Genomic DNA, 56,483 nt, shown 5'->3' with positions numbered 1-56,483 from the left:
CAAGAAGGTCGCTCCGCAGGCGGACCTGGTGATCGTGGTCGGCTCGGCCAACTCGTCGAACAGCGTCCGCCTGGTCGAGGTCGCACTCGAGCACGGCGCCCGTGCGGCGCACCGCGTCGACTACGCCGAGGAGATCCAGCAGGGCTGGCTCGACGGGGTCGGCACGGTCGGGGTCACCAGTGGCGCCTCCGTGCCCGAGGAACTCGTCCACGAGGTGCTCGAGCAGCTCGCCGACGCCGGCTACGGCACGGTCGAGGAAGTGGTGACGGCGCACGAGGACCTGATGTTCTCACTGCCCAAGGAACTCCGGACCGACGCTGACGGCAACCCGACGCGGGCGCTCGGCGGGCGTCGGGCATGAGCGACGACGACTGGTCGGCCGTCCCGTTGCGTGACGCGGGCGTGGTTCCGCACGACGCCACCGCCCAGGAGGCCCGGCACAGCTCCGTCCCGTCGGCATCGGCTCCGGCAGCGGGTCCGGTCCAGGGCCGTCCCGCACCGCAGTACGGCGAGTACGCCCCGGCGGGCTGGGTGAACCCCGTGCTCGCCGAGCAGGAGCGCTCGGATCGCGCCGCAGCGACCGCAGGCCAGGGTAGCCCCGCCGCGTCGACCACGCGCTCCGCGTCGGGCCCCCGCCCCGCTCCGGCCGCCGCCAAGCGCCTGGGTGCATCACCCGGCGACCTGTTCCTGACGCTGATGCTGCTGGGCCTCGGGCTGTGGACGGTCGTCCGGTACTTCCGCACCGGCCTCGTGGCCACCGACGTCCGACGTGCGATCGAGCAGCAGTCCACGACCCTGTCCGACCCGTCGGCGCTGACGACCGCGGCGAACGTCAACCTGGTCGGTGCCCTGGCGATCCTGGTGCTGACCGTCGCGTGGAGCGTCGGTCGACTGCGAGCCGGCAAGCGGTCGGCCTGGGTCCCGGTGCTCGGCGGTGTCCTGGCCACGGTCTTCAGCACGGTCGTGTTCATGATCGTCCTGTCGCACGACCCGGCCTTCGCGGCCTGGTGGGCGCAGCGCACCGGCTGACGGTCTCCGGCGCCGTCGACCGACCGTTCGCGGTCAGCTGCCGAGCACGGCCCGCATCCGTTCGGCCGAGCGATCCAGGTGGACGCCGAAGGGCGCGTCCGTCTCGTCGGCCGACCAGGCCGTCAGTGCGGTCTGGAAGAGCTCGACGGTCATGCCGGCCAGTACCTCGGCGGTGAGCGGTTCCTCGCCCCGCCCGAGGAACCCGTCGCGGACGGCCACGCGCAGGTCGGCCTGTTTCCGCAGGTCGCGCTCGAGCAGCGCCGGTTCGCCGTCGATGATGCGCCGTGCCGCCCGGATCTCGGTGCGTCGCGGCTCGAAGCGGTGCTCGGCCAGGTCGTGCAGTCCGCGCAGCACGACCGTGAACGGCTCGAGGTCCCGCGGCGCCGCGGCCAGCATCCGGGTCGCGATCGCCGGGATCTCGTCGTCACCGAAGAAGACCTCGCGCTTGTCGCTGAAGTGCCGGAAGAACGTGCGGCGGGTCAACCCGGCGCGGTCGACGATGTCCGGCACGGTGGTCGCGGCGAAGCCCCGTTCGGCGAAGAGCTCCATCGCCGCCGCTCGCAGTCGTTCACGGGAGTCCGGTGCCCATCGCGCCATGGCTCCAGCATAGGGGTGATGGCACTCCGTGTCATCACCGACTACAGTGACGACACCACGTGTCATCACCCGGAGAGGTCCACCATGCCCGAGAACACCGCCGCCGTGCTCCGTGCACCGCGGACCCCGCTCGTCGTCGAGTCCGCCCCGATGCCCGAGCCCCGCGCCGACGAGGTCGTCGTGCGCGTCCGAGCGGTCGCGGTCAACCCGGTCGACTGGATCATCCAGGGGACCGGATCCGTCACCTACCGGTGGTTGCCGACCCCGGCGGTCCTCGGCTCGGACGTCGCGGGCGAGGTCGTCGCGGTCGGCTCCGGCGTCACGCGGTTCGCCGTCGGTGACCGCGTGTTCGGGCTGGCGACGGGCACGGACCGGGGACGGGACCCGCGACACGAGGGGGCCTTCCAGCAGTACACCGCGCTCCTCGAACGGCTGACGGCGCCGACTCCCGAGGGGATGTCCCACGAACAGGCGGCCGTCGTGCCGCTCGCCGCCTCGACCGCGGCGTGCGCGCTCTTCCAGCCGGGGCACCTCGGCCTGCCGATGCCGGGCCGGACATCGCAGGTGGACGGAGCGGATGACCGGGGCGTGGTCGTGGTGTGGGGCGGCTCGACGAGTGTCGGGATGAACGCGGTCCAGCTGGCGCGCGCTGCCGGGTACGACGTCGTCAGCACCGCGTCACCGCGGAACGCCGCCACGGTCCGCGCACTCGGCGCCGACGTGGTCGTCGACCACCACGATCCGGACGCCGTCGCGCAGCTCGTCCAGGGCATCGCCGGACGCCGCGTCCGGGGAGCAGTGGCGATCGGCACCGGGTCCGCCGATGCCTGCCTGCGGGTGCTCCGTCGGACCGGGGGTGACGTGCTGGCGATGGCGAGCACGCCGGTGTCGCTCGACGGGCTCGCCGGACGTCGTCGGCTGTTCCCGGCGATGGTCCCCGTGTTCACCCGTATCGGTCTCACCATGGCAGGCTTCACGGTCCGTGCCCGTCGTGCCGGCGTGCGCACCGGGTTCATCTGGGGGAGCAGCCTGCGCGACGACGAGGTCGGACACCGGCTGTGGGCCGAGACGCTTCCGCAGGGCCTGGCCGACGGCACCCTGCTGCCGGTCCCCGCGCCCGTCGTCGCCGGCACCGGGCTCGACGCCGTGCAGGGCGCGCTCGACCGCCAGCGCGCGGGGGTGTCGGCGCAGAAGGTCGTCGTGACGCTCTGACGGGCAGCCCGCTCAGCCCGCTCGGCCCGCTCAGTCCGCCAGGAAGGCCGCGACCGCGCCGTGCAGCGCGGCCAGGTCCTCGACGTGCACGAGTTCGCGGACCGAGTGCATCGACAGCAGCCCCACGCCGATGTCGAGGGTCGGGATGCCGAGTCGGGTCGCCGCGATCGGGCCGATGGTCGAGCCGCCCGCGATCGTGTTCACGTTGACGAACGGCTGGTACGACACGCCGGCCGCGGCGCAGGCGGCAGCGAAGACCGCCTCGCCCTTGGCCTCGGTCATGTAGCGCTGGTTCGCGCTGATCTTCAGCAGCGGACCGCCGCCCGGGCGGGGCCGGTTGGTCGGGTCGTGCTTGTCCGAGTAGTTCGGGTGCACCAGGTGCCCGGCGTCGCTCGACAGCAACCACGAGGCGCGGAACGCCCGCGCGGCCTCGGAGCGGGTGGCGCCGAGGCCCTCCTGCACGCGGCCGAGGACGTCCGGCAGGAACGGGCCACCCGCGCCCGACGGCGTCGCGGAGCCCACCTCTTCGTGGTCGAACGCCGCGAACACCGGGATGTGGTCGCCGTCGGCGGGTGCCTCGACGATGCCGCGGAGCCCCGCGTGCACGCTCGTCAGGTTGTCCATCCGGCCGGACGCCAGGAACGAGCCGTCGATGCCGACCCGGGCGGGTGCCTGGGTGTCGGCGAGGAACAGGTCCCACGACACCGCCGTCTCCCCGACCCGGGCGCGCAGCCAGGCCAGCGCGTCGACGCCGCTGGCCTCGGAGCCGTCCGTGCCGACCACGGGGAGCGTGTGGCGCTGGCGGTCGATCTCGTTGCCGGTGTTGACGCCGCGGTCCAGGTGGATCGCCAGGTTGGGGATGCGCGCCACGGCATCGGTGTCGAGCAGGGTGACCGTGCCGTCGCCGTGCACGACCCGTCCGGCGATGCGCAGGTCGCGGTCGAACCACGTCGACAGGATCGGTCCGCCGTAGACCTCGACGTTGAGCTGCTCCCATCCGCCGACCCGGACGACCGGGTTCGGCTTCAGGCGGAACCCGGGGGAGTCGGTGTGCGCGCCGAGGATCCGGAACGGCGTGGTCGCGGTCGCTCCGGCGGGCAGCCGCCACGCGATGACCGCACCGTCGCGGACCACCACGTAGGCGCCGGGCTCGGTCGGCCAGGCGTCCTGTTCGTCGAGCTCGGCAAAGCCGGCCGCGACGAGTCGGTCGCGGGCTACGGCCGCGGCGTGGAACGCCGTCGGCGACTCGGTGACGAAGTGGGCGAACTCGGAGGCGATGGCGTCGGCGGTCACCCGACCATCGTGGCACGGGCCCGGGGTGACCAGACGCAGAACGGGGCGCGTCCGTCGGACGCGCCCCGTGCCTCCTGTCCGATCTGGACGTGACTGGGCTAGCTCTTGCTGTTGCCGGCCGAGCCGAGGACCGTCGCGGCCTGTCCCACGCGGGCGGCCATCGCCGTCTCGGCGACCTTGCCCCAGGCGCGCGGGTCGTACTGCTTCTTGTTGCCGACCTCGCCGTCGAGCTTCAGGACGCCCTCGTAGTTGCTGAACATCGACCCGGCGATCGAGCGCGTGAACGCGTACTGCGTGTCCGTGTCGATGTTCATCTTGATGACGCCGTTGCGGACCGCCTGGTGGATCTCGTCGTCGGTCGAGCCGGAGCCGCCGTGGAAGACCAGGTCGAGCGGGTTCTCGCCGGTGCCGTGCTTGGCGGCGACCGCTGCCTGGATCTCACCGAGCAGTTCCGGTCGCAGCTTGACGTTGCCGGGCTTGTAGACGCCGTGCACGTTGCCGAAGGTCAGCGCGGCGATCCAGCGGCCCTTGTCACCCAGACCGAGTGCGTCGACGACCCGCTCGACGTCGTTCGGGGTCGTGTACAGGGCGTCGTTCGTGCCCTCGTGCTCGACACCGTCCTCTTCGCCGCCGACGACGCCGATCTCGACCTCGAGGATGGCGTTGATGTTGCGGGTCTTCTCGATCATGGTGCGGGCGATCTCGATGTTCTCGTCGAGCGGCACGGCCGAGCCGTCCCACATGTGCGACTGGAAGATCGGGTTGCGGCCGTGGCGGACCTCTTCTTCGCTGGCCGCGATGAGCGGGAGCACGAAGCCGTCCAGGGCGTCCTTGGGGCAGTGGTCGGTGTGCAGGGCCACCGTGATCGGGTAGTTCTTCGCGACCTCGTGGGCGAAGGCCGCCATCGCGAGCGCACCGGCAGCGCGGTTCTTCACGGTCTGGCCGGCGAAGTAGTCGGCGCCACCCGTGGTGACCTGGATGATGCCGTCCGAGCCGGCCTCGGTCAGGCCCTGCAGGACGGCGTTGATGGTCTGTGACGAGGACACGTTGACCGCGGGGTAGGCGAACTTGCCGGCCTTCGCGCGGTCGATCATCTCGGCGTACTGTTCCGGCGTTGCGATGGGCACGTGGATCTCCTTCGACTCGGTGGCGTCCGCTCCGATCGTAGTCAGACCCACTGGAGGAGCGGTGCGGGGCCCCGGCTCGGCTCACGTCGGGCGCGTGGTCGCCTCGAGCGCCCGTGCACATCCGTGCGCGGAGGCCGGCCGGCAGGCCGTGGCTGAGTAGGCTGGCAGGCGTGACTCCCACGACTGAAACCGGCTCCCTGTTCCTCCAGCCCGACCGCAACCTGGCACTCGAACTCGTGCGTGCGACCGAGGCGGCGGCGATCCGGGCGCAGCCGTGGGTGGGTCGTGGCGAGAAGAACCTGGCCGACGGTGCCGCGGTCGACGCGATGCGCAAGTTCCTCGGCACGGTGAACTTCGACGGCGTCGTCGTGATCGGTGAGGGCGAGAAGGACAACGCCCCGATGCTGTACAACGGCGAGCACGTCGGCAACGGTCACGGCCCCGCGTGCGACATCGCGGTCGACCCGATCGACGGCACCTCGCTCACCGCCGCCGGCCGCCAGAACGCCATCTCCGTGATGGCCGTGTCGGACCGCGGCTCGATGTACGACCCGAGCGCCGTGTTCTACATGGACAAGATCGCCGCCGGACCCGAGGGGCGCGGGGTGCTCGACCTCGAGAAGCCCATCGGTGACAACATCCGCGCACTCGCTGCGGCGAAGGGCAAGGACCTCGAGGACATGGTCGTCGCCGTGCTCGACCGCCCCCGTCACGACGAACTCATCCGCGCCATCCGCGCCACGGGTGCCGGCACGCGGCTGCTGCTCGACGGCGACGTCGCCGGTGGCATCGCCGCCGCGTTGCCCGGGTCGAACATCGACATGTGCGTCGGTGTCGGTGGCACCCCCGAGGGCATCATCACCGCGTGCGCGATCAAGGCGCTCGGTGGCGTGCTGCTCGGCAAGCTCCAGCCGAAGGACGACGAGGAGCGCGAGAAGGCCGTCGCCGCGGGACACGACCTGGACAAGGTCCTCGACCAGGACGACCTGGTGACGGGCGACAACACGTTCTTCGTCGCGACCGGTGTCACCGACGGCGTGCTCGTCGACGGCGTCCGTCGCTCGCGCGGCGTGATCCACACCGACTCGCTGGTGCTGCGGTCGCGCTCGAACACCATCCGCCGCATCCAGGCGGACCACCGCGCCGAGAAGTGGTTCTGATCCACCGCGTGTGATCCGAGTCGCACCCCCGCACGACCATCGCGCCCCGTTCCCACGGGGCGCGATGTCCGTCCGGGGGCGTGATGCGCTGATGGCGGTCACCGGGGCCGCCGGGGCCATCGCTCAGTCGTCGTCGAGCGCCCCGACGAGCTCGGGCGACGTCAGCAGCCGTGGCTCGTCCTCGATCGAGGTCGGCTCCGCGATCACCTTGGACTCGTCGAGCAGCGAGAGACGCCGGGCACTCGGCAGCACCTGCCGCTCGAGCGACCCCACGAACCGGTTGTAGTCGACGACACTGCCCCGGATCGAGCGTCCGAGCTTGTCGACGTGCCCGGCCATCGTCGACAGCCGCCCGTACAGCTCGCGCGACACCCGGAACAGCTCACGCGCCTCGGCGGTGACGACGTCCTGCTGCCACGAGAACGCCACCGTCTTGAGCACCGACCACAGCGTGACCGGCGACGCGAGTGCGACCCGCTTGCGGAACGCGTGGTCGAGCAGCCCGGGGTCGGCGGCCAGGGCGCTGGCGATCAGGGACTCGGACGGGATGAACGCGATCGTCAGTTCGGGGGAGGCGTCGTACCCGGACCAGTACTCGCGCGCTGCCAGGGCATCGACGTGCGATCGGAGCGCCTTGACGTGTTGCGCGATCAGGGCGTCACGACGTGCTCCCTCGGCGCCGGTGGCCGTCGCGGGGATCTCGGCGGCCTGCAGGTAGGCACTGAAGGGCACCTTGGCGTCGACCGCGATGCTCTTGCCGCCGGGCAGGTGCACGATCATGTCCGGTCGCGCGGCACCCGCCGAGGTGGTGGTGGAGGACTGCACGTCGAAGTCGACCCGTTCCAGCAGGCCGGCGGCTTCCACCACGTTGCGCAGCTGGGTCTCGCCCCACACCCCGCGGGTGTTGTTCGACGACAGGGCACTCGCCAGGGTCTCCGCGGTGGCACGCAGGCGTTCCTCGGACTCGGCGGCCGAGCGCAGCTGGGTGGAGATCGCCCCGTACTGCTCGCTGCGGGCGCGTTCGAGCTCGGCGATCTTCGCGCGCATGACGTCGAGCGTGTCGGCGACCGGGCTGAGCGCGGTGAGCACCTTCGACTCGTCCTGGGCCCGGGCGGACTCGGCACCGTGCATGCGCTGCACCAGGTGCTCGAGCTCGGCGGCCCGGCGTTCGAGTGAGTCCACCTGACGCCGGTACTGGGTGTCCTGCGCGTCGAGGCGGTCCTCGGCGTCGTGGCGGACCTCGTCCAGGCGCACCCGCAGGGCATCGGCGGTCGCGGTGGCCGAGGCAGCACCGGCACCGGCGCGGGCGCGTGCGACCGCGGCGCCCGCCAGGGCGCCCACGAGCAGACCGAGCAGCAGGCCGATGAGCAGGGCGGTGAAGTCCATGCCCAGACCTTCCCAGGTCCCACCGACAGCGGCGTGGCGGAGCCGGGCGAGCCTCCAGACCGGCCCGTGCCAGCCATGTAATGACATTAGGCCAAGTGCGGTGTACAGTCGTGACCGTCCGCCGATGAAGCCGCACGGAAGGTCCCCTCGCGTCGCATGACGAACGACACCCCCCACGCCTACGACGTGATCACCATGGGACGCGTGAGCGTCGATGTCTACCCGCAGCAGACGGGCCCGCTCGAGGACGTCGAGACGTTCTCGAAGTCCGTGGGCGGCAGCGCCACCAACGTCGCCATCGCCGCCGCGCGGCACGGAGCCGACGCCGCGGTCATCACCCGCACGGGCAACGACCCGTTCGGCCGGTACATCGCCCGCACCCTGCCGGAGTTCGGCGTCGCGAACACGTTCATCGAGACCGTCGACGGACTGAACACGCCCGTGGCGTTCTGTGAGATCTTCCCGCCGGACGACTTCCCGCTGTACTTCTACCGGGCGCCCAAGGCCCCGGACCTGATGATCACGACGAAGTCCCTGCCGCTGCACGAGATCGAGCGCGCGCGGGTGTTCTGGACCACGGTGACCGGGCTGAGCGAGGAGCCGAGCCGCAGCGCGCACCACGCCGCATTGCGGGCGCGGAGCGAAGCGACGCTTGCCCGAGGGATGTACACGGTGCTCGACCTGGACTACCGACCGATGTTCTGGTCGACGCCCGAGGCCGCGACGCGCGAGGTCGCCGTCGCCCTCGAGCACGCCACCGTCGCCGTCGGCAACCGCGAGGAGTGCGAGGTCGCGGTGGGCGAGACGGAACCCGTCCGCGCGGCCGACGCACTGCTCGAGCGTGGCGTCGAGATCGCGATCGTGAAGCAGGGCCCCAAGGGCGTGCTCGCGAAGACCCGCGACGAGTTCGTCGAGCTCCGCCCCCACCACATCGACGTCGTCAACGGGCTGGGGTCCGGTGACGGCTTCGGCGGTGCGCTGGTGCACGGGCTGCTGCAGGGCTGGGGCCTCGAGCGCACCCTGGCCTTCGCGAACGCCGCCGGCGCCATCGTGGCGACGCGCTTCGAGTGCTCCACGGCCATGCCGACGAGCGACGAGATCGAGCGGTTCCTGCAGGAGAACCCGACGGAGGAGGCCATCCGTGCCTGAGATCAGCCCTGCCGACTTCGCCCGGCTGCGCGACGTCCGCGCCGGTTCGCCGGAACGCGTCGCCCAGACCCTCGCCGCCCGCACCCGCCGGCCGCTGCTCGGCGACGACGGCAAGCTCTTCATCGTCGCTGCCGACCACCCTGCACGCGGTGCGCTCGCCGTCCGTGACGACGCCTCGGCGATGGCGGACCGCTACGACCTGCTCGAACGGCTCGTCGTCGCCGTCAGCCGCCCCGGGGTCGACGGGGTGCTCGGCACGCCCGACGTCCTGGAGGACCTGGCGTTGCTCGGCGCGCTCGACGGCAAGGTCGTCGTCGGCTCGATGAACCGCGGCGGGCTGCGGGGCGCGACGTTCGAGATGGACGACCGCTACACCGCCTACTCCGCCGCCGCGATCAAGCAGGCGGGCCTCGACTTCGCCAAGCTGCTGGTGCGCGTGAACCTGTCGGACGCGGGCACGGCCCCGACGCTCGAGGCCACGGCCCGTGCGGTCTCCGAGGCCGCAGCCCACCAGCTGCCGATCATGCTCGAGCCGTTCATGTCGGACTGGCGTGACGGCAAGGTGGTCAACGACCTGACCGCGGACGCCGTGATCACCTCGATGGCGATCGCCGCGGGCCTCGGCGAGACCAGCGCCTACAGCTGGCTCAAGATCCCCGTGGTCGACGACATGGAGCGGGTGATGGCGGCGACGACGCTGCCGACACTGCTGCTCGGTGGCGACCCGTCGTCCCGCCCGCTCGAGACGTACGCCCGGTGGGCGGACGCACTCGCCCTGCCGGGCGTGCGCGGTCTCGTGGTCGGACGGACCCTGCTCTACCCGCCGGACGGCGACGTGGCTGCTGCCGTCGACGTGGCCGCCGGGCTCGTCCACAGCGGTTCTGCCGACAGCGGTTCCGCCCACAGCCTGGAGGCCCGGGTCGGGTCGTCCACAGGAGCGCACGACCCAGCCGCGCGGCTCGCCGGCACCAGCACCATGGACTCGTCCATCCCGGAAGGAACCACCGCATGACGATCACCGACCAGGCCACCACCACCATCGGGCACTGGATCGACGGCGCGAACGTCGCGTCGACCTCCGGCTCGACCGCCCCCGTCTACGACCCGGCGCTCGGCGTCGCGACCAAGCAGGTCGCCCTGGCGAACCAGGACGAGATCCAGGCGGCGATCGCCAGCGCCAAGGCCGCGTTCCCGGCGTGGAGCGAACGCTCGCTCGCCAAGCGTCAGCAGATCCTCTTCGCCTTCCGCGAGATCCTGAACCGCGACAAGGCCGAGCTCGCCGAGATCATCACGAGCGAGCACGGCAAGGTGATCGACGACGCACTGGGTGAGATCGCCCGCGGGCAAGAGGTCGTCGAGCTCGCGACGAGCATCCCGCAGCTGCTCAAGGGCGAGTTCAGCGACCAGGTGTCCACCGGCATCGACGTCTACTCGATCCGCCAGCCGCTCGGTGTCGTGGGCATCATCAGCCCGTTCAACTTCCCGGCCATGGTGCCGCTGTGGTTCCTGCCGATCGCCATCGCCGCGGGCAACACCGTCGTGCTGAAGCCGAGCGAGAAGGACCCGAGCGCCGCGCTCTGGCTGGCGGCCAAGTTCAGCGAGGCCGGGCTGCCCGACGGGGTCTTCAACGTGCTGAACGGCGACAAGGCCGCGGTCGACGGGCTGCTGACCAGCCCGGACGTCGAGTCCATCTCGTTCGTCGGCTCGACCCCGATCGCGCAGTACGTCTACGAGACCGGCACCAAGCACGGCAAGCGCGTGCAGGCCCTGGGCGGGGCGAAGAACCACATGCTGGTGCTGCCCGACGCCGACCTGGACCTGGTGGCGGACAACGCCGTCAACGCGGGCTTCGGCTCAGCGGGCGAGCGCTGCATGGCGATCTCGGTCGTCGTCGCGGTCGAACCCGTCGCCGACGAGCTCATCCAGAAGATCGCCGAGCGTGCGGCCACGCTGCGCATCGGCGACGGACGCCGCGGCTGTGACATGGGCCCGCTCGTCACGAAGCAGCACCGCGACAAGGTCGCCTCGTACATCGAGGTCGCCGAGCAGGACGGTGCGGTCGTTGTCGTCGACGGTCGGACCGTGCAGCCCGACGGCGACACGAACGGCTTCTGGCTCGGCCCGACGCTGATCGACCGGGTCCCGACGACCAGCCGCGTCTACACCGAGGAGATCTTCGGGCCGGTGCTGTCCGTCGTCCGCGTCGCCACCTACGAAGAAGGCCTCGAGCTCATCAACTCGGGCGCGTTCGGCAACGGCACCGCCATCTTCACCAACGACGGTGGCGCTGCCCGCCGGTTCCAGCGCGACGTGCAGGTCGGCATGATCGGCATCAACGTCCCGATCCCGGTGCCGGTCGCGTACTACTCGTTCGGCGGCTGGAAGAACTCGCTGTTCGGCGACCACAAGGCCTACGGCGCCGACGGCGTGAGCTTCTTCACGCGGCAGAAGGCGATCACCTCGCGGTGGCTCGACCCGTCGCACGGTGGCATCAACCTCGGCTTCCCGTCGAACGGCTGATCAGGGCATGGAGAACACCTGGTTCATCCCACGGGGCAGCCGGCCGGACGACGACTGGACCGACGTGGTCGACGGCCGCATCGACGGCTGGGCGCACACCGGTCTGCGCACCGGCACACTGACCGACGGCGGCGAGCTCCGCCTGCAGTCCGCGGCCGTCGAGCGCATCGTCGTGCCCCTGGCCGGCAGCTTCGACGTCGCCTTCGCCGGTGCTGCCGGCACCGGGTCGCAGGCGCTCGAGGGGCGTGCGAGCGTCTTCGACGGTCCGACCGACGTGCTCTACCTGGGCTCCGGCTCGTCGGCGACGATCACCGGCTCCGGTCGGGTCGCCGTCGCCGAGGTCCCCACCGACCAGGTGCATCCGAGCACGTACATCGCGCGCCAGGACGTGCCGGTCGAGCTCCGCGGCGCCGGGCAGTCCAGCCGGCAGGTGCACAACTTCGGCACCCCGGCCGCGCTCGACGCCGCCAAGGCCATCGTGTGCGAGGTGATCACGCCCGCGGGCAACTGGTCGTCGTACCCGCCGCACAAGCACGACACCCACCGCGACGGCGCCGAGTCGAACCTCGAGGAGATCTACTACTACGAGTCCGCCGTGGCCCGTGGCGTGGACGCCCCCGACACAGCCGAGCCGTTCGCGCTGCACCGCACGTACGCCTCGGACGACCGCCCCATCGACGAGTTCCGTCAGGTCCGCACCGGCGACATCGCCCTGGTGCCGTACGGCTGGCACGGACCCGCCGTGGCCGCCCCCGGCTACGACATGTACTACCTCAACGTGATGGCCGGGCCCGACCCGGAGCGCGTCTGGAACATCACCGACGACCCCGCGCACGGCTGGGTCCGGCAGGTGTGGGAGTCGGAAGACATCGACCCGCGTCTGCCCTACGGAAGGACGAACGCGTGACCGAGACGCGCCGCATGACCGTCGGCCAGGCCCTGGTCGAGTTCCTGGCGAACCAGTGGACCGTCGACGGGGACGTCCGCGAACGCACCATCCCCGGGATCTTCGGCATCTTCGGGCACGGCAACGTCGCGGGCGTCGGGCAGGCCATCAAGCAGCTCCACGTCGAGCAGCCCGGGCTGCTGCCCTACTACCAGGCCCGCAACGAGCAGGCGATGGTGCACCAGGCCGTCGGGTTCGCCCGGATGCACCGTCGTCGTGCGACCTTCGCGGCGACGGCGTCGGTCGGCCCCGGTGCGGCGAACATGCTGACGGCGGCGGCACTCGCCACGACGAACCGGCTGCCCGCGCTGCTGCTGCCGTCGGACACCTTCGCCACCCGCACCACCGACCCGGTGCTGCAGCAGATCGAGCTGCCGCACGACACGTCGTTGCAGGTGACCGATGCCTTCCGGCCGCTGTCGCGCTACTTCGACCGCGTCGAGCGACCCGAGCAGCTGTTCTCGATCGCGCTCGCCGCCATGCGCGTGCTGACCGACCCCGCCGAGACGGGTGCGGTGACCATCGCCCTGCCCGAGGACGTGCAGGCCGAGCAGCTCGACGTCCCCGTCGCGTTCCTGCAGCCGCGCGAGTGGCACATCCGTCGCCCGCTGCCCGAGCGCGGGCCGTTGGCGCGGGCCGTCGCTGCGATCCGCAGTGCGTCCCGCCCCGTGATCGTCGCCGGTGGTGGCGTACTGTACTCCGACGCCGCGGCCGAGCTCGCGGCGTTCGTCGAGGCCACCGGGATCCCGGTCGGCACCTCGCAGGCCGGTGGCGGCGCGCTCGTGTGGGACCACCCGCAGTACCTGGGTGGCATCGGTGCGACCGGCACCGCGGCAGCCAACGCGGTCGCCGCACAGGCCGACGTCGTGATCGGCATCGGCACCCGGTACAGCGACTTCACGACCGCGTCGCGTACCGCGTTCCAGGACCCGGACGTCACGTTCGTCAACGTCAACGTCGCGGCCTTCGACGCCTACAAGCACGGGTCGCAGCTGCCGCTCGTGGCAGACGCGCGTGAGGCACTGGTCGCGCTGCAGGCCGAGCTCGCGTCGTACTCGGTGGAGGCCGGGTACGCCGCCGAGATCGCCACGCGAAAGCGGGACTGGGACGCCGTCGTCGACGCGGCGTTCGCCCCGTCGGGCAACGCACTGCCCGGGCAGGCCGAGATCATCGGCGCGGTGCAGTCCGTGTCCGACCCGCGCGACGTCGTCATCCAGGCAGCGGGATCGCTGCCCGGCGACCTGCACAAGCTGTGGCGCGTCCGCGACGAACTCGGGTACCACGTCGAGTACGCGTTCTCGTGCATGGGGTACGAGATCGCGGGCGGCATCGGGGTGCGCCGTGCGGCTCCGGACCGCGATGCGATCGTGATGGTGGGCGACGGCTCGTACCTGATGCTGCACACCGAGCTCGTCACCGCGGTGGCCGAGGGCATCAAGATCATCGTCGTGCTCATCCAGAACCACGGGTACGCGTCGATCGGGCACCTGTCCGAGACCGTCGGCTCCGAGCGGTACGGCACCCGGTACCGCTACCTGGACGAGACGCAGTCGTTCGAGAACGGCGAGCCGCTGCCCGTCGACCTGGCGGCCAATGCCCGCTCGTACGGCGTCGACGTCATCGAGGTGCAGCCCGGCCCGGACGCGATCCAGGACCTGCGGGACGCGGTGCGCCAGGCGAAGGCGAACGACCACACCACGCTCGTCCACATCAACTCGGACCCGCTCGTGTACGCCCCGGACGGCAACGGCTGGTGGGACGTCCCCGTCGCCCAGACGTCGACGCTGCCCAGCACCCAGCAGGCCCGCGCCGCCTACGAGCAGCAGGTCGCCGCCCAGCGGCCCCTGCTCGGCTGACCCACACCACCGCACAGAAGGAAGACGACGCCGTCATGACCGACACCGCCACCGCCGCCTCGATCCGCATCGGCACCGCCCCTGACTCGTGGGGCGTCTGGTTCGCAGACGACCCGAAGCAGGTGCCGTGGCAGCGCTTCCTCGACGAAGCCGCCGCTGCCGGGTACGAGTGGATCGAGCTCGGGCCGTACGGGTACCTGCCGACCGACCCGTCCGAGCTGTCGGACGAGCTCGCATCGCGTGGGCTGAAGCTGTCGGCCGGCACGGTGTTCACGGGGTTCCACAAGGGTGACGACCAGTTCCAGCGTGCCTGGGACCAGGCCGTGGCGGTCGCCGGGCTGGCGGCAGCACTCGGCACCGAGCACCTGGTCACGATCCCCGACCTGTGGCGCTCCGACGCGACCGAAGAGGTCCTCGAGTCCCGCACGCTCGACGACGACCAGTGGCAGCGCCTGGGCAAGGGGCACGACCAGCTCGGCAAGGCCCTGCTCGAGGAGTTCGGCGTCCACCAGCAGTTCCACACGCACGCCGACAGTCACGTCGGCACGTACAAGGAGACCGTGCGCTTCCTGTCCGTCACGGACCCGCGGTACACGAACCTCTGCCTGGACACGGGGCACTTCAGCTACTACGGCGGCGACAACCTCAAGCTCATCGCCGAGCACCCCGAGCGGATCGGGTACCTGCACCTGAAGCAGGTCGACACCGACCTGCTGTTCGACGTGCTGAAGAACGACGTGCCGTTCGCCACCGCCGTGGCGCAGGGCATCATGACCGAGCCGCCGAACGGCACCCCGGAACTCGCTCCGATCATCGAGGCCGTCGCTGCGATCAACCCCGACGTCTTCGGCATCGTCGAACAGGACATGTACGGCTGCTCGGTCGACGCCCCCGGCCCCATCGCCGAGCGGACGTTCCAGCACATCTTCGGCTCGACCTCGGCCGCCCGCGCGTCCTGACGCACCGCGATCCACAACACCACTGCAGGAGCACAGCATGAGCACCACTGACAACCTCCGCGTCGCCGTCGTCGGCGCGGGCGCCATGGGCAGCGACCACATCCGCCGCATCACGTCGACCATCGCCGGTGCGGACGTCGTCGCGATCGTCGACCCGGACACCGCCCGTGCCACCGCCGCGGCGGCGAAGGCGCCCGGAGCGATCACCGCGGCGTCGTTCGAGGACGCCCTCGACAGCACCGAGATCGACGCGGTCATCGTCGCCACGCCGGGCTTCCTGCACGAGCCGGTGCTCGTGCCGGCGATCGAGCATGGTCTGGCAGTGCTGTGCGAGAAGCCGCTGACGACCAGCGCCGAGGACTCCCTGCGCATCGTCGAGCTCGAGCAGGCGTCGTCCGACCGGCCGAAGATCCAGGTCGGGTTCATGCGGCGCTTCGACAAGGGCTACCAAGAGCTCCGCGCCCTGCGGGAGTCCGGGGCGAACGGGGCCCTGCTCGCGCTGCACCACGCACACCGTAACCCGACGACCCCGCCGAACTTCAGCGAGTCGATGCTCATCCACGACTCGGTGATCCACGAGATCGACATCATCCCGTTCATCACCGGCGAGGCGATCACGAGCGTCGAGGTGAAGAAGCCCCGCAAGAACTCGCTGGCACCGGCCGACCTGCCCGAACCGCAGTTCGTCCTGTTCACCACCGAGTCCGGCACCATGGCGATCGTCGAGATCAACGTGAACGCCCAGTTCGGCTACCAGGTCACCACCGACGCCGTGTTCGAGTCGGGCGTGGCGTACATCGGCCGCGAGACCTCGCTCAACCTCGTGTCGCAGGGCGTCTCCGGCCAGGGCGTCACACCGTCGTTCGTCGAGCGCTTCGGTGCCGCCTACGACGAAGAAGTGCAGCGCTGGGTGGACGCGGCACGCACCGGCGGCATCGACGGCCCGAGCGCCTGGGACGGCTACACCGCGTCGGTCGTGGCCGAGGTCGCGGTCCGCGCGCAGCAGTCCGGCGCCCTCGAGCGCGTCACGTACGCCACGGCGAAGCCGGCCTTCTACGACGCTGCCGACACCACGGCGCTGCTGGGGGCGTAGCCCGTGCCGAAGATCGCCCTCGACCCCACGTCGTTCCACCACGACCTGTCGCTGCTCGAGTTCCCGCAGAAGGTGGCCGACCTGGGGTACGAGTACCTGCAGCTGACCCCGCACCAGGACTTCATCCCGTTCTTCCGACACCCCAAGGCCGACGACGATCTGGTCGACGCGTTCGCCGCAGCGTGCACGGACGCCGGGGTGCAGCTGGCCAGTGTGCTGCCGGTGCTGCGGTGGTCCGGCCCCGACCGCGAGACCCGCGAGACCGCCGTCAAGCAGTGGAAGCGCGTCATCGAGATCACCAAGCGCCTGGGCGTCGACACCATCAACACGGAGTTCTCGGGTCGCCCCGAGCGCGCAGAGGAGTCCGAGGCGCAGTTCTACTGGGCGATGGAGGAACTGCTGCCGATCATCGAGGACGCCGACCTTCGCGTGCTCATCGACCCGCACCCGGACGACTTCGTCGAGGACGGACTCCAGGCCCTGCGCGTGATCCGCGGCCTCAACTCGAACCACGTCGGGTTCGTCTACGTCGCCTGCCACACGTTCCACTACGGCGGCGACATGGACGCGATCATCGACGCCGCGGGGGACTCCCTGCAGCTGGTCCACGTGGCCGATGCCTTCGACCACCACCGCTCCCACGGGTTGCGGTACATCACGAACCCACCGGGGAACGCCGTGCGCGTGCACCAGCACCTGCAGGTGGGGCAGGGCGACGTCGACTTCGACCGCTTCTGGGCGGCCCTCGACCGCGTCGGCTTCTCGGCCCGCGAGGACACCGTCGCGGTGTCGAGCGTCTTCGCCGAGGACGAGGACGCTGACCGAGTCTCGCGTGCCCAGCTCGACACGATCACGAAGGGACTGCACGGATGACGACCGCACCGACCGCATCGACGACCAGCACGCACGACGGGGCCAGCGCGCACGACGGGGCCGGCCCGCACGACGCTCCCGACACCCGTCCCGTCACCCTGCAGGCGTCGGAACAGACGATCACGGCGCTGTGGAACGACTCCGCCGACCCGCACGAGCTCGCCACCGCCATCCACGAGTACGGCGCCGTCGGGGCCACGTGCAACCCGGTCATCGCCTACACCTGCATCAAGCAGGACCCCGGCACCTGGGTCCCGCGCATCCGCCAGATCGCAGCAGACCACCCGACCGCGGGGGAGTCCTGGATCGGCTGGAAGGCCGTCGAAGAGCTCTCCATCGCTGCCGCCGAGCAGCTGCTGCCGGCGTTCCAGGCATCTGGCGGGCGGAACGGACGGCTGTCGATGCAGACCGACCCGCGCCTGCACCGCGACCGCGACGCCCTGGTCGAGCAGGCCGTGCGGTTCTCCGGCCTGGCACCGAACATCATCGTGAAGATCCCCGCGACCAGGACCGGCATCGCCGCGATCGAAGAGGCCGCGTACCGAGGCGTCTCGATCAACGCGACCGTCTCGTTCACGGTCGCCCAGGTCGTCGCCGTCGGCGAGGCGATCGAGCGTGCGCTCGACCGCCGCGCTGCCGACGGTCTGCCCGACCAGGAGTTCGGCCACGTCGTCACCCTGATGGCCGGTCGCCTGGACGACTGGCTGAAGACCGTCGTCAAACGCGACCACGTGCTGATCGATCCCGGGTACCTGGAGTGGGCCGGCGTCGCCGCTGTGAAGCACGCCCACCGGGTCTTCCGGCAGCGCGGGTTCCGCTCGCGGGTGCTCGTCGCGGCCTTCCGCAACGCGCTGCAGTGGTCGGAGTTCCAGGGTGGTGACCTGGTGATCTCCCCGCCGTTCCAGTGGGCCAAGGACATCAACGACAATGCGGTCCCGTTCCGCCCGGACGCCATCGACGACGAGGTCCCCGCGCAGGTGCTGGACGCGCTGCGTGCCGCGACGCCCGAGTTCGCCCGTGGGTACGACGTCGACGGCATGACGATCGACGAGTTCGAACGGTTCGGCGCGACGGTCACGACCCTGCGCCAGTTCCTCGACGCCGACGCCCAGCTCGATGCCCTGGTCCGCGACATCATCGTGCCCGCGGCATGAGCACGGCGAACGGCACAGCCGGGCGAGACACGATCGGCGTCGGCCTGATCTCCGTCGGCTGGATGGGACGTCTGCACTCGCGGGCCTACCGGGCGCTGCCCGACCACTTCCCCGAACTCGGTGTGCACCCTCGACTCGTCGTGGCCGCCGACCCCGTGCCCGAGGCCCGCCAGCAGGCCCTCGCCCGCCTGGGGTACGAGCGCGCCGTCGCCGACTACCACGAGGTGCTCGCCGACCCCGAGGTCGACGTCGTCTCGATCTGCTCGCCGAACTTCCTGCACCGCGAGATGGCCGTCGCCGCGGCAGCCGCCGGCAAGCCGTTCTGGATCGAGAAGCCGATGGGCCGGTACGCCAGCGACTCCCGCGACATCCACGACGCCGTCAAGCGCGCGGGCGTCATCACGAGCGTCGGCTTCAACTACCGGCATGCCCCGGCGATCGAACGGGCGCGTGAACTCGTCCGGAGCGGTCGTCTCGGGCGGATCACGAACGTGCGCGGGTCGTTGCTCGCCGACTACTCGTCCGACCCCGATGCGCCGCTGACGTGGCGCTTCGAGCGGGAGCGCGCGGGCTCCGGGGTGCTCGGCGACCTGCTCTCGCACGGCCTCGACCTGGCGCAGTACGTCGTCGGGCGCATCGCGAGCGTCACGGCGCTCGCCGAGACGTTCATCACCGACCGGCCCCTCCCCGGCGCCGGCATCGTCGACCGGTCTGCCGCGGCGACGGGGGAGCGCAAGGCGGTCGAGAACGAGGACTACGCCGCCCTGCTGTTCCGCTTCGAGGACGGCGCGGTCGGCACGATGGACTCCAGCCGGGTGATGCGTGGCCCGCACGCCGAGTACACGATCGAGGTCTACGGCACGCGGGGCTCGGTGCGCTGGGACTTCCAGCGTCTCAACGAACTCGAGGTGTTCCTCGACGGCACCGAGGTCGACGGGTACACCACGCACCTGGTCGCACCAGGCGACGGGGACTTCGCACGGTTCCAGCCCGGCGCGGGCACGGCCATGGGCTACGACGACCTGAAGACGATCGAGGCGGCGCAGTTCATCGCGAGCGTGCAGCGTGGGCAGCAGCTCGCGCCGTCGGTCGCCGACGGCCTGGCGGCTGCGTCCATCGTCGAGGCGGCCGAGGCCTCGCTCGCCGACGGCGCCTGGCACGACGTCGCACGCGTCGACGGGCCGCTCACCTACGCGGCTCCGACCCCGGTGGTCTAGTCGCAGGACGTGTCGGACGGGAGGCGCGGTGCCAGCTGGCGCCGCGCCTCCCGTCTGTCGTCAGCGGGTCGCAGACCAGCCGTGGTACTTTGTCAGGACAAAGTCCCGAACCGCAGGAGGCACCATGCCGCTCGTCCGTATCGACCTGGCCACCGGCCGCACCCCCGAGGCCGTGCTTGCCATCGCCGACGGGATCCACACGGCCATCGTCGACGTCTACGGCATCCCGCCGCGCGACCGCTTCCAGGTCATCACCGAGCACCCGGCACAGCAGATCATCGCCGAGGACGCCGGACTCGGCTTCGAGCGCACCGAGGGCGTCGTCATGATCCAGGTCTTCACGCAGCGCGGGCGGAGCGACGACGCCAAGCAGGAGCTGTACCGGGCGATCCACGACCGTCTGGCCGCGGTCGGGGTCGCGTCCGAGGACGTGTTCATCGGCTACGTCGAGAACGGTCCCCAGGACTGGTCGTTCGGCTTCGGCCGCGCGCAGTACGTCACCGGCGAGCTCGGGGTCCCCGCCTCGGCGTGACGTCGGCCCCAGCGCGCCGCAGCCGGCTCACTTGTCGACGAGCGTGACCTCGAACGAGTAGCGGTCGGGCCGGTAGCAGTGCACGCCGTACTCGACCGCCCGGCCGGATGCGTCGTACGCCGTCCGGCTCATGGTCAGGACGGGGTCGCCGTCCTCGATCTCGAGCAGGCCTGCCTCCTCGTTCGTCACCGCGCGGGCACCGATCCGCTGCTTGGCGACACGCATCGTGACGCCGCGGCCGCGCAGCAGCTGGTACAGCCCGTGCGACTGCAGGTCCTCGCCGGTGATCTCGAGGAACTCCGGCGGCAGGTAGTTCTCGAGGATCGCCATCGGCACGTCCTCGGCGAACCGCACGCGGCGGATGTGCGCGACGGTCGTGCCGGGCTCGACACCGAGTGCGACGGCGACGGCCTCGGGGGCGGGGACGTCGTCGCGTGCCAGCAGGGTCGTCGCCGGCTTCTGGGCGCCCTGGGCCAGGTCGTCGTACAGGCTCGTGAGCTCGACCTTGCGCGTCACCGGGCCGTGCACGACCTGCGTGCCGATGCCGCGGCGCCGGACCAGCAGCCCCTTGTCCACCAGGTCCTGGATCGCGCGGCGGATCGTCGGGCGGGACAGCCCCAGGCGCTCACCGAGCGCGATCTCGTTCTCGAGCCGAGCCCCCGGGGGCATCGCACCGGAGCGGATCGACTCCTCGATGCGTGAGGCCACCTGGTGGTACAGGGGCATCGGACCCGACCGGTCCAGGTCCATGAACAGGTCGGACGGCAGCTGGCCTTCGTTGGGCATCGCGGTCCTTCGGGAAGTGCGTGTCGCAGACGGAGTGCTTCGTGCGGACGGAGTGCGTGCGGACGAACGTGCACGGCGACGGCGCCACGCACATTGTCGTGACAATACCACCGGGGATCCGCGCAGCCGGGGACCCCACCCCGTCAGTGCTCGACGGCCGCCTTGAGCTTCGCGAGGCCCTTGTCGAAGTCGCCCCCGAGCAGCTTGTCCATGCTGATGAAGACCCCCATGACGCGCGACATCAGGTTCTGTGGCGTCGTCATCGACCACACCACCCGGGTGCCGCCGTCGACCTCGTGCAGCCGGAACGCGGCCAGGCTGGTCGAACGGAACGGCGCCGTGAACTGCAGGTCGACGTCGACCTCGGTCGGTGTGGTCCGCGTGAGCTCCATCGTGCCGGCGCCGGCCTTCCGGTTGCCCTTCCACGCGTACGACGACCCGACCGCGCCGGGGGTGCCGCTGTAGGTGCGCTGCAGCGCGGGGTCCTGGCCCTCCCACGGCGACCACTCGACCCAGCGGTGGAAGTCCGCCAGGTACGGCGCGATGTCCGCCGGGCGTGCGGCGATGACGGTCTCGCGGGCGATCGTGCTGGTCTCGGCCATGCGCTGAGGGTACTGCCGGACCGAGCCGGACGGCAGGGTCAGTCCGACGGCAGCGTCAGTCCGCGAAGATCATCGGACGGTTGGACAGCCGGGGCTGGTTTGCCGGCCGGGGCTTGTCGGCGCGGACGCGCACCGGGTCGATCGAGACGCGGGTGGCCGCACCGAGCGCCTCGACCGTGTCGGCATCGTGCCGGCCCGCTGCGTGCACGACGATCGCGGCGCAGGCCTCGGCGTCGGCGGCGGCGTCGTGGTGCTGGAAGTCCTCGAACCCGGCGGCCATCGCGGCGACCGGCAGCCGGTACGAGTCGAGCGTGTAGGTCTTGCGCGCCACCTGCAGCGAGCACAGGGAGTGGTGTTCGCCGAGCTCGATGCCCGTCGCCGAGCAGCCGCCCGCGATCACGCCCATGTCGAAGCGGGCGTTGTGTGCGACCAGGACGTCACCGGCGGCGAAGGCGACGATGTCCGGGTACTGCTGCTCCCACGTCTTGGCGCGGACCACGTCCTCGGCCACGATGCCGTGGATGCGGGTGTTCCACTCCAGGAACGCGTCGTGCCCGAACGGCGGTCGGATGAACCACGACGCCCGCTCGACGACCTTGCCCGACCGGACCTTGACCAGGCCGACGGAGCAGGCGCTTGCCGGCGAGCTGTTGGCGGTCTCGAAGTCGATCGCGGTGAAGTCCAGTGACACGGTCCGATGGTCGCACGGGGTTCCGACATCCCTCGAACCGACCACGGCGTTGCGTCAGCGTGGGACGCAGCCCGTCAGCGCCGCCGCGTCCGCCGCACGCCGCGTCGCCGCCGGGCTGTCGTCCGCCAGGTCGCGGTCCGACGTGCCCGCTCCGCAGCCCACCACGGGTCCAGGATCGTGCCGACCAGCTCGAAGGCCACCGCGGCCGCATCCAGGCGCCAGCGCGGGTCGAGCTGCTGCACGTGCTCCGTGAACGCCCGCGCGAAGTCGTCCGTCACCGCGGGGAACGCCATCTCGGCCGGCGGGGTCGCCGCACGCCAGCGGTCCTCGGCTGCGTGGTCGATCGCGGCATCGTCGGGGTCGTACTCCACCAGCACGTCGGCCTCGAGCTCCGCCAGCGCGTCGTGCAGCGCCTCGAGCTCGCGGGGCGGCATCGACTCCAGTGCCGCCACCGTCTCCGGCGCGAAGTACCGCCGTTGCTCGCGTGCGTCGAGTCCCACCGAGTGGACCCCCAGCCCGTCGCGTTCGAACCACATGCTCGTCCTCCGTCTGTTCGTCCCCAGAACCAGGCTGGCACGACACGGGCGACTGCGTCGGTCGAAGCGCGGATGGCGCCGGACTGGAGGCCCGGGTCGGCTCCGGCGGGCCGCCGCCGGTAGGCTCTTCTCCCGTGGCTCTCACCATCGGAATCGTCGGTCTCCCGAACGTCGGCAAGTCGACCCTGTTCAACGCCCTCACCAAGAACCAGGTCCTGGCGGCGAACTACCCGTTCGCCACCATCGAGCCGAACGTCGGCGTGGTGAACCTGCCGGACTCGCGGCTCGACACGCTCGCCGAACTGTTCCACTCGGAGAAGACCGTGCCCGCGCCGGTGTCGTTCGTCGACATCGCCGGCATCGTCAAGGGTGCGAGCGAGGGCGAGGGGCTCGGCAACAAGTTCCTGGCGAACATCCGCGAGGCCGACGCCATCGCGCAGGTCGTCCGCGGGTTCGCCGACGACGACGTCGTCCACGTCGCCAACAAGGTCTCGCCGAAGGACGACCTCGAGGTCATCAACACCGAGCTGATCCTGGCCGACATGGAGACCATCGACAAGGCGCTCCCGCGCTACGAGAAGATGCTCAAGCTCAAGCAGGCCGAGCCGATCGTCCTCGAGACGGCGAAGGAAGCTCGCGCCGCGCTCGAGCAGGGGACGCTGCTGTCCGCCACCACGATCGACCTCGACCCCATCAAGGAACTCGGGCTGCTGACGGCCAAGCCGTTCATCTTCGTCTTCAACGTCGACGAGGCGATCCTGACCGACCCGGCCCGCAAGGACGAACTGTCGGCCCTGGTCGCCCCGGCGCAGGCCGTGTTCCTGGACGCGCAGGTCGAGTCCGAGCTCATCGACCTGGACCCGGCCGACGCCGCCGAGCTGCTCGAGTCCACCGGCCAGACCGAGTCCGGGCTCGATCAGCTGGCACGCATCGGCTTCGACACCCTCGGGCTGCAGACGTACCTGACCGCCGGGCCCAAGGAGTCGCGGGCGTGGACGATCGGCAAGGGCTGGAAGGCGCCCCAGGCGGCCGGCGTGATCCACACCGACTTCGAGAAGGGCTTCATCAAGGCTGAGGTCATCTCGTTCGACGACCTGATCGAGACCGGTTCGATCGCCGAGGCCCGGTCGGCAGGCAAGGCCCGCATCGAGGGCAAGGACTACGTCATGCAGGACGGCGACGTGGTGGAGTTCCGCTTCAACAACTGAGCGACCGGGGGCAGCCATGCACGCGGGTGGGGTAGACAGGCCGATCGGCGCCCTCCCGCAGGTCCACTCCGGCGTCTACGGCGCTTGGCTGCAGGACGGCCGCCTCGTCACGGTCGAGAAAGCGCGTGGTCCGTACACCGGATGGCTCGATCTGCCCGGCGGGAGCCCGGAGCCCGGCGAGACCGCGGAGCAGACGCTCCGGCGCGAGCTCGACGAGGAGTGCGGCGTTGCGCTCGTGGGCATCCGGTCCTGGCACGGTGCGGTGTTCCAGGTCGACCGAGCCAGCGACCGCACTGAGATCGACTTCCGTCACCACGCCCGCATCGCCGTCGTCGAGGTCGACGACGTGGTCCTTCCGGTGCGGAACGTCGAGGACGTGGCCCGCGTCGTCCTGCTCTCGCCAGACGCACCTGTGTCCGTGACGCCCGCCGTCCACGTGGCGTGGCAGTTGCTCGGACACCTTCCTCCGGCGACGTGACCGATCCGGTGCACGGAACCCGAAGCCGGCGGACCACATCGGCCATCCGGGGAAACGGAAGCACCCTCGCCCTCACCGCGGACGAGGGCCTGTCGATACCGCGTGCTACTTGGCGGTACCCGAGCAGGTCGCGACGGCGTAGGGACCGGTCGACGTCGCCTCCTGGATCGTCTTGCCGTCAGCGGTGATCTTGCAGGTGATCGTCGTGGCGTTCGCGCCGGCCTGCGCGACCAACGAGAACATGCTCGTCTGGAACAGCCCGTCGTCCTTGATGGCGATGTCCTTGCTCCACGGGGCTGCGGTGGCGTTGTCCTGCTGCATCGAGCTGGCACCGTCGTTGAACGTCAGGTAGGTCACGTTGGTCAGGCTCGCGTCGTCGCTGGTCACCTCGTAGCGGACCGTGCGCGGAGTGGCATCGTCCGACGTCGTGTCGGAAGCATCAGCGGAGGCCTCGTCCGATGGGGCAGCAGCGGCCTCGGAGGACAACGGGGACGAGCTCTCGATCGCCTTCGAGATGCTGTCGGCGGCGGTCGCGTAGAAGCTCGCCGTCACGATGCCGATGATCAGCGCGAGCCCGCCGAGGATCGTGCCGGCGATCGCGAGCCCGCGGCGTCGGCCCTTCAGCACGAGGCCGATGATGCCGAGCACCAGCGCGATCACGCCGAGGAAGATCGACACGAAGTTCACAATCGGAATGGCCGACCCGACGATCGCGACGATGCCGACGATCAGGGACGCCAGGCCGAGGCCGTTCGATCGCCTCTCCTGCGGGGCTTGGACGGGTGCGGGGGCGGGGGCTGACGTGAAGTCGCTCATGGTGTGTCTCCTTGGTGCGGGCTGTGAGGAACCCTGTGAGCGTACAGAGCGAGCAATCGTCACAGTATCCGCAGGGCGCGACTCCAGCAGGTCGTGCGGGATGCCGCTCCAGAGATGCGAACCGTGACCAGGTCGTGACGTGCAGCGGTACGGTTCGTCCATGACGTACACGGTCGACTTCGTCGATGTCTCCACCACGGGCCTCGAGACCTCGCCGGTCGTCGACGCCCTCGCCGGCCTTCGCGCGAACGAGGCCCGGTACTACAAGAACAAGTACGACCACGTGTTCGTCACGAACACGGTGGACGAAGCGCCCGAGGTCCTGGCCCACATCGAGAAGGTGCTGAAGGACGAGCGGGACATCGTGATCGCATCGCCCGCGCTCGAGGTGTCCGCCTTCGAGGTGGACGGCCTGCGCATGGCGTACGTGTTCTACGAGTCCGGCCTGGCGATCAACGTGATGTACGCGATCGAGGACGGCGGCAAGCGCGCGGTCGGCTTCAAGCTCTCGATGGGGATGGACGTGCCAGACGAGCTGTCGTCGTTCAAGTTCGCCCGGCAGCGGTCGAAGCTGGCGGGGGAGATCCGCGGCTCGTACTTCGTCGTCAAGGGCCAGTACTAGTCCCGCAGCATCACCCCCGGAGCGTCAGCACCTCGGCGCCGTCCTCGGTGATCGCGATCGTGTGCTCGCTGTGCGCGGTTCGTGCACCCGTGGCGCTCCGGAGCGTCCACCCGTCGTCGTCGGTGACGAGCTGGTCGGTGTCCGCCATCACCCACGGCTCGAGCGCGAGCAGCAGGCCCGGTCGCAGGGTGTAGCCGCGGCCGGCGCGACCGTCGTTCGCGATGTGCGGGTCGCCGTGCATGGTCGACCCGACGCCATGGCCGCCGAAGTCCAGGTTGACGCTGTAGCCAGCTGACCGCAGGACGCTGCCGATCGCGTGCGACAGGTCCCCGATCTTCGCGCCGGGGACCGCGGCGTCGATGCCGGCGGCCAACGCCCGCTCGGTCGTCTCGATCATCGCCAGGTCATCCGGGTCCGCCGTGGTACCGACGACGAAGCTGACCGCGGAGTCCGCGACGACACCGTCGAGCGACACCGCCAGGTCGAGCGTCAGCAGGTCACCGTCGCGCAGGACCTGGTCGCGGGGGAGTCCGTGCAGCACCGCGTCGTTGACCGAGGTGCAGACGTAGTGGGCGAAGGGGCCGCGGCCGAACGACGGAGCGTAGTCGACGTAGCAGGACTCGGCCCCGGCGTCGAGGATCATCGCCTTCGTCCATGCGTCGATCTCGAGCAGGTTCGTCCCGACACGGACGCGCTGCTGCAACGCGTGCAGGATGTGCCCGACCAGCGCTCCGACCGCGCGAGCACGAGGGAGTTCCGACGGCGTGAAGATCTCGATCATGCCCACAACTGTACCGGTATTAGTATTGGCCGCATGGTCCGCCTCCCGCTCACGCCCGCCGACATCGCCCGCGGCCAGCGACTCGGCGATCTCCTGCGACGGGCTCGCGGCGACCGCTCGATGCTGCGGGTGGCGCTCGACGCGGGTGTGTCGCCCGAGACCCTGCGCAAGATCGAGACCGGCCGTGTGGCAACGCCCGCGTTCCCCACGATCGCGGCCCTCGCCGACGTCCTCGGGCTGTCGCTGGATGCCGTCTGGGCCGAGATCACTGACACATCAGCCACCGAACGCGCCTGCTGAACCCCCACACACCCTGCGCTCCCTATGGTGCACGTGGAGGTGGAACGTGAAGTACATCAACTACGACGGCAGCGTCATCATGACGGGTGACCGCATCGCCGAGGCGCTCGCCGACTACGCGGCGGTTCTCGGGGCGAACGGGCGGACGGACACGGTCCACGTCCCCACGGTCGGCGCGGACGGGTCGATCGAGACCACGACGGTGCTGGTGGGCCCGGCGAGTGAACTCGTGCTGACCGCAGCGCCCGACGACGAGCTCGACATCGAGGACCGCGACTTCATCCGTCGCCTGCGGGACGCTGCCGCGACGGCTGGCCCGGACGGTCCGCTCAACGCCGACGGCCGCACGCCGTTCGAGGGTGCCGACGGCCCCTGAGCCGCCCACCGGGCACCGGACAGACGACGGAACGCCGCCCCGAGGGACGGCGTTCCGGATGGTGCGAGGTGTCTGGTGCTCAGGCTGCGAGGGCGAGCTCCGAGCGGCTGATCGTGACCGCCTGCAGCAGGGTGCGGCTCGACTCGCCGAGCCAGGGCCGCCCGGGGACGGTCCAGCCGGCTTCGCCGTCCACCGCGACACGGGTGCCGGAGGTGACGAAGACGTCGAGCGTGTCGACGGGCACCCGCACGAGGAACTCGCGCTGGGTGCGGTCGTCGCGGACGGGGAACTCCGCGATGCGGTCGGGGGTGATGACGGGAGCCGACGTGGCGGCCCCGGAGATGGTGATGCGTTCGTTGCTGGTCATGGTGCTGTTCTTCCTGGTCTGCTGTCCTGCCCGCGGTGCGGTCCGGTGGACGTCTCAGTCGCATCGGTCGCTGGTGCGGGCGGTGTGCACGTCGGAGATCGACGTGCTGCTCGGCCTGGCCCAACGAGTGGACGTACGGCGGAGCGGCGGTCCCGTGGGAATGCGACTCGGGTGAGTCGGTTCGGGACGGTTCGGTGTGCGCGAGTCAGATGGGTTCGCTGCAATGCACCAATGAAGGACAGTACACGACGAACGCGGCGGCGTCCAGTCTCGACCCCGGAACAGACTGGCGCGGACCGCTCTGCGGCGACGCGAAGCGTTGCGCGGGCCGCGCCGACCGAGCCTGCGAGGGAGGGTTGGCGGCGTCGCCACGGGCCTCCAGTCCGTCTCGGTCAGTTCAGGGCCGGGGTGTCCTCCGGCACGACGCCCCCGCCGTACAGGTCGGTCGCCAGGTCACGCAGCGCGCGGAGCGCGACGCGCTGCGTGAGCGGTCCGTACGAGATCCGGGCGACACCGAGTTCCTGGTACTCGGCGGCGGGCAGGGCTCCGGGCAGGCCGATCACGCTGAGCTTGCCGCGGCCGAGGCCCTCGACGAGCCGCTCGACCACGTCACGCTGGACGGCGCCGGGGACGAACACGATCGGGGCATCCGCGTCGAGGAACGCCTTGCCGCGGGCGATGGCATCCGCGATGCTCTCGTCGAGGGGGCGGTCGCCACCCCGTGCGATGGCGTCGGTGCGGGCGTTGAGCTGGAACGCGACGCCCTCGTGTTCGGCGGCCTGCGTGATCGCGGCCACGCGGGCGACGGCTTCGTCGAACGGACGAAGGCGGTCCTCGACGTTCGCGCCGACGATGCCGAACCCGATCGCGCGGCGGACCGTCTCGGCTGGGTCCTCGTAGCCGTCGTCCAGGTCTGCGGTGACGGGCAGGTCGACGGACTCGGCGACGATGCGCGCGCCCTGCAGTGCCAGGTCGAGGGGCATGCCGCCGTCCTCGTACCCGTACGAGGCGGCGATGGAGTGTCCGGCGGTGGCGATCGCGCGGGTCTCGGGCAGGGCTGCGACGGTCTTGGCGCTGATCGCGTCCCAGACGTTCACGACGCGCAGGATCTCGGGGGCTTGGTGCAGGGCGGCGAGGGACGAGGCCTTGTCGGCGGTGCTGGTGCTCATGGCACCGACACTAGGCCGGGGGCCCGGGCGCCCGCCCCAGCCGATCCGCCCCTGCCTTCGCGAAAGCGACAGATCGCGCCGAGAAGTCGGCAGGCATCTGTCGCTTTCGCGGTGTGCACGGCCCGGAGACGACGCGCGATGACGTGCGGACTCGCACCGGGCCTGCAGTCCGGTGCATCCTGGGACGCATGGCGCACGACGAGCAGGACCCGGTCGGCACGCTGCGCGGGGTCCGCACCAGCATCAAGTGGACGCGCTACGCGCCGGACGTGCTGCCCCTGTTCGTCGCCGAGATGGACCACGAGGTCGCGCCGGAGATCCGCCAGGCACTCGTCGAGCGGGTCCAGCAGTCCGACCTGGGGTACCTGGACGGCCCGGGACCCCTCGCGCCGGCCTTCGCGCAGTTCGCTGCGGACCGCTGGGGCTGGGAGCTCGACCCCGCGCGGGTGCACCTGGCGACCGACGTCAGCGTGGGGATCGTCGAGACCCTGCGGCTCGCGCTTCCGGAGGGCGGCCGCGTCGCGATCACCCCGCCGGTGTACCCGCCGTTCTTCGAGCTGATCGACGAGGCGCGATGTCAGGTCGAGGCCGTGCCGCTCGCCGAGCAGTGGGGGGTGTACCGACTCGACCTGGCAGCCCTCGAGCGTGCCTTCGCCGACGGTGTGCGCGTGTTCCTGCTCTGCAACCCGCACAACCCGATCGGCCTGGTGCACGACCGCGCCGACCTGCTCGCGCTGGCGGAGCTCGCGGCCCGGTACGACGTGCTGGTGGTCTCGGACGAGATCCACGCCCCGCTGACCCACCCGGGCGTGCAGTTCACCCCGTTCGCGTCGATCGCCGAGCAGGCCGGGGCGCGCAGTGTGTGCGTGACGTCGGCCAGCAAGGGCTGGAACCTGGCCGGGGTGAAGTGCTCGGTCATCGTCGCGGGGGACGACCGCACCGCCGCGATGCTCGACACCCTGTGGGACGAGGTGGCCTGCCGGACGAGCATCCTCGGGTTGCACGCCAACCTGGCCGCCTTCTCGCTGGCGGTGGGGTGGCTCGACGACGTCATCGACCGGATCGTGGCGAACGACCGGCTGCTCGCGAAGCTGCTGGCCGAGCACCTGCCCGGGGTGGTCTACTCACGGCCGCGTGCCGGCTACCTGGCGTGGCTGGACTTCCGTGGGCTCGGGCTGGGGGACGACCCGGCCGTGCCGCTGCGCGAGCACGCGTTCGTCGCCCTGAACTCGGGCGTGCCGTTCGGCGCCGAGGGGCGTGGCTTCGCACGGATCAACCTGGCGTGCTCGCCGGACACCCTGCGCGAGGCGGTGCTGCGGATCGCTGCCGCGTACCCGTCGGGCGCGCAGGAAGCGGTGGTCTGGCACACCGCCTGACGCGTCAGGCGTCGAGGTAGTGGTTCCTGCCGACGACGCGGACGTGCACGTGGACCTCGCTCGAGGGCAGTTCCTCGGTCATCGCGACCCACTCGCGGGCGACGAACCCGACGGAGGACCACCGTGGGACCTCGGTCACCAGGAACCCGTCGATGAACACCTGCCACATGCCCTGTTCGCGGACGGCCTGGACCTCGTGCGTCGCCATGCCGCGATCGTAGCGGGAACGCCCGGGTCAGAGGTCCAGCACCATCGCCACGTCGGCGCGCACGTACGGACTGGCGTGCCGTTCCTCGGGCGCCAGGTGCCGGAAGCCGGACGTCTCGTACAGGTGCACGGCGCTGGCCAGGGTGGCGTTCGTCTCGAGCGTGACGCGCCGCGCGCCGAGCTCGCGGGCGCGATCGAGGGCTGCCTGGATGAGCCGGCATCCGGTGCCGTGTCCCTGGTGGTCCGCCGCAACGGCCATCTTCACGAGCTCGAACACTCCGTCGCCCTCGGGGGCGATGCCGACGCAGCCGACGACGGCGTCTCCGAGCCGGGCGACGAACACCGCACCGCCGGGCTCGATGATCCGCCCGACGGGGTCGCCGAGGATCGCGACGTCCTCGTCCTCGAGCGTGAAGAAGCGGGTGATCCACGCCTCGTTGAGCGTGCGGAAGGCCTCGGCGTCGGCGGGCGAGGCAAGGTCGGCGATGGTGACGGACGCGGTGTCGGGCATGCGTCCATCCTGCGGCCGTGACGAAGTCGCGTCCAATACTCGTTCGCGTGGATCGATACGCTGCATGCATGGATCCTCGCGACGTCGACCTGCGGCACCTGCGCGCGTTCCTGGCCGTCGCCGACGCGCTGCACTTCGGGCGAGCGGCCGAGCAGCTGCACATGGCCCAGCCGGCACTGTCGCAACAGATCCGCCGCACCGAGCGGGCACTCGGTGTCGACCTGTTCGTCCGGACCTCGCGCAGTGTCGCGCTGACGCCCGCCGGGCGGGTGCTGCAGGGGCGCGCCCGGTCGCTGCTGTCCCAGGCGGAACGCGACCTGGACGAAGCCGTGCGGGTCGGCCGCGGCGAGGTCGGACGGCTCGACGTCGGGTTCGTCGTGTCGGCGCTGCCGCTCGGCCCGATCGAGCGCGTGCAGCGGTTCCGCGAGCGCCACCCCGGCGTCCGGGTCGAGCTGACCGAGGGCTACACCTCGCGGCTGCTCGCCCGGGTCGTCCGCGGCGAACTCGACCTGGCCGTCGTGCGCGACCCGGACCCGACCGAGGGTGTGCGGCTCACCCCGTTCCGCACCGAGCGGTTCGTCGCGGCGGTCCCGCGCGGGCACCGGTTCGCCGACCGGGCGTCGATCGCGGGCAGCGAGCTGGTCGACGACCCGTTCGTGTTCTTCCCCGCCGAGGCCGGCTCGCTCGCCACGGAACGCAACCTGGCCCCGGTGCTGTCGGCGGGCCGGCGTCCGATCGTCGTGCAGGAGGCGACGACCTGGGCCACGGTGCTGCACCTGGTCGGAGTGGGGCTCGGGGTCACGGTGGCTCCGGCGAGTGCGACCCTGGCTGCCCCGGACACGGTCGTGCTGCTGCCGCTGACGGGCACGCACGCCAGCGAGCTGTGCTGGGCGACCCGGGCGGACGACGACCGGCAGGTCCTGCAGGCGTTCATCGCCGCGGTCGACTGACCCTCGACATCGCAGGCGCCCACCGAACGGCTCAGGCGACCGGCAGCACCGGCGCCCGGTACGCGCCGAGCTCGTCCTGTCGCCACGGCCGCGACCCTTGCAGCGCGAGCCCGACCTGCGTCAACACGAACGCCACGTGCGGCTCGACGTCCGGGTCCCAGGGTCCCTCGACTCCCAGACCGAACGACCCGAGTTCGTCGTCGGCTTCGTCGGTGACGGCCAGACGCCAGCGCCCCTCGCCCAGGTCCTCGACCACGACCCACCGCGCGGTCGCGAACCGCGACGACGCCGGCTGGCCCGTCACACCGACCCCATGATGTCGGCCGTGAAGTTCTGCACGCGTGACAGCAGGGCCTCGCCGCGCATGGCGATCGTCGCCGGCGGGTTCAGGTGCGGCGGCGCGGTGCGGATGAGCAGCGGGCAGCCCAGGTCTTCGCAGATGTACGTGCCGATGGTGTTGCCGTTCCGTCCGGCCTCGCCACCGCGGGCCGCCGAGAACAGCCGCACCTGGGTCGCGGGCTGGGGGGAGTGGCAGAACGAGCACATCGCGGCGATGCCCGGACGCAGGGACCCGCCGGCCGAGCGGACGACGATGCCCACGGCCCGGTCGTCCATCCACGACACGATGTAGCCACGGCGGGCGGCCTGCGGGTCGCGCCAGCCCAGGAACTCGCGGTCGTCCCAGAGCATCTCGTGCAGTCCGGGGATGGGGAGCTGGGCCAGTTCGTCCGGGGTGGCGTTGACGAACGACGAACGGATGTCTGCTTCGGTCAGTGGCTTCACGGTGCCTGCAAGCCTATGCCTCGGCCCCGACAGGCGTCCTTCAGTCCCGGTCCGACAGTCGGGAGGCCCGGATCACCGCGAGCGCGCTGGTCGCGTCCGCCACCAGGACGGCCCGCCGCACCGCGTCGCGTCCGATGCGGCGCGCTGCCGCGTCGTCGGCCGCGAACTCGACCAGCACGCGCGTCGAGCGCGCCATGGCGCGCGCCCCGGGGATCCACGGGACCGCACGTTCGATCGACTCGGCGACCGCGACGACGGCCGCGTGGTGCTGCTGCAGATGGGCGCGTTCGTGGGCGACCACGGCCTCCAGTTCGTCGGTGCGCAACCGGTCGGCCAGACCGGAGCTGACGAGCACCCCGCCACTCCGCCCCGGGACGGCGCAGGCCAGCGCGTGGTCGGCCTCGACGACGGCGACGATCGTGCCGTCGATCTCGCGGTGCGGGGCGGCGCCGGAGCGCATGGCCTCGCGGACCGCGCGGTGCTCGGAGCCCGGCCGGACCCGGACGGCGATGACGAAGGCGATGACGGCGAGCACCGCGACGCCGACGTTCAGGCCGTGCGTGGGGGAGTCGCCGATCGCGAACGGGTCGGTCAGCGGGCGGTCGGCGAGCACGACGAGGGCGATCCCGACGACGAAGCCGACCGCGCCCAGCAGCACGGCGAGCGACCAGGCGACCAGTGCCGTGCGGGGCCGGTCGATCGTCCACGCCGAGCGGGTCAGGACGCGCGGGGCGACCACGACGACGACCAGGGCCAGGACGACCAGGACGATGCCGGTGACGACCACGCTGCCTGCTCCCGCCGTCGGACCGTCAGGAGCGGGCGCGGGCGTCGAGGGCGCGGCGCAGTGCCTGCAGGTCGTCGGACGCCAGCGAACCGGTGAACTGCAGGAGCGCGGCCTCGCGGTCCGAGGCAGCGGCGAGGGCGCTCGACATGAGCGACGCGGTCTGTTCCTCGCGCGAGTGCGTGGCACGGAAGGTCAGCGGCGCCTCGGCGTGCTGCTGACGTTCGACGGTGCCCTTGCGGCCGAGGCGGTCGAGCACCGTGAGCACCGTGGTCAGCGCCGGACGGGGTTCGGGGAACGCGTCGAGCACCTGACGCGCCGTCAGCCCGCCGTCGGCCGACCAGAGCGCGTCGAGCACCGCCTGCTCGAGCTGCCCGCGCGGGCGCTGCCGTTGTCCTGCCACGACGGCCACTCTACGAGATGTCGAAGGCCCGCAGCCGCTCGCCGCGTCGATCCAGATCCGTCACATGCCGGAAACGCGACCTCGGTAGACTGCCACCACAACTGCACACCAGGCCGATCACCCGCCGCGGGAGACGCCGTCCGCCACCGCTCGTCGGTGCGTCCGGCACCGAAGGAGCAACCTCCCCGTCAATCTCTCAGGTCCAACACCGCAGCGGACAGGCCACTCTGAAAAGCAGACACGGTGCCCCGCCGGGCGCTCCGGAGTCTCGCCCACGGTGAAAGCCGCCGGACCTCACGGGCCGCGGTGAAACTCTCAGGCCCATGACAGAGGGGGAGTTCGTGTCCGACGACCCTCGTCGGACACCGCCCGGCGTCGTCGGGCAGCCCACCACGGGAGAACTCCGCATGTCCCCTGACCAGTCCGCGCTCCGCTCGTCACCGCTCGAAGCGGCACACGAATCCGCCGGTGCCGCGTTCACCGACTTCGCCGGCTACCGCATGCCCGTGCGGTACTCCTCGGACCTCGCCGAGCACCACGCGGTGCGCCAGGCGGCCGGGGTGTTCGACCTGTCGCACATGGCCGAGATCGGTGTCACCGGTCCCCAGGCCGTGGCGTTCCTCGACCACGCGCTCGCCGGGTCCTTCGCCGCGATGACGGTCGGCCGCGCCAAGTACTCGCTGCTGCTCGGCGAGGACGGCGGCATCCTCGACGACCTGGTGGTGTACCGGATCGACGACGACTCGTACCTGGTGGTCGCGAACGCCGCCAACCGGCAGGTCGCCGTCGACGCACTGCAGGCCCGTGCCGCGGACTTCGACGTCACGGTGACGGACGACTCGGACACGACGGCGCTGGTCGCCATCCAGGGGCCGGCCGCCGCGGGCACGCTCGACGAGCTCGTCGTCGAGGACCGCCTGCAGCCCGAGACCCCGCTCGACGAACTCCGGTACTACCGCGTCCTGCACGCCGTGTTCGACGGGTCCGAGGTGCTCATCGCCCGCACCGGCTACACCGGCGAGGACGGCTTCGAGATCTACAGCGCTCCCGACGTGGCCCCGGCGATCTGGGACGCCCTGCTCGAGGCCGGCGCAACGCGCGGTGTCGTGCCCGCCGGTCTCGCGGCGCGCGACACCCTGCGTCTCGAAGCCGGCATGCCGCTCTACGGCCACGAACTCACCACGTCGACCCGTCCGGCCCAGGCCGGTCTCGGTCGAGTCGTCGCGACGTCCGGCTCGTTCGTCGGCGACGCCGGTGTCGTGCCGGCCGACGACGCACCCGTGCTCGTCGGCCTGGTGATGGAGGGCCGTCGCGCCGCCCGAGCCGGCTACCCGGTCCTGCACGACGGCACCGTCGTCGGCACCGTCACCTCGGGCGCCCTGTCCCCGACCCTGGGCCACCCGGTCGCGATGGCGTTCGTCGCGCCGTCCGCCGCCACCGAGGGACAACTCCTGCACATCGACGTCCGCGGTACGGCCATCCCCGCAACCGTCTCCGCGTTCCCCTTCTACCGCCGCGCATCGAAAGGCTGAGGTCATGACCGACCAGACCGCACTGCAGTACACCAAGGACCACGAGTGGCTGCTCGTCGACGGCGACGTCGTCACGGTCGGCATCACCGACCACGCCGCCGAGCAGCTCGGTGACGTCGTCTACGTCGAGCTCCCCGCCGTCGGCACCACCGCGACCGCGGGCGACCAGCTCGGCGAGATCGAGTCCACCAAGAGCGTCGGCGAGCTCTTCGCGCCGATCGAGGGCGAAGTCGTCGAGATCAACGACGCCGTCGTCGACGCGCCCGACACCGTCAACCAGGACCCGTTCGGCGCCGGCTGGCTCGTCAAGATCAAGGTCGAGGGCACCGACTTCCCCGGCGACCTGATGGACCACGACGCCTACCGGGCCTTCGTCGCATGACCGACCTGCGGAGCACCCACACGGACACCGACGTGAACCTGCAGACCACGTTCGCCGACCGGCACATCGGCACCACCCCGGCCGACCAGCGCACCATGCTCGAGACCGTCGGGCGGTCGTCGCTCGACGAACTCGTCCGTGCGGCGATCCCGGCGTCGATCCACGCCGAGCCGGTCGCGTCCTCGTCGATCCCCGCCGCGGTCGGCGAGACCGAGGCGCTCGCCGAACTGCGCGCGATGGCGTCGCAGAACACCGTGCGCCGGGCGATGATCGGCCTGGGCTACCACGGCACGCACACGCCCGCCGTGATCCAGCGCAACGTGCTCGAGAACCCCAGCTGGTACACGGCATACACGCCGTACCAGCCCGAGATCTCGCAGGGGCGCCTCGAAGCGCTCATCAACTTCCAGACGATGGTCGCCGACCTGACCGGCATGGCCACCGCGGGTGCGTCCATGCTCGACGAGGGCACCGCCGTGGTCGAGGGCATGCTGCTCGCCCGTCGCGCGTCCAAGGTCAAGGGCGACGCGTTCCTGGTCGACGCCGACCTGCTGCCGCAGACCCGCGCGCTGCTCGACCACCGTGCCGACGCCGTGGGGATCACCCTGCGTGCGTTCGACGTCGCGTCCGGCCCGAGCGACGACCAGCTCGACGGCGCCTTCGGCGTGATCGTGCAGTACCCGGGCTCGTCCGGGCGCATCGTCGACCCGTCGTCCGTGATCGAGCGCGTGCACGCCGGGGGTGGCATCGCCGTCGTGGCGGCCGACCTGCTCGCGATGACGCTGCTCGCCTCGCCCGGCGACCTCGGAGCCGACGTCGCCGTGGGCACGTCCCAGCGCTTCGGCGTCCCGCTCGGCTTCGGTGGCCCGCACGCCGGCTACCTCGCCGTCCGCGCGGGGCTCGAGCGCCAGCTGCCCGGCCGCCTGGTCGGGGTGTCCTTCGACGCCGACGGCGGGATGGCCTACCGCCTCAGCCTGCAGACGCGCGAGCAGCACATCCGGCGCGAGAAGGCGACCAGCAACATCTGCACCGCGCAGGTCCTGCTGGCCGTCATGGCCTCGATGTACGCGGTCTACCACGGGCCCGAGGGACTGCGCTTCATCGCCTCCCGCGTCGCGCGGACCACCACGGCGCTCGCCGAGGCCGTCACGAGCGCTGGGCTCACCGTCGTGCACGAGCAGTGGTTCGACACGCTGACCGTGCGGGCCGAGGGGCGGGCAGGTCGCATCGTCGACGACGCCCGCGCTGCCGGCTACCTGCTGCACCTGGTCGACACGGACACGTTCCAGCTGTCCGTCGACGAGACGACCACGCCCGACGACCTCCGCGTGCTGGCCGGCGTGTTCGGCGGGGGCAGTGGACCCGACCAGCGTGCGGTCGAGACCGCCGTGGCGGACGCGGCCCCGAGCCTCCCGTCCGCGCTGCTGCGGCAGAGCGAGTACCTGACGCATCCGGTCTTCAGCGCGCACCGCAGTGAGACCCGGATGATGCGGTACCTGAAGCACCTGTCGGACAAGGACTACGCGCTCGACCGCGGCATGATCCCGCTCGGCAGCTGCACGATGAAGCTCAACGCGGCGACCGAGATGGCGGCGGTCACGTGGCCGGAGTTCGCGAACGTGCACCCGTTCGCCCCGGCTGACGACGTCACCGGCTACCTCGGCATGATCGGCGACCTCGAGACCTGGCTGGCCGAGGTCACCGGCTACGACACCGTGTCGCTGCAGCCGAACGCGGGCAGCCAGGGCGAGCTCGCCGGACTGCTGGCGATCCGCGGCTACCACCGGTCCCGTGGCGACGACCAGCGCACCGTGTGCCTGATCCCGTCGAGCGCCCACGGCACCAACGCCGCGTCGGCCGTGCTGGCGGGGATGCGCGTCGTCGTGGTGGCGTGTGACGAGAACGGCAACGTCGACCTCGCCGACCTCAGCGCGAAGACGACCGAGCACGCCGACACCCTCGCGGCGCTGATGATCACGTACCCGTCGACGCACGGCGTGTACGAGCACGACATCCGCGCGATCTGCGACGCCGTGCACGACGCCGGCGGCCAGGTCTACGTCGACGGAGCGAACCTCAACGCGCTGCTCGGCCACGCGCGCTTCGGCGACTTCGGGGGCGACGTGTCGCACCTGAACCTGCACAAGACGTTCTGCATCCCGCACGGTGGCGGCGGACCGGGCGTGGGGCCGGTCGCTGCGAAGGCGCACCTGGCCGCGTTCCTGCCCGCGCACCCGATGGCGCAGCAGGCCGACCGCCGGCCGGGGTCGACGTCGTCCGACGTCGACGTCGAGGGTCGGCTGGCGCACGCCGGTGGCCCGGTCAGCGCAGCGCCCTACGGCAGCCCGAGCATCCTGCCGATCACGTGGACCTACGTCCGCATGATGGGGCTCGAGGGCCTGACCCGGGCGACCGAGGCAGCGGTGCTCGGGGCGAACTACATCGCGGCACGACTCCGCGACGCGTTCCCCGTCCTGTACACGGGCGAGTCCGGGCTCGTCGCGCACGAGTGCATCCTCGACCTGCGGCCGCTCCGCGACACCACCGGCATCACGGTGGACGACGTCGCGAAGCGGCTGGTCGACTACGGGTTCCACGCGCCCACGATGTCGTTCCCGGTGGCCGGCACGCTCATGGTCGAACCGACCGAGAGCGAAGACCTGGCCGAGATCGACCGGTTCGTCGACGCCATGCTCGCCATCCGCGCCGAGGCCGCTGCGGTCGAACGTGGGGAGTGGCCGGCGGACGACAACCCCCTGGTGGGTGCGCCGCACACCGCTGCCTCCGCCATCACGGGGGAGTGGACGCACGCCTACACGCGCGAACAGGCGGTGTACCCGCTGCCGGGCATCGCCGAGCGCAAGTACTGGCCGCCGGTCCGCCGCATCGACCAGGCGTACGGCGACCGCAACCTGGTGTGCGCCTGCCCGCCGGTCGAGGCCTTCGCCTAGGACGGAGCACGCGCACCACAGCGCGCGCGGTACGACACGGCCCGGAGCCCTCGGCTCCGGGCCGTCGTCGTGTCCGGTGCGTCCGCGGCGCGTCCGGCGAGTCCGGCGCGTCCGGCGCGTCCGGTGCGTCCGGTGCGTCCTGAACCCCTACACCATCGCCGTGGCCGGGTGGAGCGGTCCCACGTGGACATGAGGTGGATTCTTGCATCGAGCCACCACCCAGCCACCTCATGGGGCGATCAGGGCGAACCGCAGAACGCTGCGGGCATCCTGGTGCGTGACAGCACCCCTGGACGGGTGGCACACTGCGAGCATCTGTTCGGAACTGCAACGAAGATGATGCGGATGCAACAAACCCGCTTGTTGCGCCCGGGAACGCGGGCATCTTGCACTGTCCCGCAAGGATCGTGCAAGTTGGTTACCAGTGTGTAACCGATCACGTCAGGGTTTGGCTGGCACTGGTCGCGCTGCCTACAGTGCAAGGGTCAAACGTGCCGGGCGACACCTCTGTGCCCGGCACGTCCCATGCACCAGGAGGAACACTTGATCAAGAAGCGCGCTGGGCTCGCAGCCCTCGCCGTGCTCGGGGCCACAGCAATCGCCCTGGCCGGCTGCTCCAGCAACGGAAGCAGCAGCGGGAAGGACTCGAGCTCCGGTTCGACGAACGCCTCCGGCATCGTCACCACCAACGGCAGCGAGCCCCAGAACCCGCTCATCCCGTCGAACACCACCGAGACCGGTGGCGGCAAGATCATCAACTCGATCTTCGAGGGTCTTCGCTCGTACGACGCCAAGGGCAAGCCGGTCAACGAGGTCGCGAAGAGCATCACCACCGATGACTCCAAGGTCTTCGACATCACGCTGAACTCGGGCTGGACCTTCACCAACGGTGAGAAGATCACCGCCGAGTCCTTCACGAAGGCGTGGAACTGGGCGGCACAGAAGTCGAACGCCCAGGGCGCGAGCTACTACTTCGCGAACATCGAGGGCTACGACGCCGACAAGGACTCCGAGCTCACCGGCCTCAAGGTCAAGAGCGACACCGAGTTCACCGTGACGCTCAAGGCGGCGCAGTCGGACTTCCCGCTCTCGCTCGGCTACTCGGCCTTCGTCCCGCTGCCGTCGTCGTTCTACGACGACCCCAAGGCCTTCGGTGAAGACCCGATCGGCAACGGTCCGTACAAGCTCGCCAGCAAGGACGCCTGGACGCACAACACGGACATCAAGCTCGTCACCAACAAGGACTACGAGGGCAAGCGCAAGCCGAAGAACGGTGGTCTGACGATCACGTTCTACACCTCGCAGGACACCGCGTACTCGGACGCGCAGGGTGGCAACCTCGACATCCTCGACGCCGTGCCGGACAGCGCGTTCGCGAACTACAAGTCGGACTTCCCCGACTCGAACGTGAACCAGCCCGCCGCGATCTTCCAGGGGATCTACCTGCCCTACTACCTCGACCACTGGAAGGGTGAAGAGGGCAAGCTCCGTCGCGAGGCGGTCTCGATGTCGATCAACCGCAAGCAGATCACCTCGAAGATCTTCGACGGCACCCGCACGCCGGCCAGCGACTTCACCTCGCCGGTCATCGACGGCTGGTCGAAGGACCTCAAGGGCTCCGACGTCCTGGACTACAACAAGTCCGAGGCGAAGAAGCTGTGGGCCGAGGCCGACAAGATCTCGCCGTACAACGACACCCTCACCATCTCGTACAACGCCGACGGCGGACACGAGGCGTGGGTGACCGCGGTCTCGAACAGCATCTCGAACACGCTGGGCATCAAGGCCGAGGGCAAGGCGTACCCGACGTTCCAGGAAGCGCTGGACGTCCAGACCAGTGACAAGCTCACGGGCGGCAGCCGCACCGGTTGGCAGGCCGACTACCCGTCGCTGTACAACTTCCTCGGCCCGACCATGGGCGAGGGCTCGTCGAACAACTACTCGCGCTACGACTCGACCGAGTACAACGACCTGCTCAAGCAGGGTCAGTCGGCCGACAGCGTCGAGGCGGGCAACAAGTACTTCGACCAGGCCCAGGAGCTCCTGCTCAAGGACCTGCCGGAGATCCCGCTCTGGTACTCGAACGTGACCGGTGTCTGGTCCGCCGACAACGTGTCGAACGTCAAGTTCGGCTGGGACTCGGTGCCGCTGTACTACGACGTCGAGGTCAAGAAGTAACCCACTGAGTGCAGGTATCCTGCCTCAGCAGCACCACCGGACGGGGGTTCGGGAGCCATCGGTTCCCGGGCCCCCGTACCGCGGCGGAACCACCACCCCCACAACCGACAGCGGGAGCCGCCACCCGCGCCGGGCAACCGTGCCACCGCACGGCAGGCCCACCCTGACGAAATGACTGTGATCCACATGCTCGCTCCGAACCAGGCGGAGATCTGATGCTCTGGTACCTCGGGAAGCGCCTCCTGCAGCTGATCCCCGTGTTCTTCGGTGCCACGTTCCTGATCTACTACATGGTGTTCTCCCTACCGGGTGACCCCATCGCCGCGCTCTTCGGTGACCACCAGCCGTCACCCCAGGTGATCGAACAGATCCGTGCGCAGTACAACCTCGACAAGCCGTTCATCGTCCAGTACCTGCTCTGGGTCGGCGGCCTGTTCCAGGGCAACCTCGGCCAGACCTACTCGGGCATCCCGGTGACCGAGCAGCTCGCGCAGGCGTTCCCGATCACCGCGCGCCTGGCGATCCTCGCCCTGGTGTTCGAGTCGGTCGCCGGAATCGTCGTCGGTGTCATCGCGGGTCTGCGCAAGGGCAAGCTGTTCGACGCCACCGCGCTGGTCGTCAGCCTGCTGCTCATCTCGATCCCGGTGTTCGTGACCGGCTTCATCCTGCAGTACGGACTCGGCATCAAGCTGGCGCTGTTCCGCGCGACGGTCTCCGGCGAAGCACCGTGGTCCGAGCTCGTGCTCCCCGCGATCGTGCTCGCCACGGGGTCGTTCGCGTACATCGTGCGTCTGACCCGTGCCAGCGTCGCCGAGAACATGAGCGCCGACTTCGTGCGCACCGCGACCGCGAAGGGCCTGCCGCGCCGTCGCGTGATCGGGGTGCACATCTTCCGCAACTCGCTCATCCCCGTGGTGACGTACCTCGGCATCGACATCGGCAACCTGATGGTCGGCGCGATCGTCACCGAGGGCATCTTCAACATCCACGGTGTGGGTGGAACCGTCTACCAGGCCATCAAGCTCGGGCAGGGACCCACCGTCGTGTCCTTCGTGGCCGTGATGGTCATCATCTTCATGCTCGCCAACCTCCTGGTCGACCTGCTGTACGCCGTCCTGGACCCGAGGATCCGTTATGCCAAGTAACACCGAATCGCGGTCGGCCACGCACTACGTCGCGCCGATCGAGGAGACGCCGCTGCAGGCGATCGACACCGTCAACGAGGACGAGAAGACCCGTTCCCTGTGGACGGACGCGTGGGACTCCATGCGCGTCCGGCCGATCTTCTGGGTGTCGAGCGTCCTGATCGTCCTGATCATCGCCGTCGCGCTGATGCCCGGTGTGTTCGCGCACGCCGATCCGCGCGCCTGCAACCTCGCCAACTCCGGCGAAGGGGGCCGAGCCGGCCACATCCTGGGCTACACACGCCAGGGCTGTGACGTCTACTCCCGTGTCATCTACGGCACGCAGAACTCGCTGCTCGTGGGCCTCGTCGCGACGATCCTGGTGGTCGTCGTCGGCGTGGTCATCGGCTCGCTGGCGGGCTTCTACGGCGGGGCGCTCGACTCGATCGTGTCCCGCATCGGCGACATCTTCTTCTCGATCCCGACGGTGCTCGGCGCGATCGTGATCATGTCGAGCATCCCGCAGCGCAGCCCCTGGACGGTGGCACTCGTGCTGGCGGCCTTCGCCTGGCCGCAGATCGCCCGCATCATGCGCGGCGCGGTGCTCTCGGCGAAGAACGCCGACTACGTGACGGCCTCGGCGGCGCTCGGCGTCAGCCGGTTCCGCACGCTGGTGCGCCACGTGATCCCGAACTCGATCGCTCCGGTGATCGTCGTCGCGACCGTCTCGCTCGGCACGTTCATCGTCGCCGAGTCGACCCTGTCGTTCCTGGGCATCGGTCTGCCGCCGTCGTCCCTCAGCTGGGGCTACGACATCAACGCGGCGCAGTCCTCGCTCCGCACGAACCCGTCGACCATCTTCTGGCCGTCGCTCGCCCTGTCCATCACCGTGCTCGCGTTCCTCCTCCTCGGTGACGTGGTCCGCGACGCACTCGACCCGAAGGCGAGGGCCCGCCGATGAGCGAGACCCTGACCGAACCGACGGCCCGTCGCGCGGGCGGCGCCGGCGCACCCCTGCTCGAGGTCTCCGGACTCGAGATCGGCTTCCAGACCCAGAACGGCTTCGTGCAGGCCGTCCGTGGCGTCGACTTCACGCTCGAGCAGGGTGAACGTCTGGCGATCGTGGGCGAGTCCGGCTCGGGCAAGTCCACCAGCGCGCAGGCGATCATCAAGCTGCTCCCCGGCGCCGGCAAGGTGACGGCCGGGTCGATCAAGTTCAACGGGCGCGAGCTCGTCGGGCTCTCCGACAAGGAGATGTCCGAGATCCGCGGCAGCGAGATCGGCTACGTGCCGCAGGACCCGATGTCGAACCTCAACCCCCTGTGGACCATCGGGTTCCAGGTCGAAGAGGCGATCCGCGCGAACAACATGGCGACCGGCAAGAAGGCCGTCCGCGAGCGTGCGATCGAGGTGCTCAAGGAAGCGGGGCTCGGCGACGCCGCGAACCGCCTGAAGCAGTACCCGCACGAGTTCTCCGGTGGCATGCGGCAGCGCGTGCTCATCGGCATCGGGCTGTCGAGCCACCCGAAGCTGCTCATCGCCGACGAGCCGACCAGCGCCCTCGACGTCACCGTGCAGCGCGTCATCCTCGACCACCTCGAGACCCTGACCCGCGACTACGGCACGAGCGTGCTGTTCATCACGCACGACCTGGGTCTGGCGGCCGAGCGCGCCGAGAAGCTCGTGGTCATGTACAAGGGGCAGGTCGTCGAGGCGGGTCCGTCGAAGGAGATCCTCGGCAACCCGCAGCACCCGTACACGCAGCGTCTGGTCGCCGCGGCGCCGTCGCTCGCAAGCCGCCGCATCCAGTCGAAGGTCCAGCACGCCAGCATCGACATCGCTGACGCCGGCAGCGACGACGCCGAGCTGATCGCCCGCGCCCAGCAGCGCGAGAGCCAGCCGGCCGAGGACCTGATCGTCGTCAAGGACCTGCAGAAGGTCTACAAGCTGCGCGGCAAGAACCTGGCCACGCGCGAGCTCAAGGCGGTCGACGACGTCTCGTTCTCGATCCCGAAGGGCACCACGATGGCGCTCGTGGGCGAGTCCGGGTCGGGCAAGTCCACGGTCGCCAAGCTCGTGCTGCAGCTCGAGTCGATCACCAGCGGCACCGTGCAGTTCGACGGCACCGACATCGGCGCGCTGAAGGGCAAGGAGCTCTTCGACTTCCGCCGTCGTGTGCAGCCCGTGTTCCAGGACCCCTACGGATCCCTCGACCCGATGTACAACGTCGGGAACACGATCGCCGAGCCGCTCGTCACCCACGGTGTGGGCGACAAGGCGTCGCGTCGGGACCGTGTCCGCGAGCTCCTGGACCAGGTGGCGCTGCCGTCGTCGATGGTGAACCGCTACCCGAACGAGCTGTCCGGTGGGCAGCGGCAGCGCATCGCCGTCGCTCGTGCGCTGGCGCTCAAGCCCGAGGTCATCGTGCTCGACGAGGCGGTCTCCGCCCTCGACGTGCTCGTGCAGGGCCAGATCCTCGACCTGCTCACCGAGCTGCAGTCGGAGCTCGGCCTGACCTACCTGTTCATCACCCACGACCTGGCGGTCGTCCGCCTGGTCGCGGACAACGTGTGCGTGATGCGCAAGGGCCAGATCGTCGAGAAGGCGACGACCGACGAGGTCTTCGCCAACCCGCAGCAGGAGTACACGCGGGACCTGCTCGCCGCCATCCCCGGCGCGAACTTCGAGTTCGGGCGCTGAGCGACCTGCCACAGGACCAGGCCGGACGACCGATCGTCCTCCGCGGTGGACGCGGAGGGCTCGTGTCGTCCGGCCTCGTCGTCGTCCTGGGCCTCGCGCTCCTGGTGGACGCCGCGGTCCGGGGCAGCTGGGACGTCGTCCTGCAGGCGCTGGGACCGATCGCGGTGGTCGTGTGGGGTGTCTGGGTGCTCATGGTCCGTCCGACGGTCGTCGTGACGCCGGATCAGCTGACCGTGACGAACCCCCTGCGCGTCGTCGAGCTGCCCTGGGGGAGCGTCGCGGACGTGCGGATGCGCTACCAGATCGTCATCGAGACCACGGAACCACGGCGGCTGACGTGCTGGGGCGGTCCCACCCTGCCGCGCCCCAAGCCCGCCCGCCGGGGCGAGCGACCGGTCATGCCGACCTCGGGTGAGCTCACCGTGGTCCTGGACGCCTGGGCCGTCGCCCGTGACCGTGGCGTCGACAACGCGGCCGCCGTCGTGCGGCGCTGGGACCGGCCCGCGCTCGTCGCCGGCGCGGTGGCCCTGGCGCTGCTGGTGGTCTCGCTGCTGGTCTGAACGGTTCGTCCCGGACCACACGACAGACGGGAGGCCCCCCACCGGACCGGCGGGGGGCCTCCTGTCTGTCGTCTGGTCGCGTTCCGGCTACCGGACCGCTGCCACGGCGCGTTGCGTCAGCAGGTCGTTCTGGTCGGTCTGGATGCAGGCGACCCCGCGACCGTGGACGTCCTGCAGCGCCGGGTCCACCGTGCGGCACTGCTCCTTGCGGGTGTCGTCGAGCAACTGGTACAGCGGGCACCGGGTGCGGAACCGGCAGCCGTCCACGCGCTCGGTGGGCGAGGGGAGGTCGCCATCGAGCAGGATCCGGCCCCGCGCTGCCTCGGCCGACGGGTCCGGCACCGGCACGGCGGACAGCAGCGCCCGGGTGTACGGGTGCTGCGGGTCCTCGAACACCGCGTCGCCGCTGCCGTACTCGACGATCCGGCCGAGGTACATCACGGCGACGTCGTCGGCGATGTGCCGGACGACGGACAAGTCGTGTGCGACGAACAGGTACGACAGCCCCAGCCGGTGCTTCAGGTCCTCGAGCAGGTTGATCACGCCGGCCTGCACCGAGACGTCGAGGGCCGAGACCGGTTCGTCGAGCACCAGGATCTTCGGCTCGACGATCAGGGCCCGGGCGATGCCGATGCGCTGCCGCTGGCCGCCGGAGAACTCGTGCGGGTACCGGTCGATGTAGCTCGGCTCCAGTCCCACGAGTGCCAGCGACTCCTGCACGCGGCGGCGGATCTCGTCCTTTGCCACGCCCTGCACGGTGAGCGGTTCGCCGATCACGGACCCGATGTCCAGGCGTGGGTCGAGCGATGCCATCGGGTCCTGGAAGACCACCTGGATGTCGCTGCGGAGCGCCAGCCGGTCGCGCTTGCTGAGCGACGCCGTGTCGACGCCGTTCACCGCGATGGTGCCCTGCTGGGCGCCGGCGAGTTCGAGGATCTCCATGATGGTGGTCGTCTTGCCGCAGCCGGACTCGCCGACCAGGCCGAGGACCCGGCCGCGCTTGAGCTCGAGCGAGATCCCGTCCACCGCGTGCACCTCGCCGATCCGGCGTCGGAACACCGAGCCCTTGGTCAGGGGGAACGTCTTCACGACCCCCTCGAGTCGCAGGACGACGTCGTCGCCGTGATCGGTTGCGGCTTCCTCGATCTCCTCCGGTCGGGGGAAGATCTCGGACCGTTCGAGGGTGCCGGCCGCGATCTCGTCGCGGCGGATGCACGCGGCGGTGTGGTCGACGAGCGTGGCAGGAGCGGAGACCATCGCGCCGGTCGCCACGTCGGCGGTGCTGCCGGCGCCCGCGTTCGTGATGGTCGGTGCCTGGAGCGCCGGCTCACCGTCACGGCAGGCGTCGATCGCCGCTGGGCACCGGTCGGCGAACGGGCAGCCGGTCGGCCGCTGGGTGAGCAGCGGCGGCCGACCCTCGAGCGGGACCAGGCGCTCGGTCCGCGGCGCCGTCATGTTCGGCATCGACCGGAGCAGACCGATCGTGTACGGCATGACGGGTTCGCGGAACAGGGTCTGCACCGGGGCGTTCTCGACGATGCGTCCCGCGTACATGACGGCGACACGGTCGACGTTGCCGGCGACCACGCCCAGGTCGTGGGTGATGAGCACCACGGCTGCGCCGGTCATCTCCTTCGCCGTCTGCAGGACGTCCAGGATCTGCGCCTGGATCGTCACGTCGAGTGCCGTCGTCGGTTCGTCGGCGATGATGAGCTTCGGGTCGTTCGCGATGGCGATCGCGATCATCGCGCGCTGCCGCATGCCGCCGGAGAACTCGTGGGGGAAGGCGTCGAGGCGCCGGGCGGGGTTCGGGATGCCGACGACCCGCAGGAGTTCCTCGGCGCGGGTCCGGGCGGCGTGCGTGCTGAGCGAACGGTCGTGCAGCCGGAGGCCCTCGACGATCTGCTGCCCGATCGTGTACACGGGCGTCAGGGCCGACAACGGGTCCTGGAAGACCATCGCGATGTCCCGGCCACGCAGGCGGGACATCTCACGGTCGTTCATGCCCACGAGTTCCTGGCCGGCGTACGTGATGCTGCCACTGACCTTGGCGGACGAGGGGAGCAGTCCCATCACCGCCATCGAGGACACCGACTTGCCGGACCCGGACTCACCGACGATCCCGAGGAACTCGCCCTGGTGGACCTGGTAGTCGACGCCGCGGACGGCGTACACGGGCCGGGAGTTCGCGTTGAACGTGACGGAGAGGTCCGAGACGGAGAGCAGGGGGTCAGTCACGGTTGGCTCCGGAGGTCGGGTCGATGGCGTCGCGCAGGGCGTCGCCGAGCAGGCTCGTGGACAGGACGGTGGCGACGAGGGTCGCGGCGGGCAACACGAACAGCCACGGACGGGTGACGGCGGACTGGCTGCCGGCGGCGAGCAGGGTGCCGAGCGAGACGTCCGGCACCTGGATGCCGAAGCCGAAGAAGCTCAGCGTGCTCTCCGCCAGGATCATCGCCCCGACGCCGAGCGTGGCGTCGATGATGAGCAGCGACGCGACGTTCGGCAGGATGTGGCGGCGGATGATCGTGCGCGACGGGACACCCATGAAGCGCGCCGCCTTGACGTAGTCGCGTTCGCGCAGGGACATCGTCTGGCCACGGATCACACGCGCCATGATCATCCAGTTGAAGATGGCCAGGCCGATGATCAGGGCCACCCACGTCAGGTTCTTGAACACCGGGCTGAGCAGCACCAGGGCGTAGAACGACGGGATCACGAGCAGCAGGTCGATCGCCCAGACGATCGCGCGGTCCGCGAAGCCGCCGAAGTACCCGGCGATCGCGCCGATGATCCCGGCGATGAGCGTCGACCCGGGGCCCGCGATCAGGCCGATCAGCAGGGACTTCTGCAGGCCCACGAGCGTCTGCGCGTAGATGTCCTGGCCGATGTCGTTGGTGCCGAACCAGTGCGATGCGCTCGGGCCCATGCCGAAGGCCAACCCGTCGGAGTCGACGGAGTTCCAGTGGTAGAGCAGCGGGCCGACGAAGGCCCACAGGATGATGAGCAGCAGCGCGGTCGCACCGATGCGCGCGCGCCAGGTGCCGAGGACCTTCTTCCAGAAGGGGGTGCGGCGACTGGTGGCGTCGACGACGTGGGCGGGGACGCCGGCGTTGCCGTCGCCCGGGTCGCCGGCCGTCGTCGTGGTCGTGGGGTTCAGTACGGACACGGGTCACACCCTCACTCGCGGGTCGAGCGCCGCGTACAGGAGATCGGCCAGCGTCCCGGCGATGAGCACCAGGATCGCCGTGAACAGGATCGTCCCGGCCGCTGCGTTGACGTCGTTGTTGGTGATGCTGGTCACGAAGTACTCACCCATGCCGTGCCAGCTGAACACGAGCTCGGTGACGCTGGCGCCGGTCAGGATCAGCCCGAACGAGTACGCGAAGAACGTCGACATCGGGATGAGCGCGACCCGGACACCGTGCCGCATGATCGCCGAGCCGCGCGTGCGGCCCTTGGACCGGGCGGTGCGGATGAAGTCGTTCGACAGGACGTCGAGCATCGCGGAGCGCTGGTAGCGCGAGTAGCTGGCGACGGCACCGATGGTCAGCGAGATCGTCGGCAGCAGCAGGTGCACCAGCCGGTCACCGAGGTTCGCGAAGAACCCACCGCCGTAGCCCGGCGTGTACTCACCCGTGAACCGGATGACCTGCGTCCCGACGGCGCTGTTGAGCCCCGTCGCCAGGATCATCAGCACGACCGCGATGACGAACACCGGCGTCGCCAGCACCGCGAAGGACAGGTACGTGGACACCTGGTCCGACGTCTTGTACTGCCGCACGGCGTTCCAGACGCCGAGCAGCACGCCGAGCACGGCCCCGAGCAGCGCACCGATCACCAGCAACCGCAGGCTCGTGCCCGAGCGGGAGATGATGTCCGCCGTCACCGCGGTGCTGCGGGTGCTGATGCCGAGCGACCCGTGCGTGACGAGGTCCACCCACCAGTTCCAGGTGCGCACCAGCACGGGGACGTTGGGGTCCACGCCGAGCTTGGCGAGTGCCGCGTCGATCGTGCCCTGCGGGACCGGTGGGTTCTTGCCGTAGAACCGGGCAGCGGGGTTGAGCGTCGTGCTGGCGAGGATGTATCCGAGCGTCGTCGCGACGATCGTCAGGATCACGTAGTTGACGATCCGTTTCGCGATGAATGCGAGCATTGGCGGTTCCCAGGGGTCGATTGACCGTCCGGCCGGACGGCGTTGTCGGTGGGGACAGCGTAGTCGCCTGACGGCGCCACGCTGGTCGACGGGCGCAACGCTAGACAACCACTGTTACGGGCTTGTTTCGATTCGGTACGGCTGGCCCCCGCAGCGGTCGGCATGTGGCTAGGGTCGACTCCCAACAGCCACGGCGGCGGGGGTCGCCGTGTTCGGCGCGATGTGCGCGACACAACGAAAGGGAATCCTCGCCATGCGAATGAGGATGAAGGCAACGGCCGTTCTGGCCCTCGCGGCGGCGTCGGCCGTCGTGCTCGCCGGGTGCTCCGGCGGCGGTGGAACGGCGGGCAACGACAGCTCGTCGGTCGCCTCGTCGTCGCTGAAGTCGACCGGGTGGACCACCGCGGACCGCAGCTCGATCAAGGACGGCGGGACCATCACCCTGCCGATCGACTCGGCCCCGGCGAACTGGCAGCTCTCGAACCTGGACTCGGGGACGGTGGACGACAACACGATCGCCGGCACGTACCTCCCCGGTTTCATCCAGTTCAAGGAGAACGGCGAGTGGGAGCCGAACAAGGACTACGTCGACTCGATCAAGCTGACCAAGGACTCGCCGCAGACGGTCGAGATCAAGATCAACCCCAAGGCGGTCTGGTCCGACGGCACCCCGATCACCGAGAAGGACGTCGAGGCCAACTGGAAGGCGCTCAACGGCACCAACCCGGCGTTCGCACCGCTCGCCACGAACGTCTGGGAAGACGTGGACTCGGTCAAGCAGGGCTCGAGCGCGCAGGACGTCATCGTGACCTTCTCGAAGGTGAACGCCGACTGGCCGTCCGTCTTCACGGCGATCTACCCCTACTGGGCCGTGGACACCCCCGACCACTTCAACAAGGCATGGGCGAAGGCGCCGTACGCCGCCGACGGCAAGACCTACGTCTCGGCAGGCCCGTACATCCTGAAGTCCTACGACACCACCGGCGGTGTCGTGACCTTCGAGAAGAACCCGAAGTGGTGGGGTGACGCACCCAAGCTCGACACGATCATCTTCAAGACGGTCTCGCGCGACGGTGTCTCCCAGGCCTACGCCAACAAGGAGCTCGACGCCTTCAACCTGAACGGCAGCGCGGACAACTACAAGACCGCGAACTCGCGTTCGGACTCGAAGATCGAGCGCTCGCTCGGCACCACGCAGCGCCAGATCACGCTCAACGGCACCGCTGACGTGTTCAAGGACGCCACGGTGCGCCAGGCGTTCGCCCAGTCGATCAACCGTGCGGTCCTCGCCCAGGCGATCCTGTCCCCGGTCAAGAGCCCCGGCGGCGTCCTGAACAGCCTGGTGTACCTGCCCGGCCAGAAGGGCTACACCGACCACGTCTCGAGCGTGTACGGCTACAGCGCGGCGAAGGCCAAGGCCAAGGTCGAGTCGGCCGGCTGGAAGATCGGCTCGGACGGCTACGCGACCAAGGGCGGCAAGACGCTCGCGGTCCGGTTCGTGATCCCGTCGGACAACCCCAACTCGGCCAACGTCGCGCAGCTCGTGCAGCAGCAGACCAAGGCCGCCGGGTTCAAGGTCACGATCGACACCGTCCCCACCGATGACTTCTTCACGAAGTACATCACCACCGACGGCCGTGACTTCGACGCCACGTACTTCGCCTGGCAGGGCACGCCGTTCCCGGTGTCCTCGCTCAAGTCGATCTACTACCCCGCCGACGCCGGCCAGAACTACACCGGTGTGACGGACTCGTCGCTCGGCGCCGCGTGGGACAAGGCGAACGCCGAGCTCGACGCGACCAAGCGGATCGCCGACGCGAACGCGATCGACAAGAAGATCGTCAAGGTCGCCGGCACCATCCCGCTGTTCGCCGAGCCGTACGCCTGGGGTGTGCGCAAGGACCTGGTGAACTACGGTCCCGCGCAGTTCCAGCAGTCCTCGGTCAAGTGGCAGGACGTGGGCTACAAGAAGTAACCACGCGCACCGAACCAGGAGCGGGGCACGTCACCACGGGTGACGTGCCCCGCTCCGCGTGGACCGGAGCACCGGAGTCGGCGCGGCGGCGTCGGCGCCGGGGGCGGCGCGGGGGCGTCGACGCCGGGTCAGAGGCGGGCAGCGGCGAGCGACGCCGCGACCCCGAGCACGATCATCGCCAGGACCGACCACCCGTGCACCCGGTGCACGATCGGCAGCGCGGTGACCGTCGCCGGGGGTGGGCCGTCCTGGGCCACCGCAACGGGGACCCGGGCGAGCACCTCGGCGGCCGCGCGCTCGACGGTGGCCGGCACCGAGCCCGATGGCCGCTCGAGCCGCAGCCGCGCCGTCGGTCGTGGTGCGATCCAGGTACGCCGGTCGGGTTCGTTCGACTGGACCTCGAGCCCGTACTTCGTCCGGACGCCCGTGACCCGGGGCCAGGCGTACGTCGACGTCCGTCGCACGTCGACGACCACCAGGGCCTCGGGGGTGAGCTCGATGCGGGGCCGCCACAGCACTGCCCAGGCGACGAACGCGACGAACAGGCTGGGGACGGGGACCAGCCAGGCCGGGGTGTCGCCGCGGACGACGAACCCGACGACCAGCAGGAAGACCGCCGCTGCCCACAGCACCATCGCGAGCACCCGCATGCCGGGGGCGACGATCCGGACGGTGTCGGGGGCCGGGCGCTCGTTCATCCTGCAATCGTAGGAGGAGCAGACGAGTGCCTCCCCGGGGACGCCGGCTGAGCGGACGTGAAACGCCTTGCGCGTACCAGCTGGCGACCCGATTCCCCGGGGAGACAAGTCCGTGGAGGACTGTTCGTACGCACGATGGTCCCCGCCCCCAGTCCGGGTGTCAATACCCCGGGTCGAGATTCTCGCCGTTGCGACACGCCGACGATGCGTGTTCCGACGCCGTCCACGGGCGCTGGCGTCTACGAGAACAGCTGGGGGAACGCGTGTGCCACCCACGGGTAGCCCACGAACACCGCGGCGTCGAGCAGGCAGTGCGTGACGATCAGCGGCATCAGGCGGCCCCACCGCGTGTAGATCCAGCCGAACACGATGCCCATGACGGCGTTCCCGACGAACGCGCCGAACCCCTGGTACAGGTGGTAGCTGCCACGCAGCACCGCGGTGGACAGGACGACCTGCCACCGCCCCCAGCCGATCTCGCCCAGGCGCCGGTACAGGTAGCCGATGACGATGACCTCTTCCTGCAGTCCGGACCGGATCGCGCTCAGCAACAGGACGGGCACGGTCCACCAGTACGAGCCGAGCGCCGCCGGGTCCACGTCGACGGTGAACCCGAGCGCACGTCCGGTGAAGTACAGCGCCAGTCCGGGGATCCCGATGCCGAGCGCGATGAGCACGGGCAGGCCCAGGTCCGTCTTCACGCGGAACCGGTCGATGCCGAGCGCGGACAGGTGCGGGCGGCTCGTGCGCCACAGCAAGTAGCAGACCAGCGCGACCGGGGCCAGGTCGACCGCGATGCCGACGAGCTGCCGCGCCAGGTCGACGTACTGCACGGTGGTGGTCGAGGAGTTGAGCGCCGTGGACTGCTGCCCCAGGGGAGTCGTCTGCGACAGGTCGTCGATGATCTGCAGCACCGAGTACAGCGCGCTGCCGCCGAGCGAGAGCATCAGCACGATCGTGATCTCGATCCACGTTCGCCGACGGCTCATCTGCAGTACTCCTGTCGGTTGCGGAACTTCCGGTAGACTGGCGTGTCGGGCGTTCTGCCCACGGGTGCGGTGCCGGTCGACCACAGGGTCGATCACCAGCTGGCCCGACACTCTCCCAGCAATTGAAGGATGTCCTGTATGGCGCTCGCCACCCGGTCCGACCTGCGCAACGTCGCCATCGTGGCACACGTCGACCACGGCAAGACCACCCTCGTCGACGCGATGCTCACGCAGACCAACTCGTTCGACGCCCACTTCGAGGGCGAAGACCGCATGATGGACTCGAACGACCTCGAGCGCGAGAAGGGCATCACGATCCTCGCGAAGAACACGTCGGTGCTCTACAACGGCAAGCACGCGGCCGAGTTCGGCGCGGGCGGCCCCATCACGATCAACGTCATCGACACCCCGGGCCACGCCGACTTCGGTGGTGAGGTCGAGCGCGGCCTGTCCATGGTCGACGGTGTCGTGCTGCTCGTCGACGCGTCCGAGGGCCCGCTGCCCCAGACGCGCTTCGTGCTGCGCAAGGCGCTCGCCGCCAAGCTCCCGGTGATCCTGCTCGTCAACAAGACGGACCGCCCCGACTCCCGCATCGACGACGTCGTGTCCGAGTCGCAGGACCTGCTGCTCGGTCTGGCCTCGGACCTGTCGGACGAGGTCGACGACCTCGACCTCGACGCGATCCTCGACGTCCCCGTCGTCTACGCCTCCGGGCGCAACGGCGCTGCGTCGCGCAACAAGCCGGCCGACGGCACGCTGCCCGACAACGACGACCTCGAGCCGCTGTTCCAGGCGATCCTGCAGCACGTCCCGGCTCCGAAGTACGACGACGAACACCCGCTGCAGGCGCACGTCACGAACCTCGACGCGTCGCCGTTCCTCGGCCGCCTGGCGCTGCTGCGCATCTTCCACGGCACCATGAAGAAGGGCCAGACGGTCGCGTGGGTCAAGCACGACGGCACCGTCGTCAACGCCCGCATCACCGAGCTCCTGATCACCAAGGCGCTCGACCGCTACCCGGCCGAGTCCGCGGGCCCCGGTGACATCGTCGCCGTCGCCGGGTTCGACACGATCACCATCGGTGAGACCCTGACCGACCCGGAAGACGTCCGGCCGCTGCCGACCATCACGGTCGACGACCCCGCGATCTCGATGACGATCGGCACGAACACCAGCCCGCTCGTCGGCAAGGTCAAGGGCCACAAGCTCACCGCCCGCATGGTCAAGGACCGACTCGACCGCGAACTGGTCGGCAACGTCTCGCTCAAGGTCGTCGACATCGGCCGCCCCGACGCGTGGGAAGTCCAGGGTCGTGGCGAGCTCGCACTCGCCATCCTGGTCGAGCAGATGCGCCGTGAGGGCTTCGAGCTCACCGTGGGCAAGCCCCAGGTGGTCACCCGTCGCGACGAGAACGGCAAGCTCCAGGAGCCGTTCGAGCACATGACCATCGACGTGCCCGAAGAGTACCTCGGCGCCGTCACGCAGCTCATGGCCGCCCGCAAGGGCCGCATGGAGAACATGACGAACCACGGCACCGGCTGGGTGCGCATGGAGTTCATCGTCCCGGCTCGCGGCCTGATCGGGTTCCGGACCGCGTTCCTGACCGAGACCCGCGGCACCGGCATCGCCAACGGCATCTCACACGGCTACGGCGACTGGGCCGGCCCGATCCAGACCCGCATCAACGGGTCGATCGTCTCCGACCGCTCGGGTGTCGTGACGCCGTTCGCGATCACGAACCTGCAGGAGCGCATGACGTTCTTCACCGCCCCCACCGAAGAGGTCTACGAGGGCATGGTCGTCGGCGAGAACTCGCGTGCCGACGACATGGACGTCAACATCACGAAGGAGAAGAAGCTGACCAACATGCGTCAGTCGACCTCGGACACCTTCGAGTCGATGACGCCGCCCCGTCAGCTCTCGCTGGAAGAGTGCCTGGAGTTCGCCCGCGAGGACGAGTGCGTCGAGGTCACCCCGGGTGCCATCCGCATCCGCAAGGTCGAGCTCGAAGCGGGCGCCCGTCAGCGTTCGTACGCGCGCCTGAAGCGCCAGGACGCGTAGCAGTCGCGAGTTCGCCCACAGGAGGTCGAGGGATACGGTGGATGCCGTGACCCTCGACCTCCTCTCGCTGTACCAGGACCTGCACGCCCACCCGGAGCTCGGCTTCCAGGAGCACCGGACGGCGGGGATCATCGCCGACCGGCTCGCCGAGCTCGGGATCGACAGCACGACCGGCATCGGTGGCACCGGCATGGTCGGGGTCCTGACCAACGGCGACGGCCCGGTCGTGTGGCTCCGCGCCGACATGGACGGCCTGCCGGTCCAGGAACAGACGGGCCTGTCCTACGCCAGCACGCACCACGGCACCGACGACACCGGTGCCGAGGTCCCGACGATGCACGCCTGCGGCCACGACATCCACGTGACGTGGCTGCTCGGCGCGCTCGAGCGCCTGGTCGCCACGAAGACCGACTGGCACGGGACGGTCGTCGCCGTGTTCCAGCCCGCCGAAGAGGTCATCTCCGGCGCCCGCGCCATGATCGAGGACGGGCTGGTCGACCGCTTCCCGAAGCCCGACGTCGTCCTCGGGCAGCACTCGGCGCCCGCCCCCGTCGGCATGGTCGCCGTCGGGTCGGGCCCCGTGATGGCGTCGAGCGACCGCCTGACCGTCACGTTCAACGGTCGCGGCGCCCACGGTTCCGCGCCGCAGGCCTCGCTCGACCCGGTCGTCACCGCGGCCTCGGCCGTCGTGCGGCTGCAGACCGTCGTCGCGCGCGAGGTCGCTCCGAGCGACGCGGGCGTCGTGACCGTGGGCAGCTTCCACGCCGGCACCCGGGCCAACATCATCCCGGACAAGGCCGTCATCGAGATCTCGACCCGTGCCCGCAACGAGGACACCCGCAACCGGATCATCGCCTCGATCGAGCGGATCGTGCACGCCGAGAGCACCGCCGGTGGTCTCGACGCCCCGACGATCGAGCGCGCGCCCGGTGCGGACGTCCTGGTCAACGACCCGGCGAACGCGTCGAAGGTGCTCGACGCGATCCGTCCCGTCGTGGCGAAGGCCGTCGACATGGAGTCCGGGCTCGCCATGGCATCCGAGGACGTCGGCCAGCTGGCCACCGCGGCCGGCGCGCCCATCGTCTACTGGTTCACGGGCATCACCGACCCCGAGTTGTTCCGGCGCGGTGCGGACATCCCGAGCAACCACTCGCCGTTCTACGCGCCGCAGGCCGACACGGCGATCCCGGTCGGCGTCGACGCGCTCGTCGCGGCGGTGGGCGCGTACCTGCGCTGACGCGCGCGGTGCGCACCACCGGACCGGCCTGGAGGCCCTGGTCGCCCCCGGCAGTGACGTGACACTCCCAGGGAACTCAGGCCGGGCCTCC

The 56,483-nt window shown here is 70.3% G+C and carries 56 protein-coding genes and 1 riboswitch (1 of these 57 only partly in view); of the genes, 33 read left to right on the top strand and 23 right to left on the bottom strand.

From position 1 onward, the window contains the following. Together MT346_RS03610 and MT346_RS03605 are read left to right on the top strand one after the other, a co-directional pair. Positions 1–361, top strand: the 3' portion of a protein-coding gene (locus tag MT346_RS03610) for a 4-hydroxy-3-methylbut-2-enyl diphosphate reductase (RefSeq protein WP_374202497.1). Its footprint begins 704 nt before the window's first position; the window shows 361 of its 1,065 coding nt (coding positions 705–1,065); the start codon falls outside the window, past its left edge; its stop codon occupies positions 359–361. Continuing rightward, entirely contained in the window at positions 358–1,029 is a 672-nt protein-coding gene (locus MT346_RS03605) for a DUF6264 family protein (RefSeq protein ID WP_243561389.1), read from the top strand. The genes MT346_RS03610 and MT346_RS03605 overlap by 4 nt, the downstream gene beginning before the upstream one ends. Before the next feature lie 33 nt (positions 1,030–1,062). Here the strand turns inward: MT346_RS03605 and MT346_RS03600 are convergent, their stop codons facing one another. Further along, positions 1,063–1,626, bottom strand: coding sequence for a TetR family transcriptional regulator (locus MT346_RS03600; RefSeq protein ID WP_243561387.1), 564 nt, complete (start codon positions 1,624–1,626; stop codon positions 1,063–1,065). Between the two features lie 84 nt (positions 1,627–1,710). Here MT346_RS03600 and MT346_RS03595 point away from each other — a divergent pair, with 84 nt between their 5' ends. Beyond that, positions 1,711–2,838 (top strand): zinc-binding alcohol dehydrogenase family protein, encoded by a 1,128-nt coding sequence (locus MT346_RS03595; protein ID WP_243561386.1) that lies wholly within the window; start codon positions 1,711–1,713, stop codon positions 2,836–2,838. A gap of 30 nt (positions 2,839–2,868) precedes the next feature. On the opposite strand, the gene MT346_RS03590 is transcribed toward MT346_RS03595, so the two are convergent. After that, positions 2,869–4,131, bottom strand: a complete 1,263-nt coding sequence (locus tag MT346_RS03590; protein ID WP_243561385.1) for a M18 family aminopeptidase — start codon at positions 4,129–4,131, stop codon at positions 2,869–2,871. A gap of 98 nt (positions 4,132–4,229) precedes the next feature. Continuing rightward, complete coding sequence (gene fbaA, locus MT346_RS03585; RefSeq protein ID WP_243561384.1) at positions 4,230–5,258, bottom strand: class II fructose-bisphosphate aldolase; 1,029 nt, start codon at positions 5,256–5,258, stop codon at positions 4,230–4,232. Between the two features lie 170 nt (positions 5,259–5,428). On the opposite strand from fbaA, the gene glpX reads away from it, so the two are divergent. Beyond that, entirely contained in the window at positions 5,429–6,418 is a 990-nt protein-coding gene (gene glpX, locus MT346_RS03580; protein ID WP_243561382.1) for a class II fructose-bisphosphatase, read from the top strand. A gap of 123 nt (positions 6,419–6,541) precedes the next feature. Here glpX and MT346_RS03575 read toward each other — a convergent pair whose 3' ends face one another. Then, positions 6,542–7,804 (bottom strand): DNA recombination protein RmuC, encoded by a 1,263-nt coding sequence (locus MT346_RS03575; protein ID WP_243561381.1) that lies wholly within the window; start codon positions 7,802–7,804, stop codon positions 6,542–6,544. A gap of 156 nt (positions 7,805–7,960) precedes the next feature. Between MT346_RS03575 and iolC the strand changes: the two genes are divergently transcribed. The 11 genes from iolC (at position 7,961) to MT346_RS03520 (ending at position 20,103) form a co-directional block, all read left to right on the top strand. Then, complete coding sequence (gene iolC / locus MT346_RS03570) at positions 7,961–8,953, top strand: 5-dehydro-2-deoxygluconokinase (RefSeq protein ID WP_243561379.1); 993 nt, start codon at positions 7,961–7,963, stop codon at positions 8,951–8,953. After that, positions 8,946–9,965 carry a class I fructose-bisphosphate aldolase gene (locus MT346_RS03565; RefSeq protein ID WP_243561377.1) on the top strand — a complete coding sequence of 340 codons (1,020 nt, stop codon included), beginning with the start codon at positions 8,946–8,948 and terminating at the stop codon, positions 9,963–9,965. Before iolC ends, MT346_RS03565 begins: the two co-directional genes overlap by 8 nt. Beyond that, positions 9,962–11,473: a CoA-acylating methylmalonate-semialdehyde dehydrogenase gene (locus MT346_RS03560; protein WP_243561375.1), complete on the top strand. Its 1,512-nt coding sequence runs from the start codon at positions 9,962–9,964 to the stop codon at positions 11,471–11,473. Before MT346_RS03565 ends, MT346_RS03560 begins: the two co-directional genes overlap by 4 nt. 7 nt (positions 11,474–11,480) lie before the next feature. After that, positions 11,481–12,380 carry a 5-deoxy-glucuronate isomerase gene (iolB, locus tag MT346_RS03555; RefSeq protein ID WP_243561374.1) on the top strand — a complete coding sequence of 300 codons (900 nt, stop codon included), beginning with the start codon at positions 11,481–11,483 and terminating at the stop codon, positions 12,378–12,380. A gap of 14 nt (positions 12,381–12,394) precedes the next feature. After that, positions 12,395–14,275: a 3D-(3,5/4)-trihydroxycyclohexane-1,2-dione acylhydrolase (decyclizing) gene (iolD, locus tag MT346_RS03550; RefSeq protein WP_243561451.1), complete on the top strand. Its 1,881-nt coding sequence runs from the start codon at positions 12,395–12,397 to the stop codon at positions 14,273–14,275. Positions 14,276–14,310: 35 nt separating this feature from the next. After that, positions 14,311–15,234, top strand: coding sequence for a sugar phosphate isomerase/epimerase (locus MT346_RS03545; protein ID WP_243561372.1), 924 nt, complete (start codon positions 14,311–14,313; stop codon positions 15,232–15,234). Between the two features lie 37 nt (positions 15,235–15,271). Then, entirely contained in the window at positions 15,272–16,327 is a 1,056-nt protein-coding gene (locus MT346_RS03540; protein ID WP_243561370.1) for a Gfo/Idh/MocA family protein, read from the top strand. 3 nt (positions 16,328–16,330) lie between these two features. Further along, positions 16,331–17,200, top strand: a complete 870-nt coding sequence (locus tag MT346_RS03535; RefSeq protein WP_243561369.1) for a sugar phosphate isomerase/epimerase — start codon at positions 16,331–16,333, stop codon at positions 17,198–17,200. Further along, a complete protein-coding gene (locus tag MT346_RS03530) occupies positions 17,197–18,354 on the top strand; it encodes a transaldolase family protein (RefSeq protein WP_243561368.1) in 1,158 nt (385 codons plus the stop codon). The genes MT346_RS03535 and MT346_RS03530 overlap by 4 nt, the downstream gene beginning before the upstream one ends. Then, positions 18,351–19,571 carry a Gfo/Idh/MocA family protein gene (locus MT346_RS03525; protein ID WP_243561367.1) on the top strand — a complete coding sequence of 407 codons (1,221 nt, stop codon included), beginning with the start codon at positions 18,351–18,353 and terminating at the stop codon, positions 19,569–19,571. The genes MT346_RS03530 and MT346_RS03525 overlap by 4 nt, the downstream gene beginning before the upstream one ends. A 124-nt stretch (positions 19,572–19,695) precedes the next feature. Continuing rightward, the gene (locus tag MT346_RS03520) at positions 19,696–20,103 is read left to right on the top strand and encodes a tautomerase family protein (protein WP_243561366.1); all 408 of its coding nucleotides are present in this window, start codon (positions 19,696–19,698) and stop codon (positions 20,101–20,103) included. 27 nt (positions 20,104–20,130) lie between these two features. Here the strand turns inward: MT346_RS03520 and MT346_RS03515 are convergent, their stop codons facing one another. The 4 genes from MT346_RS03515 to MT346_RS03500 all read right to left on the bottom strand — a co-directional run bounded on the left by MT346_RS03515 (position 20,131) and on the right by MT346_RS03500 (position 22,718). Further along, complete coding sequence (locus tag MT346_RS03515; RefSeq protein ID WP_243561365.1) at positions 20,131–20,889, bottom strand: GntR family transcriptional regulator; 759 nt, start codon at positions 20,887–20,889, stop codon at positions 20,131–20,133. Between the two features lie 143 nt (positions 20,890–21,032). Then, on the bottom strand, positions 21,033–21,491 hold the full coding sequence (locus tag MT346_RS03510) for an SRPBCC family protein (protein ID WP_243561364.1): 459 nt from the start codon (positions 21,489–21,491) through the stop codon (positions 21,033–21,035). Between the two features lie 55 nt (positions 21,492–21,546). Further along, the gene (locus MT346_RS03505) at positions 21,547–22,182 is read right to left on the bottom strand and encodes an exonuclease domain-containing protein (protein ID WP_243561363.1); all 636 of its coding nucleotides are present in this window, start codon (positions 22,180–22,182) and stop codon (positions 21,547–21,549) included. A 74-nt stretch (positions 22,183–22,256) separates the two neighbouring features. After that, the gene (locus MT346_RS03500) at positions 22,257–22,718 is read right to left on the bottom strand and encodes a hypothetical protein (RefSeq protein WP_243561362.1); all 462 of its coding nucleotides are present in this window, start codon (positions 22,716–22,718) and stop codon (positions 22,257–22,259) included. A gap of 134 nt (positions 22,719–22,852) precedes the next feature. On the opposite strand from MT346_RS03500, the gene ychF reads away from it, so the two are divergent. Then, complete coding sequence (ychF, locus tag MT346_RS03495) at positions 22,853–23,926, top strand: redox-regulated ATPase YchF (protein ID WP_243561361.1); 1,074 nt, start codon at positions 22,853–22,855, stop codon at positions 23,924–23,926. Positions 23,927–23,942: 16 nt separating this feature from the next. Then, positions 23,943–24,404, top strand: coding sequence for an NUDIX domain-containing protein (locus tag MT346_RS03490; protein ID WP_243561360.1), 462 nt, complete (start codon positions 23,943–23,945; stop codon positions 24,402–24,404). A 105-nt stretch (positions 24,405–24,509) separates the two neighbouring features. Here the strand turns inward: MT346_RS03490 and MT346_RS03485 are convergent, their stop codons facing one another. Beyond that, the gene (locus MT346_RS03485) at positions 24,510–25,220 is read right to left on the bottom strand and encodes an MmpS family transport accessory protein (protein WP_243561359.1); all 711 of its coding nucleotides are present in this window, start codon (positions 25,218–25,220) and stop codon (positions 24,510–24,512) included. Positions 25,221–25,380: 160 nt separating this feature from the next. Here MT346_RS03485 and MT346_RS03480 point away from each other — a divergent pair, with 160 nt between their 5' ends. Further along, positions 25,381–25,842, top strand: coding sequence for a phage tail protein (locus tag MT346_RS03480; protein ID WP_243561358.1), 462 nt, complete (start codon positions 25,381–25,383; stop codon positions 25,840–25,842). 10 nt (positions 25,843–25,852) lie between these two features. Here MT346_RS03480 and map read toward each other — a convergent pair whose 3' ends face one another. Then, positions 25,853–26,623, bottom strand: a complete 771-nt coding sequence (gene map / locus MT346_RS03475) for a type I methionyl aminopeptidase (protein ID WP_243561357.1) — start codon at positions 26,621–26,623, stop codon at positions 25,853–25,855. A 33-nt stretch (positions 26,624–26,656) separates the two neighbouring features. Between map and MT346_RS03470 the strand changes: the two genes are divergently transcribed. Both MT346_RS03470 and MT346_RS03465 read left to right on the top strand, forming a co-directional pair. Beyond that, positions 26,657–26,923: a helix-turn-helix domain-containing protein gene (locus tag MT346_RS03470; protein WP_243561356.1), complete on the top strand. Its 267-nt coding sequence runs from the start codon at positions 26,657–26,659 to the stop codon at positions 26,921–26,923. A gap of 46 nt (positions 26,924–26,969) precedes the next feature. Next, positions 26,970–27,299, top strand: coding sequence for a hypothetical protein (locus MT346_RS03465; RefSeq protein WP_243561355.1), 330 nt, complete (start codon positions 26,970–26,972; stop codon positions 27,297–27,299). A 79-nt stretch (positions 27,300–27,378) separates the two neighbouring features. Here the strand turns inward: MT346_RS03465 and MT346_RS03460 are convergent, their stop codons facing one another. Beyond that, a complete protein-coding gene (locus MT346_RS03460; protein ID WP_243561354.1) occupies positions 27,379–27,666 on the bottom strand; it encodes a hypothetical protein in 288 nt (95 codons plus the stop codon). Between the two features lie 392 nt (positions 27,667–28,058). Continuing rightward, positions 28,059–28,835, bottom strand: a complete 777-nt coding sequence (locus MT346_RS03455; protein ID WP_243561353.1) for an isocitrate lyase/phosphoenolpyruvate mutase family protein — start codon at positions 28,833–28,835, stop codon at positions 28,059–28,061. 188 nt (positions 28,836–29,023) lie between these two features. Between MT346_RS03455 and MT346_RS03450 the strand changes: the two genes are divergently transcribed. Continuing rightward, positions 29,024–30,211 (top strand): MalY/PatB family protein, encoded by a 1,188-nt coding sequence (locus MT346_RS03450; RefSeq protein ID WP_243561352.1) that lies wholly within the window; start codon positions 29,024–29,026, stop codon positions 30,209–30,211. A gap of 4 nt (positions 30,212–30,215) precedes the next feature. Here the strand turns inward: MT346_RS03450 and MT346_RS03445 are convergent, their stop codons facing one another. Both MT346_RS03445 and MT346_RS03440 read right to left on the bottom strand, forming a co-directional pair. After that, entirely contained in the window at positions 30,216–30,419 is a 204-nt protein-coding gene (locus MT346_RS03445; protein WP_243561351.1) for a hypothetical protein, read from the bottom strand. A gap of 27 nt (positions 30,420–30,446) precedes the next feature. Beyond that, positions 30,447–30,929, bottom strand: coding sequence for a GNAT family N-acetyltransferase (locus tag MT346_RS03440; protein ID WP_243561350.1), 483 nt, complete (start codon positions 30,927–30,929; stop codon positions 30,447–30,449). 68 nt (positions 30,930–30,997) lie between these two features. Between MT346_RS03440 and MT346_RS03435 the strand changes: the two genes are divergently transcribed. Next, a complete protein-coding gene (locus MT346_RS03435; protein ID WP_243561349.1) occupies positions 30,998–31,879 on the top strand; it encodes a LysR substrate-binding domain-containing protein in 882 nt (293 codons plus the stop codon). A 31-nt stretch (positions 31,880–31,910) separates the two neighbouring features. Here the strand turns inward: MT346_RS03435 and MT346_RS03430 are convergent, their stop codons facing one another. The 4 genes from MT346_RS03430 to MT346_RS03415 are packed head-to-tail and all read right to left on the bottom strand — an operon-like array spanning position 31,911 to position 33,849. Further along, positions 31,911–32,183 carry a hypothetical protein gene (locus tag MT346_RS03430; protein WP_243561348.1) on the bottom strand — a complete coding sequence of 91 codons (273 nt, stop codon included), beginning with the start codon at positions 32,181–32,183 and terminating at the stop codon, positions 31,911–31,913. Further along, a complete protein-coding gene (locus MT346_RS03425) occupies positions 32,180–32,662 on the bottom strand; it encodes an FBP domain-containing protein (RefSeq protein WP_243561347.1) in 483 nt (160 codons plus the stop codon). The genes MT346_RS03430 and MT346_RS03425 overlap by 4 nt, the downstream gene beginning before the upstream one ends. A 40-nt stretch (positions 32,663–32,702) precedes the next feature. Beyond that, complete coding sequence (locus MT346_RS03420; RefSeq protein WP_243561346.1) at positions 32,703–33,449, bottom strand: M56 family metallopeptidase; 747 nt, start codon at positions 33,447–33,449, stop codon at positions 32,703–32,705. Positions 33,450–33,474: 25 nt separating this feature from the next. Next, positions 33,475–33,849 (bottom strand): BlaI/MecI/CopY family transcriptional regulator, encoded by a 375-nt coding sequence (locus MT346_RS03415; protein ID WP_243561345.1) that lies wholly within the window; start codon positions 33,847–33,849, stop codon positions 33,475–33,477. Positions 33,850–33,966: 117 nt separating this feature from the next. Next, positions 33,967–34,070: riboswitch (glycine riboswitch) on the top strand. A 186-nt stretch (positions 34,071–34,256) separates the two neighbouring features. Here MT346_RS03415 and gcvT point away from each other — a divergent pair. The 8 genes from gcvT to MT346_RS03375 all read left to right on the top strand — a co-directional run bounded on the left by gcvT (position 34,257) and on the right by MT346_RS03375 (position 45,276). Then, positions 34,257–35,381: a glycine cleavage system aminomethyltransferase GcvT gene (gcvT, locus tag MT346_RS03410; protein ID WP_243561449.1), complete on the top strand. Its 1,125-nt coding sequence runs from the start codon at positions 34,257–34,259 to the stop codon at positions 35,379–35,381. A gap of 4 nt (positions 35,382–35,385) precedes the next feature. Continuing rightward, complete coding sequence (gene gcvH, locus MT346_RS03405) at positions 35,386–35,763, top strand: glycine cleavage system protein GcvH (protein ID WP_243561344.1); 378 nt, start codon at positions 35,386–35,388, stop codon at positions 35,761–35,763. Next, positions 35,760–38,714 carry an aminomethyl-transferring glycine dehydrogenase gene (gcvP, locus tag MT346_RS03400; protein ID WP_243561343.1) on the top strand — a complete coding sequence of 985 codons (2,955 nt, stop codon included), beginning with the start codon at positions 35,760–35,762 and terminating at the stop codon, positions 38,712–38,714. The genes gcvH and gcvP overlap by 4 nt, the downstream gene beginning before the upstream one ends. 543 nt (positions 38,715–39,257) lie before the next feature. Further along, positions 39,258–40,892, top strand: a complete 1,635-nt coding sequence (locus MT346_RS03395; protein WP_243561342.1) for an ABC transporter substrate-binding protein — start codon at positions 39,258–39,260, stop codon at positions 40,890–40,892. A gap of 215 nt (positions 40,893–41,107) precedes the next feature. Continuing rightward, positions 41,108–42,037, top strand: coding sequence for an ABC transporter permease (locus MT346_RS03390; protein WP_243561341.1), 930 nt, complete (start codon positions 41,108–41,110; stop codon positions 42,035–42,037). Beyond that, positions 42,027–42,977 carry an ABC transporter permease gene (locus tag MT346_RS03385; RefSeq protein ID WP_243561340.1) on the top strand — a complete coding sequence of 317 codons (951 nt, stop codon included), beginning with the start codon at positions 42,027–42,029 and terminating at the stop codon, positions 42,975–42,977. The genes MT346_RS03390 and MT346_RS03385 overlap by 11 nt, the downstream gene beginning before the upstream one ends. Next, positions 42,974–44,716, top strand: a complete 1,743-nt coding sequence (locus tag MT346_RS03380) for an ABC transporter ATP-binding protein (protein ID WP_243561339.1) — start codon at positions 42,974–42,976, stop codon at positions 44,714–44,716. Before MT346_RS03385 ends, MT346_RS03380 begins: the two co-directional genes overlap by 4 nt. 62 nt (positions 44,717–44,778) lie before the next feature. Continuing rightward, positions 44,779–45,276: a PH domain-containing protein gene (locus MT346_RS03375; protein WP_243561338.1), complete on the top strand. Its 498-nt coding sequence runs from the start codon at positions 44,779–44,781 to the stop codon at positions 45,274–45,276. An 87-nt stretch (positions 45,277–45,363) separates the two neighbouring features. Here MT346_RS03375 and MT346_RS03370 read toward each other — a convergent pair whose 3' ends face one another. From MT346_RS03370 to MT346_RS03360, 3 genes are read right to left on the bottom strand one after another with little or no spacing between them, the layout of a single operon-like run. Next, complete coding sequence (locus tag MT346_RS03370; RefSeq protein WP_243561337.1) at positions 45,364–47,514, bottom strand: ABC transporter ATP-binding protein; 2,151 nt, start codon at positions 47,512–47,514, stop codon at positions 45,364–45,366. Then, complete coding sequence (locus MT346_RS03365; RefSeq protein WP_243561336.1) at positions 47,507–48,445, bottom strand: ABC transporter permease; 939 nt, start codon at positions 48,443–48,445, stop codon at positions 47,507–47,509. Before MT346_RS03365 ends, MT346_RS03370 begins: the two co-directional genes overlap by 8 nt. A 3-nt stretch (positions 48,446–48,448) precedes the next feature. Next, the gene (locus MT346_RS03360) at positions 48,449–49,432 is read right to left on the bottom strand and encodes an ABC transporter permease (RefSeq protein WP_243561335.1); all 984 of its coding nucleotides are present in this window, start codon (positions 49,430–49,432) and stop codon (positions 48,449–48,451) included. 265 nt (positions 49,433–49,697) lie between these two features. Between MT346_RS03360 and MT346_RS03355 the strand changes: the two genes are divergently transcribed. Beyond that, complete coding sequence (locus MT346_RS03355; RefSeq protein ID WP_243561334.1) at positions 49,698–51,407, top strand: ABC transporter family substrate-binding protein; 1,710 nt, start codon at positions 49,698–49,700, stop codon at positions 51,405–51,407. A 128-nt stretch (positions 51,408–51,535) separates the two neighbouring features. On the opposite strand, the gene MT346_RS03350 is transcribed toward MT346_RS03355, so the two are convergent. Together MT346_RS03350 and MT346_RS03345 are read right to left on the bottom strand one after the other, a co-directional pair. Then, positions 51,536–52,105: a PH domain-containing protein gene (locus MT346_RS03350; RefSeq protein WP_243561333.1), complete on the bottom strand. Its 570-nt coding sequence runs from the start codon at positions 52,103–52,105 to the stop codon at positions 51,536–51,538. Positions 52,106–52,344: 239 nt separating this feature from the next. After that, positions 52,345–53,094: a CPBP family intramembrane glutamic endopeptidase gene (locus tag MT346_RS03345; RefSeq protein ID WP_243561332.1), complete on the bottom strand. Its 750-nt coding sequence runs from the start codon at positions 53,092–53,094 to the stop codon at positions 52,345–52,347. Between the two features lie 138 nt (positions 53,095–53,232). Here MT346_RS03345 and typA point away from each other — a divergent pair, with 138 nt between their 5' ends. Beyond that, the gene (gene typA / locus MT346_RS03340) at positions 53,233–55,155 is read left to right on the top strand and encodes a translational GTPase TypA (protein WP_243561331.1); all 1,923 of its coding nucleotides are present in this window, start codon (positions 53,233–53,235) and stop codon (positions 55,153–55,155) included. Positions 55,156–55,201: 46 nt separating this feature from the next. After that, the gene (locus MT346_RS03335; protein ID WP_243561330.1) at positions 55,202–56,392 is read left to right on the top strand and encodes an amidohydrolase; all 1,191 of its coding nucleotides are present in this window, start codon (positions 55,202–55,204) and stop codon (positions 56,390–56,392) included. Positions 56,393–56,483: the final 91 nt, after the last annotated feature.

The sequence above is a fragment of the Curtobacterium sp. VKM Ac-2922 genome (genome assembly GCF_022815645.1).
In the GTDB taxonomy this organism is placed as follows: Bacteria; Actinomycetota; Actinomycetes; order Actinomycetales; family Microbacteriaceae; genus Curtobacterium.
Note: the sequence above shows the minus strand (reverse complement) of the source record. Positions and strands in the feature narration are given on the sequence as shown.

What these genes read in the sequence shown, in the direction of transcription:
- MT346_RS03605 (WP_243561389.1), top strand. Translation starts at nt 358, where the DNA reads ATGAGCGACGACGACTGGTCGGCCGTCCCGTTGCGTGACGCGGGCGTG.
- MT346_RS03600 (WP_243561387.1), bottom strand. Translation starts at nt 1,626, where the DNA reads ATGGCGCGATGGGCACCGGACTCCCGTGAACGACTGCGAGCGGCGGCG.
- MT346_RS03595 (WP_243561386.1), top strand. Translation starts at nt 1,711, where the DNA reads ATGCCCGAGAACACCGCCGCCGTGCTCCGTGCACCGCGGACCCCGCTC.
- MT346_RS03575 (WP_243561381.1), bottom strand. Translation starts at nt 7,804, where the DNA reads ATGGACTTCACCGCCCTGCTCATCGGCCTGCTGCTCGGTCTGCTCGTG.
- iolC (WP_243561379.1), top strand. Translation starts at nt 7,961, where the DNA reads ATGACGAACGACACCCCCCACGCCTACGACGTGATCACCATGGGACGC.
- MT346_RS03560 (WP_243561375.1), top strand. Translation starts at nt 9,962, where the DNA reads ATGACGATCACCGACCAGGCCACCACCACCATCGGGCACTGGATCGAC.
- iolB (WP_243561374.1), top strand. Translation starts at nt 11,481, where the DNA reads ATGGAGAACACCTGGTTCATCCCACGGGGCAGCCGGCCGGACGACGAC.
- iolD (WP_243561451.1), top strand. Translation starts at nt 12,395, where the DNA reads ATGACCGTCGGCCAGGCCCTGGTCGAGTTCCTGGCGAACCAGTGGACC.
- MT346_RS03545 (WP_243561372.1), top strand. Translation starts at nt 14,311, where the DNA reads ATGACCGACACCGCCACCGCCGCCTCGATCCGCATCGGCACCGCCCCT.
- MT346_RS03540 (WP_243561370.1), top strand. Translation starts at nt 15,272, where the DNA reads ATGAGCACCACTGACAACCTCCGCGTCGCCGTCGTCGGCGCGGGCGCC.
- MT346_RS03530 (WP_243561368.1), top strand. Translation starts at nt 17,197, where the DNA reads ATGACGACCGCACCGACCGCATCGACGACCAGCACGCACGACGGGGCC.
- MT346_RS03525 (WP_243561367.1), top strand. Translation starts at nt 18,351, where the DNA reads ATGAGCACGGCGAACGGCACAGCCGGGCGAGACACGATCGGCGTCGGC.
- MT346_RS03520 (WP_243561366.1), top strand. Translation starts at nt 19,696, where the DNA reads ATGCCGCTCGTCCGTATCGACCTGGCCACCGGCCGCACCCCCGAGGCC.
- MT346_RS03515 (WP_243561365.1), bottom strand. Translation starts at nt 20,889, where the DNA reads ATGCCCAACGAAGGCCAGCTGCCGTCCGACCTGTTCATGGACCTGGAC.
- MT346_RS03510 (WP_243561364.1), bottom strand. Translation starts at nt 21,491, where the DNA reads ATGGCCGAGACCAGCACGATCGCCCGCGAGACCGTCATCGCCGCACGC.
- MT346_RS03500 (WP_243561362.1), bottom strand. Translation starts at nt 22,718, where the DNA reads ATGTGGTTCGAACGCGACGGGCTGGGGGTCCACTCGGTGGGACTCGAC.
- MT346_RS03490 (WP_243561360.1), top strand. Translation starts at nt 23,943, where the DNA reads ATGCACGCGGGTGGGGTAGACAGGCCGATCGGCGCCCTCCCGCAGGTC.
- MT346_RS03485 (WP_243561359.1), bottom strand. Translation starts at nt 25,220, where the DNA reads ATGAGCGACTTCACGTCAGCCCCCGCCCCCGCACCCGTCCAAGCCCCG.
- MT346_RS03480 (WP_243561358.1), top strand. Translation starts at nt 25,381, where the DNA reads ATGACGTACACGGTCGACTTCGTCGATGTCTCCACCACGGGCCTCGAG.
- map (WP_243561357.1), bottom strand. Translation starts at nt 26,623, where the DNA reads ATGATCGAGATCTTCACGCCGTCGGAACTCCCTCGTGCTCGCGCGGTC.
- MT346_RS03470 (WP_243561356.1), top strand. Translation starts at nt 26,657, where the DNA reads ATGGTCCGCCTCCCGCTCACGCCCGCCGACATCGCCCGCGGCCAGCGA.
- MT346_RS03460 (WP_243561354.1), bottom strand. Translation starts at nt 27,666, where the DNA reads ATGACCAGCAACGAACGCATCACCATCTCCGGGGCCGCCACGTCGGCT.
- MT346_RS03455 (WP_243561353.1), bottom strand. Translation starts at nt 28,835, where the DNA reads ATGAGCACCAGCACCGCCGACAAGGCCTCGTCCCTCGCCGCCCTGCAC.
- MT346_RS03450 (WP_243561352.1), top strand. Translation starts at nt 29,024, where the DNA reads ATGGCGCACGACGAGCAGGACCCGGTCGGCACGCTGCGCGGGGTCCGC.
- MT346_RS03445 (WP_243561351.1), bottom strand. Translation starts at nt 30,419, where the DNA reads ATGGCGACGCACGAGGTCCAGGCCGTCCGCGAACAGGGCATGTGGCAG.
- MT346_RS03440 (WP_243561350.1), bottom strand. Translation starts at nt 30,929, where the DNA reads ATGCCCGACACCGCGTCCGTCACCATCGCCGACCTTGCCTCGCCCGCC.
- MT346_RS03435 (WP_243561349.1), top strand. Translation starts at nt 30,998, where the DNA reads ATGGATCCTCGCGACGTCGACCTGCGGCACCTGCGCGCGTTCCTGGCC.
- gcvT (WP_243561449.1), top strand. Translation starts at nt 34,257, where the DNA reads ATGTCCCCTGACCAGTCCGCGCTCCGCTCGTCACCGCTCGAAGCGGCA.
- gcvH (WP_243561344.1), top strand. Translation starts at nt 35,386, where the DNA reads ATGACCGACCAGACCGCACTGCAGTACACCAAGGACCACGAGTGGCTG.
- gcvP (WP_243561343.1), top strand. Translation starts at nt 35,760, where the DNA reads ATGACCGACCTGCGGAGCACCCACACGGACACCGACGTGAACCTGCAG.
- MT346_RS03390 (WP_243561341.1), top strand. Translation starts at nt 41,108, where the DNA reads ATGCTCTGGTACCTCGGGAAGCGCCTCCTGCAGCTGATCCCCGTGTTC.
- MT346_RS03385 (WP_243561340.1), top strand. Translation starts at nt 42,027, where the DNA reads ATGCCAAGTAACACCGAATCGCGGTCGGCCACGCACTACGTCGCGCCG.
- MT346_RS03380 (WP_243561339.1), top strand. Translation starts at nt 42,974, where the DNA reads ATGAGCGAGACCCTGACCGAACCGACGGCCCGTCGCGCGGGCGGCGCC.
- MT346_RS03360 (WP_243561335.1), bottom strand. Translation starts at nt 49,432, where the DNA reads ATGCTCGCATTCATCGCGAAACGGATCGTCAACTACGTGATCCTGACG.
- MT346_RS03355 (WP_243561334.1), top strand. Translation starts at nt 49,698, where the DNA reads ATGAAGGCAACGGCCGTTCTGGCCCTCGCGGCGGCGTCGGCCGTCGTG.
- MT346_RS03350 (WP_243561333.1), bottom strand. Translation starts at nt 52,105, where the DNA reads ATGAACGAGCGCCCGGCCCCCGACACCGTCCGGATCGTCGCCCCCGGC.
- MT346_RS03345 (WP_243561332.1), bottom strand. Translation starts at nt 53,094, where the DNA reads ATGAGCCGTCGGCGAACGTGGATCGAGATCACGATCGTGCTGATGCTC.
- typA (WP_243561331.1), top strand. Translation starts at nt 53,233, where the DNA reads ATGGCGCTCGCCACCCGGTCCGACCTGCGCAACGTCGCCATCGTGGCA.